Raw genomic sequence first — 55,615 nt, 5'->3', positions numbered from 1 at the left:
GCGCGGTCGGCGCCGTGGTCGGCTCAGTCGTCGGCGCGACCGTGGGCTGCGCGGTCGGCGCCGTTGTCGGCTCAGCCGTCGACCCCGGAGTCGGCACCGTCCCCGCCTCGAATACGGACTCCGCGGAGCCGAGCGATGCGAGCACCGTCTCGCCGTTCGCGTCGTCCACGCCGTCGTTGTCGGTCACCGCGAACACCTCGCCGGAGCCGGTGATCCCGAGGCCCTCGAGCTTCTCCTGGGTCCAGCCGTTCCCGGCCTGCAGCGCGGGCAGCACGTCGACCGCGAGGGTCTTCTCGAGCATCGGCAGCGTCTCGCCGACCGCCGCGCCGGCCTCCGTCGGCAGCGGCACCGTGTACACGGCCTTCAGCGTGGCGTCCGGCCCGTTGAGCTTGTCGCGCTCGATCACCGCGAGCGTGCCCGCGGGGGTCAGCGTGATCTCCGAGAGCCCGTTCCAGTCGCCGTCCGCCCCGGACACGGCCTCCAGCGGGTAGCCGAAGAAGCTCCAGCTGTCGGCGGCGACGTCGTAGCGCCCGATCCGGACCACTCCGTCGGCGTCGATCGAGGCCTCGCGCTGCAGCGCCGTCCAGACGATCTCACCGGCGGCGCCGTCCTCGACGGTCACGCCCTCGAAGCCCTGCTTGCCCAGCGCTGAGGCGAGCTCCGCGGGCAGGGCGATCCGCTCGGTCACCGCGGCGTCCGCGTCGAGTCGCAGGAGCGCGTTGCCGTCGCCTGTCCCGCCCTCCGTCACGGCCCAGAAGCCGCCGTCGATCCGGGCGGCGATCCCCTCCAGATCCAGAGCGGCGGGCTCGCCGCCCTCGGTCACCGTGAGCGTCGTGTCGAGCAGCGCCGGCGAGACGGAGGTGTCGATCGAGTGGAGGGTGCTCGGCGCGTAGGCGCTGTCGCTCACCGCGTACAGACGGTCGGGCGCCGCCGGGTCGGTCGAGAGGCCCGAGAGCGCGCCCCAGGGCAGCGGCGATCCGTCGACGTCGGCCGACAGCACGGTCGGGAACGCGGGGGCGGAGGCGCCGAGCGCGTAGAGCTGCACGCTCGCGCGGACGGCGGCCTCGGCGTCGTCGGTCTCGCTCGAGACGACCAGCAGGTCGCGCTCGGGCAGGGCGAGCAGCCCCTCCGGGCCGGGCGTCGACGGCAGCGCCTGCACGAAGCGCGGCGCGGTCGGCTCCGACACGTCGTAGACGGCCACGAAGTTCGCCCGCTCGGCGCCGACGAACACGTAGGGGACGCCGTCGAAGGTGGCCGAGAGCAGGCCCTCGGGCTCGGAGCCCTTCGCGTCGGAGCGCTTGTCCGGGTAGAGCCCGAGGCGCACCGCGAGGTGGTCGAACGAGTTCCCGGCGTCCCACTGCACGGCCCCGGTCGCGGCGTCGAGGATCGACCAGCCGCGCGTGCCGCCCTTCCAGTCGCCCTCGTTCGCGATCGCGACGTGGTCGTCGCCGACCCAGCCGATCGCGTCGGGCTCGCGCGGGACGTCGGTGATCGAGCCGGTCAGCGAGATCGAGTCGTCGTCGAGCGTGTCGATGCCGCCGACGGAGGCGGTGCCCGCGGTGTACGAGGCGGTGACGGAGCGGGTGGCCAGGTCGACGATCGCGACGGCGTTGTTCTCCTGCAGCGTCACGGCGACGGCCGTGTCGGCCGGGTTGATCGAGACGTACTCGGGCTCCGGGTCCGACGGGGTGTCGAGGCCGGCGAGACCGGTGAGGTCGACGTGCTCCGGCACCCAGGCGGAGGGGTCCCCTGCGAGGTCCATCACCACGAGCTCCCCGGCGGTCGCCTGCGGGAGGTCGCCCTCCTCGCCGCCCTCGGGGGCGAGGTCCTCGTCGCGCTGGTTCTCGATCGCGATGACCGCGGTCGAGCCGTCGGTGGTGACGTCGATGGAGTCGGGCTGGCCGCCGAGCTCGATGCTCGCGACGGGCGCGAGGTCGTCGGCGTGCAGCACGCTGACGTGGCCGGAGGGGTTCGCGAAGTCGCCGTCGCTCGTGTCGACCACCGCGAGGACGTACTCGCCGGTCGCGTAGACCGACGTCGGCTCGCCGCCCACGCCGACGCCGCCGCGCGGCTCGGGGGCGTCGGGGTCCGAGATGTCGAGGACGTCGATGCGCTGCCCGGCGGAGTCCGTCGAGTAGACCAGGCGGCCGTCGGGCGACGCGCTCGAGATCTCGGCGACGGCGGAGTCGGCGGACGGGTCGGCCGCGTTGAGGTAGGCCGGCACCGTGGCGATACGGGTGAAGAAGGAGTCGCCCGCGGCGGAGGCGGGCAGGGCCGCGGCTCCGAGGGTGCAGCCGGCGAGGGTGACGGTGAGGGCGAGGGCGGCGGTGCGGGTGCGGGTATGACGAGAGGACACGGGTCTCCTGAGCGGCTTCGAAGGAACCCGCCCACGCTGGCCGCCCCCGGTGAACGCGCCGCCGCCCGCAGGTGTCCGCCCGGCGAACGCGCGGTGGCGGAGCCGCGACCGGGCGGGGGTCTCGAGACGCCGCGTGCCGCAGTCCGCCGCACGGACGCCTCGAGATCCGCCAGGCGGCGTGGTCAGCGCGCGAGGCCCTCCGCGGCCGAGCCCCAGGAGCCGAGGGCCGCGCGGACTCGCTCGTCGCGCGCGAGCGTCAGCGCCTCCGCGTACCCCTCCTCCAGCACGTCGTCGAGCCGCACCCGCGCACCCGTCTCGGAGGAGCGGACCGCCGCCTCCACCATCGCGAGGCTCCGCACGTTCGAGTGCACCTCGCCCGAGGGCACCGCCCCCGAGCCCAGCACCCGCACGAACTCCGCGAGCGAGCCCGCTATCTCCTCGGGCACGGGCTCGAGCGTGGCGGTCCGCACCGCCTCCGACTCGCGCGACTGCCACTCCGGAGCGCCGTCGCCGTCCCAGTGCGCGGTGCCGCCGGCCCCGTTCACGCGCCAGTCGCCGTTCCACGAGGTCTCGAGGCCGTCGGCGCACCAGCTGCCGGTGTAGCTGAAGCGCACTCCGCCGGCGAACTCGAACACGGCGCTCGCCGCGGCTCCGTCGGCGTACCAGCTCCAGGCCGGGTTGTACTCCTCGCAGTAGACCGCGACCGGGTCGCTGTCGAGCAGGTACCGCGCCGCGTCGAAGGCGTGGATCGCCATGTCGACCAGGAGCACGTGGTCCATCTCGTCGCGGAAGCCGCCGAAGCGGGGCGCCTTCGCGAAGTGCACGGAGGCGGTGCCCAGCTGCCCGAGCCCGGCGATCTGCTCGCGGAAGGCGGTGATCGCCGCGTAGTAGCGGCGCGACTGGCTGGTCATCAGGAGCCGGCCCGAGGCCTCGGCCGTCGCCGCGAGCACCAGCGCCTCGGCGATGGTCGGCGCGATCGGCTTCTCGGAGAGCACGGGCAGCCCGGCGAACAGCGCCTCCGAGCTGACGGGCAGGTGCGCCCGCGGCACGGTCACGTTGACCACGGCGTCGGCGCCGGAGCGCGCGGCGACCTCGGCGACGGAGGTGCCGACCGCGACCGGGCCGACCCCCTCCTCCTCCGCGGCAGCCGTGGCGAGGTCGACGTCGAGGTCGACCAGGCCGACGAGCTCGGCGTCCGGGGAGTCGCGGATGGTGCGGATCCAGGCGCGGCCCATCGCGCCGGCGCCGACCTGGACGAGGCGGACCGTCATCGGACGAGCGCTCCCTCGTAGTCCTGGCCGTTGTGGAAGTCCTCGGTCTCGTAGCGCTGCAGCACCGGGAGGCGGCGCTCGGGGCGCGAGGAGCGCACCCACTCGACGCCGTTCGCGATCACGCGGCGCACCTCGGCCTGGTGGTAGACGGGGTAGTCCTGGTCGCCGGGGGAGAAGAAGAAGATGCGCCCGTGGCCGCGCTTCCAGGTCATGCCGGAGCGGAAGACCTCGCCGCCCGTGAAGGTCGAGAGGAACACGAGCTCGTCGGGCGCCGGCACGTCGAAGAACTCGCCGTACATCTCCTGCTGCGGGATCAGGAAGGGGTGCGGGATCCCCTGGGCGATGGGGTGCGTGGGGTCGACGGTCCAGACCAGCTCGCGGTCCTGCTCCGAGCGCCAGCGCAGCGTGCAGGTGGTGCCCATGAGCTTGCCGAAGATCTTCGACCAGTGGCCGGAGTGCAGGACGACGAGGCCCATGCCCGAGAGGACGTGACGCTGGACGCGCTCGACGATCTCGTCGGAGACGTCGCCGTGGGCCATGTGGCCCCACCAGACGAGCACGTCGGTGGCGTCGAGGACGTCCTCGGTGAGGCCGTGCTCGGGCTCGTCGAGCGTGGTGGTGGAGACGGTGGCGCGCTCGCCGAGGTTCTCGCGGATGCCGTCGGCGATCGTGCTGTGCATGCCGTCGGGGTAGATCGCGCGGACCTTCTCCTCGATCTGCTCATGGCGGTTCTCGCCCCAGACGAGGACGCGGACGGGGGAGGAGGGTGTGGTCACGGTGTTCCTTCTTCGACGGTGGAGACGGTGCGGCGGTGGGCGGCCCGACACGGGGTTAACCGCTTTACCGGCCGCGTCTCCTAGGATGCGGGAGACGTCCGCCCCGCGTCAACCACGGCCGGGCGGCGCGAGCGGAGGAGGCGCGGTGGCCACGATGAGGGATGTCGCGCGCCTCGCGGGGGTCTCGATCGCGACGGTGTCGTTCGTGGTCAACGACACCAAGCCCGTCTCGCCCGAGACCCGCGAGCGGGTGCGGGCGGCGATGCACGAGCTCGGCTTCCGGCCGCACGCCCTGGCCCGCGCCCTCGCGCGGCGCCGCTCGGGGATCGTCGCGGTCGTCTATCCGCTCGTGTCGAGCCGGCCGCTCAACACCGCCACCTCGTTCCTGCTCGGAGCCGCCGAGGCCGCGGCGGAGCAGGACCACTCGATCGTCCTGTGGCCGACGGTCGGCGGCTCCGACCGCCTCGCCGACCTGCGCGCCGACGGCCTGATCGACGGCGTCGTGCTGATGCAGGTCACCAGCGAGGACGAGCGCGTACCGGTCCTGCGGGACTCCGGCACGCCCTTCGCCCTCATCGGGCGCACCCGCGACCCGTCCGCCCTCGACTGGGTCGACATCGACTTCGAGGGCATGGTCGAGGAGGCGCTCGGTCGGCTCGCCGGCCTGGGGCACGCGCGGGTGGCGCTCGTGCTCGGCCCGGACCGCGACGCCGCGGCCGACTTCGGCCCCTACGCGCGCACCCAGGAGGCGTTCGCACTCGCCTGCGCGGCCCGCGGCGTCGAGGGCGTGCTGCTGCGCTGCGAGGAGTCGCCCGACGGCGGCCGCACCCTCGCCCGCTCGTTCGACCCCGCCTCCGCGACCGCCGTGGTGATCGTCAACGGGGGCGCCGCCGTCGGGTTCGCGCACGAGGTGCGGCACCGCGGGCTGCGCGTGCCCGAGGACCTCTCGATCGTCCTGCTCGCCTCCGACCCCGACGTCGCCGACCTGGCCGACCCGGCGCTCGACCTGCTCGTCGCGCCCGGCCGCGAGCTCGGCCGCCGCGGAGTGGAGGCGCTGCTCGCCCGCCTCGCCGACCCCGCGGCACCGCTCCTCCAGGAGCGCATCGGCGGCCCGTGGCGCCCCGGCGGCTCGGTCGCCCCTCCGCACTGACGGCCGGCGCCCCGGGAGCGCGCGCTACGGCACGATCGAGTCGATGTAGCCGCCGTCGACGCGCACGGCGGCGCCCGTGGTGGCCGAGGCGAGCGGGGAGGCGAGGTACGCCACCATGTGGGCGATCTCCTCCGGCTCGATGAGGCGCTTCAGCAGCGACTGCGGCCGGTGCAGGCGCATGAACTCGCGCTGCGCCTCCTCCCACGGGAGCTCGCGGTCGACCAGCTCGTAGACGAAGTCCTCGACGCCGCCCGTGTGGGTCGGCCCGGCGAGCACGCTGTTCACCGTCACCCCGGTGCCGGCGGCGGCCTTGGCGAAGCCTCGCGAGACGCCCAGCAGCGCGGTCTTCGACACTCCGTAGTGGATCATCTCGGCGGGCGTGACGACGGCGGAGTCGCTGCCGATGTAGAGGACGCGGCCCCACTCGCGCTCCATCATCCCGGGGAGGTAGGCGCGGGTGAGGCGCACGCCGGTGAGCACGTTGACCTCGAAGTAGCGGCGCCACTCGTCGTCGTCGATGGAGAGCGCATCGGCGGAGCCGAAGATCCCGAGGTTGTTGACGAGCACGTCCACCTCGGCGGCCGCGCGCAGGAGGGAGGCCGTGCCCTTCTCCGTCGACACGTCGGCCGCGACTCCGCGCACCCGCGCCTCCGGCACCGCCGCGCCGACCGCCTCGATCGCCCGGCGGATCGACCGCTCGGAGCGGGCGTTCACGATCACCTCGGCGCCCGCCTCCGCGAGCGTCGTCGCGATGGCCAGCCCGATGCCCTGCCCCGACCCCGTGACGAGGGCCGTGCGCCCGGTGAGATCCAACCCGATCATGCTGCTCCGCTCCGCGCCGCCGCCCGCCGGCCGCGCTCGGGGTCGAGCATGCCACCGAGCCCTGACATCCGGCCCACTCCCGGCTGAGGACGCCCGCGGGTCGCCGCGGCGTCGCTCGGAACGGCGGAGACCGTTGCCAACCGGACACTCGTGCGTTACGGTCTAATCAATCGGCAATACGTATTACCCGCGGGTAGTAGGCCGATGACCCAGACTGTCGACGAGGACGAGGCGGACGCGTGACCCCGATGCAAGCAGATGTCGCCGTGATCGGCGGCGGACTCGGAGGAGTGGCCGCGGCGATCGCCCTCGCCCGCAACGGCCTCTCGGTCGTGCTGACCGAGCAGTACCCGTGGCTGGGCGGTCAGCTCACCTCGCAGGGCGTCCCGCCGGACGAGCACACCTGGGTCGAGCAGTTCGGCGTCACCGCCGACTACCGGCGCCTCCGCGACGGCATCCGCGGCTACTACCGCCGCAACTACCCCCTCACCGCCGAGGCGATGCGCGACGACCGCCTGAACCCCGGCCGCGGACTCGTGAGCAGGCTCTGCGCCGAGCCCCGCGTCGCCGTCGCCGTGCTCGACGAGATGCTCGCCCCCTACCGCTCGAGCGGAGCGATCCGCGTCGTCACCGGCGTCGTCCCCTTCGCCGTCGACGGCGGCCCGGGCCGGATCGAGCGCGTCCTGCTGCGCGACCCGGTCTCGGGCGAGGAGCTCGCCGTCTCCGGACGGTACGTGGTCGACGCGACCGAGACGGGGGAGCTGCTCCCCCTCGCGGAGGTCGACTACGTCACGGGCTCCGAGTCGCGCGACGAGCACGGCGAGCCCAGCGCTCCCGCCGTCGCCGACCCGATGAACGTGCAGGCCGTCACCTGGTGCTTCGGCTTCGACAGCGCGGACGGCGACCACACCATCGAGCGCCCGGCCGACTACGACTACTGGCATGAGTACGAGGTGCCGTTCTGGGGCGGGAAGCTCCTCTCCTTCACCGCGCCGAACCCGAGGACGCTGCGCCCCGAGACCCGCACGATGCACGTGAACGCCGTGGGCGACACCCGCACCGCGGACCAGCGCGCGCAGGGCGGGGACACCGACCTCTGGATGTTCCGCCGGATCCTCGCGACCGAGACCCTCCGGCCGGGCGCGCTCGACAGCGACATCGTGCTCGCGAACTGGCCGATGCTCGACTACCTCGACAGCTCGATCCTCGACGTGCCGGAGCCGGAGAAGCACCTCGCCGGCGCCCGCGCGCTCTCGCTGTCGTACTTCTACTGGCTCCAGACCGAGGCGCCCCGGCCCGACGGCGGCCGCGGCTGGCCCGGGCTCCGGCTCCGCGGCGACGTGATGGGCACCGCCGACGGCCTCGCGCAGGCCCCCTACATCCGCGAGTCCCGCCGGATCCGCGCGCTCACCACGGTGCGCGAGCAGGACATCTCCGTTGCCGCCCGCGGGACGGGGAGCCCCGCGCGCTTCGACGACTCCGTCGGCGTGGGCATGTACCGGATCGACCTGCACCCGACCACCGGAGGCGACAACTACCTCGACGTGGAGTGCTCGCCGTTCGAGATCCCGCTCGGCGCCCTCGTGCCGCGCACCCCGACGAACCTGCTGCCCGGGGGCAAGAACATCGGGACGACGCACATCACCAACGGCGCGTACCGCCTCCACCCCGTGGAGTGGAACATCGGCGAGGCCGTCGGCGAGCTGGCGGCCCTCGCCCTCGCCGAGGACCTGTCGCCCCACGAGATCGCCGCCGACCCCGCCCTCGTCGCCCGCCTGCAGGCGAGGCTCGAGTCGCGCGGCGTAGAGACCCACTGGCCCGACGTCGTCGGGTACTGACCGGGAACACCGAGAAGACCATTGGAGAAAGAGAGACGATGAGACCAGCGAAGAAGCTGATGGCCTCGCTCGCCGCAGTCGGAGTGATCGCCGCCCTCTCGGGCTGCGGCGCCGCCGGCGGCGGGGACGACTCAGCACCCGTCGCTCTGAGGATGTCCGTCTGGACCTCCGACGAGAAGCAGCTCGCCCTGTTCGACTCGATGGCCGACGAGTACATCGCCGACCACCCCGAGATCGAGTCCGTGACCTTCGAGTCCCTCCCGTTCGCGGACTACAACTCGACCCTGACCACGCAGGCCGCGGGCGGCAACGCCCCCGACCTCGCCTGGGTGGGCGACATCGCGAAGGACCTGATCGACGCCGGAGCGCTCGCTCCGCTGACCGAGACCTTCGAGGGGACCGAGGGCTAGGAGTACGACGACATCCTGCCCAGCGTGGCGCAGTCGTTCAGCCAGGACGGCGAGCTCTACGCGTACCCGTTCTCCAACTCGCCGTTCGCGCTGTACGTGAACCAGGACCTCATCGCGCAGGCCGGGCAGACCGTCGACCCCGCGACGCTCAGCTGGGAGGACGTCGACCGCATCGGCGCGGCCGTCAACGAGTCGACCGGCAAGGCCGGCTACATCATCCGCGACTTCGACTTCTCGGGCTGGCTGAGCCTCGCGAACCTCTGGGCGGGCTGGGGAGCCCAGCCGTGGAGCGACGACGGGACCCAGTGCACGATGGACTCGCCCGAGATGGTGGAGGCGTTCCAGTTCTTCCACGACTCGGTCTACGTCAGCGGCGCGACCCCCGGACCCGGCGTGACGGCGGACTTCTTCGCCGGCGACGCCGCGTTCACGACCGCGCAGGTCTCGCGCGCGAGCCTGCTCGACGGCTCGTTCCCGTTCGAGATCTACCCGCTGCCCGTCGGCCCCGCCGGCGAGTACGGCAACATCGGCCAGGCCGGCATGGCGGCGCTCGCAGGCGGCGACCACGTGGAGGAGGCGACCGGCTTCCTCTCGTTCATGACCAACCCGGAGAACTCCGCCAAGCTCGCGCAGTTCTTCCCGCCGCCCCGCGAGTCGCTGCTGTCCGGTGAGGAGCTGGCGAAGGTCAACACCCGCCTCAGCGCCGAGCAGCTCGACCGCGTCGTGGTCGACGAGCTCGCCGACGTGTCCGCCACCCCTCCGGTGACGAGCCCCGCCGAGATCACCTCGGTCGGCAAGACGGCGCTGGACCGCATGTGGTCGGCCGACGCCGACGTCGCCGAGGTGCTCGGAGGCGTCTGCGACGCCATCGCGCCCGTCCTCCAGGGCAAGTGATCCCGTGACCGCGACCTCGACGGACAGCCGCCGATCCGCTCCCGCCGGCGCCTACTGGAACCTCCGGCGCCGCGACGCGCTCGCCGGCTGGCTCTTCATCGCGCCCCAGCTGCTCGGTGTGATCGTGTTCGTGCTGCTGCCCGTCGGGCTCGCGGTCTGGTTCAGCCTCAACGAGTGGAACGTCTTCACCGGCTCCATGACCTTCGTGGGCGGCGAGAACTACGAGCGGGCGATCAACGACCCGAGCATCGGCGCGGTGCTCGGCACGACCGCGGTCTTCTCCGGGGGAGTGGTCGTCCTGAACCTCGCCCTCGGGCTGGGCCTGGCCGTGCTGCTGAACCGGAGGATCCCGGGCGGCGCCCTGTTCCGCACGCTCTTCTTCTCGCCCGTCGTCATCTCGGTGGTCGCCTGGACCCTCGTCTGGGGCTTCCTCCTCCAGGACAACGGCGCGATCAACGGCCTGCTCTCGCTGGTCGGCCTCGACGGGCCGAACTGGCTCCAGGAGGGACCCACCGCGATGGCGAGCGTCATCGTCACGCAGGTCATCCGCAGCGTCGGCGTCAACATGGTGCTCTTCCTCGCCGCGCTGCAGGGGGTGCCGGGCGACCTCTACGAGGCGGCCCGGCTGGACGGCGCGAGCCCCCGCGCGATCTTCTTCCGGATCACGCTCCCGCTCATCTCGCCCACCCTGCTCCTCACCGGCATCCTCACGATCGTCGGCTCGCTGCAGGCGTTCGCGCAGGTCGCCGTCCTGACCGAGGGCGGGCCGGAACTGTCGACGACAGTGCTCGTCTACTACGTGTTCCAACAGGCCTTCGAGTTCAGCGACATCGGCTACGGCGCGACGCTCTCGCTGATGCTGCTCCTCTTCGTCCTGATCCTCACGGTCGTGCAGTGGCAGCTGCGCAGGAAATGGGTCTTCTATGAGAACTGACGCCGTCGTCGAGCAGGGGACCCCGCTCACGCCACGCCTCGAAGCCGTCCCGGAGCCGCCCGTCAAGCGCCGCCGCGGCCGCAGCCCGCTCATGACCGCCCTGCTCGTCGTGACGCTGATCCTGCTCGTGCTGCCGTTCGCGGTGCCGACGTTCTGGATGATCGCCTCGTCGTTCAAGCCGGTGAACGAGATCTTCTCGAACCCGCCGACCCTGCTGCCGGACTCGCCGAGCCTGGCGGGCTACGCCGAGGCGTTCCGGTTCCAGCCGTTCGCGCTCCAGTACTGGAACAGCCTCTACATCGCGGTCACGGTCACCGTGGTCACGCTGCTGGTGTCGAGCCTGGCCGGCTACGCCTTCGCCCGGATCCCGTTCCCAGGCCGCAACGCGGTGTTCCTCGTCGTCCTGACCGGCCTGCTGGTGCCGACGGAGGTGACGATCATCCCGCTGTTCCAGATCTTCCGGCAGCTCGGCTTCATCGACACCCACGTGCCGCTGCTGCTGGTGCCGATGGTCGGAGCGCCGGCGGTGCTGGGCACGTTCATCATGCGGCAGTACTTCATCGCGATGCCCGGCGAGCTCGAGGAGGCCGCGCGCCTGGACGGCCTCGGCCGCTTCGGGATCTGGCGGCGCATCTTCCTGCCGCTGTCCAAGCCCGCGCTGTCGGCCGTCGCGATCCTGACCTTCCTCGGGTCCTGGAACATGTACCTCGAGCCGACGGTCTACCTGACCTCGCCCGAGCTCTTCACCCTGCCCCAGGCGCTCACCCGCTTCACCGACGCCTACGGCGGGGAGATGTGGGACGTGCAGCTCGCCGCGGCGACGATGACGGTCGTGCCCGTGCTGGCCGTGTTCCTCCTCGCTCAGCGGCAGTTCGTGGAAGGGCTCGCGCACTCCGGTCTGAAAGGCTGACCCGGTGTTCACGGATCGCCCCCTCGCCGCCCTCCGCGAGTTCCGTGCAGAGGTCGCGGAGCCCGACGACTTCGACGCCTTCTGGCGGGCCACCCTCGCGCTCGGGTGGGAGGGCGGCTCCGCCGTGAGCGCCGCGCCGGTCGACGCGGGCCTCCCGCTGGTGCGGGTGCGGGACGTGCGGTTCCCCGGCTTCGCGGGCGAGCCGATCGCCGCCTGGCTGGTGACCCCCGCGGTCGACCCGGGCGCCCCGCTCCCCGTGGTGATCGAGTACCCCGGGTACGGCAGCGGACGGGGCCGGCCGATCGAGCACCTCTGGATCGCCTCCGCCGGGTACGCGCACCTGGTCGTCGACGCGCGAGGCCAGGGAGCCGGCCGCCTCGCCCGCTCCGGAGCCACCCCCGACCCCCACGGCAGCGGACCCGCGTACCCCGGGGTCACGACCCGCGGCATCGAGTCGCCCGAGACGTACTACTACCGGCGCCTGATCGCGGACGCGGCGCTCGCCGTCGACGCGGTGGAGGCGCTCCCCGGGCTGGACCCGGACCGCGTGTCGGTCTTCGGCGGCAGCCAGGGCGGAGCGCTCGCGACCGCCGCGGCGGCGCTGCGCCCCCGGGTGCGCGCGGCGATCGCCCTGGTGCCCTTCCTCTCCGACGTCCTGCGCGCGACGACCGTCACGAACGAGGCTCCCTACGTGGAGATCGCCCGCTACCTGGCGACCCGCCCCGAGGACCTCGACGCCGTCGAGCGGACCCTCTCCTACGTCGACGGCGTCCACTTCTCGCGGCGCCTGCGCTGCCGGGTGCACCGCTCGGTCGGCCTGATGGACCCGATCTGCCCGCCCTCGACGGTCTTCGCCTCCCACAACGTCTCGGGCGGCGAGACGTCGATCGACGTGTGGCCGTACAGCGGGCACGAGGGCGGCGGGGTCGGCGACCGCGAGCGGGCGCTGGAAGTGCTGCGAGAGGTCCTGTGACCGGACGGGCGTGACCCCGCGTCTCAGGACGTCGGCGCCTCCTCCATCCCCAGCCGCATCGCCAGGTGCATGGCGCGCAGGCGGGCCGGCGAGACGTCGTAGGGCAAGCTCCGGATGATCTCGCCGGCGCTCCGGGCGCGGGAGCCCTGTGCGGGATCGGGGGCCGGCGCGGGGTCCTCGGGCGGGTGCGCCTCGTCCCACGCGTCGAAGATCGCCTCGTCCTCCTCGAGCTGACCGGACTCCTCGACGACGCGCATCAGCCGGGCCTCGAAGGCGTGCCGCTCCCGCGCCACCTGCTCCACCCGGGGGTCGTCCTCGGCGACCGTGTCGTCGAGGGCCTCCTCGGCGGCGTCGACGCGGTCGGCCTCCGCCCGCAGCGCCGGATCGGCGGCCAGGACCACGAAGCGGCCGGCCTGGGAGACGGCGCCCAGCGGGCCGAACATCCGCTCGGTGACCAGCAGGGTGTCGAGGTCGGCCTGGCGCAGCGAGCCCTCGGGTGCGCCCTCGAGGCGGCGCGAGACGATGTCGTCGAGCAGCCCCAGCCGGCCGCCGAGGGTCCGCATGCGCCGGACCGAGGCCCGCTTCCGCTGCAGCTCCTCCTCCTGCGCGGCGAGCGCGGCGTCCAGCCGCGCGAGGACGCCCGCGACCTCGTCCTCGCGGTCGGCGCTGTCCTCGGCGCCGGCCGGGGCTGCGACGGCGAAGGCGTCCCGGATGTCCTCGAGTGCGACCCCGGCGTCGGCCAGGCGGCGGATCCAGAGCAGCCGGATGATGTCGTCGTAGCCGTAGCGCCTGCGGCCGTCTCCGCCCCGCTCGCGCTCGGTGAGCAGGCCGAGCCGGTGGTAGTGGCGGATCGCCCGCGGAGTGACGCCGGCGAACGCGGCGGCGTCGCCGATCTGCACCTGGCGGGGCGGGGCGGGGAACGACTGCATGGGGGGCCTCTCCGATCGGGACGGTGTGCATCGAGCAGACCACATGACGCAGGGGCAGGAGCAAGCCGGCTCGGCCTGCTCCCGCCCCCGCGTCCCCTCGCGCTCAGCGCGCCAGGCGCACCGTCGCGATCTCGAACGGACGCAGCTCGAGGCGCACGTCGGCCGACTCCGCCTCGACGGAGCTCTCGATGCGGACCTGCTCGGTCGGGCGCTCCATCAGGTCGGTGCGGGTGACCGCCCGGACGGCGAAGGCGGCGCGGAGGGTCGCTGCGGCGCGGCGGCCGAGTGACTCGTAGAGCCGCACGATCACGTCGCCGCTCCCGTCGTCCGCCGCCTTCACGGCCTCGACGATCACCGAGGGGTCGTCGATCGACACCAGGGGAGCGACGGGCGCGGCGCCGGTGAGCCTGCGGACCGGGGTGTTCAGCGCGTAGCCGGCCTCGACGGCGTCGGGCAGCTCGGCGCCGACCACGAGCGAGACCGCGAGGCGGTGGCGGCCCTGGTCGGCGTCCGGGTCGGGGAACAGCGGCGCGCGCAGGAGCGAGAGCCGGACCGTGGTCGTCGGTGTTCCGGCCGCGGCGCGGTCGCGGGTGATGTCGTGCCCGTAGGTGGAGTCGTTGACGACCGCGACGCCGAAGCCCGGCTCGCCGACGTGCACCCAGCGGTGCGCGACGGTCTCGAAGCGGGCGGCGTCCCACGTCGTGTTCACGTGGGTCGGGCGGTGCACGTGGCCGAACTGGATCTCGGACGTCGCCCGGTCCGAGAGCAGGTCGAGCGGGAAGGCGAGCTTGAGCAGCTTGCGGCGCTCGTGCCAGTCGATGTCGAGGCCGAGGTCGACGGCCGCCCGGCCGATCTGCAGCGAGACGGTCTGCACGACCGTGGAGCCGCCGAACGAGCGGGTGATCACGACCGCCGGCACCTCGCGGCCGAGCGGGTCGCTCACGGTGCCGGCGCGGACCGAGTCGACGCCGACGAGGTCCTCCACCGTGCGACGGTAGTTGTCGTCGAGGTCCCAGGCGTCCCACTTGTTCGGGGTGTCGCGGTGGAGCTGGAGGAGCCCCGCGGCGGCGCCGGCGGGCACGACCTCCCGGCCGCTCGCGAGGTCCACGACCGACTCGAGGAGCCCGGAGGCGCCGATCCGCACCCGGACGAGCCCGTTGTCGAGGACGTGGGCGTCGCCGTCGGAGCGGAGCGTCGGGGCCGAGTGCTCCGCGGCGGGGTCGGCCGCGGCCGCGCCGAGCGCCGGCACGCCCCCGACGGCGAAGGGGGAGGAGTTCACCAGCAGCTCCGCGGAGCCCTCGCCGGCGAGGGCCCGGACGGTCTCGGCGATCATCTCCTCGATCCGCTGCGCGATGCGGGCGTAGTTCTCCTCCGCCTCGCGGTGCACCCAGGCGATGGAGGTGCCGGGCAGGATGTCGTGGAACTGCTGCAGGAGGACCGTCCGCCACATCTCGCGCAGCTCGTCGGCCGGGTACGGGACCCCGGCGCGGACGAGGGCCGTGGTCGCCCACAGCTCGATCTCGCGGAGCAGGTGCTCGCTGCGGCGGTTGCCCTGCTTGGTGCGCGCCTGCGACGTGTAGGTGCCGCGGTGGAACTCGAGGTAGAGCTCGCCCGACCAGGTGGGCGCGTCCGGGTACTCGGCCTGCGCCTCCTCGAAGAAGCGGCGGGGCGTGGACAGCTCGACGGTCGGCGAGCCCTCGAGGCTGCGCGTGCGGCGGGCGGCCGCGATCATCTCGCGGTTGGGGCCTCCTCCGCCGTCGCCGTAGCCGAAGGGCACGAGCGACATGGTGCCGCTGCCCTTCTCGGCGTACTGGCGCTCGGCGCGGGCGAGGTCCTCGCCGGAGAGGTCGGAGTTGTAGAGGTCGACGGGCGGGAAGTGCGTGAACACGCGGGTGCCGTCGATGCCCTCCCACCAGAAGGTGTGGTGGGGCATCGTGTTGGTCTCGTTCCACGAGATCTTCTGCGTGAGGAACCAGCGCCCGCCCGCTCCTGCGATGATCTGCGGCAGCGCGGCGGAGTAGCCGAAGGAGTCCGGGAGCCAGACCTCCTCGGTGTCGATCCCGAACTCGTCGAGGAAGAAGCGCTTGCCCTCGAGCAGCTGGCGCACGAGCGCCTCGCCGCCGGGCATGTTCGTGTCCGACTCGACCCACATCCCGCCGACCGGCACGAAGCGGCCCGCGAGCACGTGGCCGCGGACGCGCTCGAACAGCTCCGAGTGGTCGCGCTTCAGCCACGCGTACTGCTGCGCGGAGGAGGCGGCGAAGACGAAGCCCTCCTCGCGCTCGATCAGGTCGCAGACGTTCGAGAAGGTGCGGGCCACCTTGCGGGCGGTCTCGCGGGCGGGCCAGAGCCAGGCGGAGTCGATGTGGGCGTGGCCGACGGCGTGCAGGTGGTGCGCGCTGGCCGAGGCGGGGCGCTCGAGGACCGTCCGCAGCGCCTCCCGGCCCGCGGCGGCGGTGCCGGACACGTCGTCCGGATCGAGGACGTCGACGGCGCGGTCGAGGGCGCGGACGATCTCGGCGCGCCGCTGGGAGGACCCGGGCAGCTGCCCGATCAGCCCGACGAGCACGGCCGTGTCCTGCTCCAGCTCCCAGACCTCCCGGTCGAGCAGCCCGAGCTCGAGACGGCGGAGGCGGTAGAGCGGGTCGGACGGCAGGGCGCCGTCGGCGGGGCGGCCGCCGAGCGCCGTGGGGGTGAAGGACCAGTCACCGGTGATGTTCGGGTTGGCGGCGGCCTCGATGTAGAGCTCGACCGTGCGGTCGCCCGCCTCGCGGCCGGGCAGCCGGTCGAGCGGGACCGACTGGTTGAACGGCTCGACGGCCTTCACGACCGTGCCGGTCGCGGTGAAGACGAGCCCCTCCGCCTCGAAGCCGGACTGGGCGCCGGTGTAGCCGAGGTCGACGACGAGCTCGGGCTCGCAGCCGTCGACGCCGATCCAGGAGGCGGGGATCTCGCCGCGCACGTGGAACCACACGGTGCCCCACGGGGCACCCCACGGCTCCCCGATGCGGGCGGGCGCGTAGGACGCGGCCCGCGCCTGCTCGAAGGGGACCGGCTCGCCCGGAGCGGTCCACGACTCGATCCCGAGCGGCTCGACCGCCCGGTGGATAGCCGGCCGGAGGCTCTCGGCGCGGAAGCGGGCGATGCGGGCTTCGATGCGGGTGCTGTCGTCATGCATGCGTTCTGGTGCTCGTTCCGTGTGCAGTGGGGGAGGGCGGCGGCGCGGAGGGCGCCGCCGCCCGGGGTCAGGAGGCGATGACGACGCGGTGCCCGTCGGGGAAGACGGCCACCTTCCGCCAGGTGTCGCCGGAGCGCTCCCAGCCCTCGTTGACCTGTCCGGCCGGAGGGGTCGGGATGGTCTCGGGGGCGCGGGCGACTGTGGTGTAGCCGGCCGCGCGCTCCACCCGGCCGCGGCCGAGCTCGAACGAGGTCAGGCGTCCGTCGTCGACGATCAGCGAGCCCTCGTCCACTCCCGCGGCGCCGCGCTCGATGAAGGGGTTCACGAGGCGCGTCTGCGAGGAGTCGCTGCCCAGCACAATCGCCTTCTGCTGCGGGAAGCGGCCGAGGCTGAGCCCGTAGAAGCCGCCGAGGACGGTGAGGTTGCGCACCTCGAAGTCCGCTCCGCCGTTCGTCAGGCCGACGCCGAGGCAGTTCGCGCCCGAGGTCGGGAAGAAGTTCGGGTTCACGATCATGTGGCTCGTGCCGGCCTCGATCAGCACCTCCCAGCCGTCGCGGGAGCCCTCCGAGCGGAAGTTGACCAGGGTCAGGCCGGAGTTGACCGAGCGCCGGTTCTCGTTGCGGATCGACCGGAGGCCGACCGTGCCGCCGATGGCCTGGCAGTCGAGCAGCGTCATGTTCGTCGGCGCGAGGAGGAAGCCGCCGAGGCCGGGGCTGATCGCCTCGACGTTGGTCATCGAGCCGCCGATGGAGGCCTTGCCCGAGTCCTCCACGCCCCAGCCCGCGGGGGCGACGATCTTGATCTTGTTCCAGGAGTTGGCGTACGAGTACTCGTCGTCGACGCCCGAGACGAAGGTGGCGCGCTCGCGGAAGATGCCCGACTTGCCGGTCTTCTGGATCCACAGGTTGCGGAACTCGCAGTTGACCAGCGAGCGCAGCGACATCCCGTGGCCGCCGGAGGGCGTGCCCGTCATCTCGAAGTCGGCGAGGACGACGCCGGTGGCCTTGTTGTTGTTGGCGGGGCCGGCCGCGTCGCCGGTCTGGCCGGAGACGGTGAAGATGTCGCGGGTCGAGCCCTCGATCTGGACGATCCTCGTCTGGCGCATGCCGGCGCCGACGATCTTCGGCCCGGCGTAGCCGTAGGGCGGCCCGTTCTCGGGCTGCACCGGGTAGCCGCGGTAGTCGACCGCGAGGCCCGTCACCCGGATCTCGCCGGCGGGCAGCGACACCTCGCCGCCCGGAGCGGTCATCGCCTTGTCGATGGCCGCCTGCACTGCGCGGGTGTTGTCGGCGCCGGCGCGGTCGTCCCAGCGGAACTCCTTGTCGAGCGGCGAGATCGGCCCCTCGGTGACGCTCAGGCGCTTCTTCTGCCCGGGAGCGTCGGCCGGGGGTGCGGCGGCGGCCGGAGTGGCGGCGCCGACGGCCCCTGCCGCGCCGGCGAGGGCGGCGGCGCCCCCAGCGAGGAAGAGGCGGCGCGAGTTGTCGGGCCTGCGCTGCGGATCGTGCTCGGGCTGGTGATCGGGCTTGTGCTGCCGATCGGGCCTCGGGGAGGCCGTGGTCTGGTTGTCTGGGTCTGCGGGATTCATCATCGTCGACGTTCCGCCCTCTCTCGCCCCGGATGGGCGTACGGCGATCCTTCGTCATCGGTAGCCTGAGGTCAAGAAGTAATACCTATTACCAGGATGAAGCGGGGGTGTCCGGGTGCCGCGGATCACGCAGAAGGACATCGCGCGTCTCGCGGGAGTCAGCCAGACGACGGTGTCGTTCGTGCTCAACGACAAGGGCGAGCAGCTCGCCCGGGTCCCGGAGGCGACGCGGGCGCGGATCCTCAAGGCGATCCAGGAGACGGGGTACGTCGCCGACCCCATCGCGCGCCGCCTCAAGCAGGTCGGCACCGGCATGATCGGCGTCTACACCTACGAGAGCCTGTTCCCGCTCGATCGCGAGGACTTCTTCCATCCGTTCCTCGCCGGCATCGAGGAGGAGGCGCAGAACCGCGACATCGACCTCCTCCTGCTGACCAGCGGCCGCGTCGGCGGCCGCCGCGGCGGCCTGAGCGGCGGCACCACCCGGCTGCGCCTGGCCGACTCCTGCATCCTCCTCGGGCAGCGCATGCCCCGTGAGGAGCTCGAGTTCCTCAACGCGAGCGGCTTCTCCTTCGTCAGCGTCGGCCGCCGCGACGACGCCGGCGGGCCCGTGCCCTACGTGGCCGCCGACTACGCGTCGATCGTCCGCGAGCTGATCTCCTGCGCGCGCGCCCTCGGCCACACCCGCTTCGCCTACGCCGGCCACGGCGAGGGCGTCGAGTCGTACACCGACCGCATGGCCGGCGCGCGGGCCGAGCTCGGCGACGGCTTCCTCCACCTCGTCCCGGGGCCGGAGGCGTCGCCGCGGAAGTGGATCCGCCGGATCGCCGCCGAGGGCGTCACGGTCGTCCTCGCCGAGCAGGAAGAGCAGTTCGTCCTCCTGCAGGAGGCCGCCGAGGCCGAGGGGGTGGCGGTGCCGGGCGACCTGTCGCTGGTGTCGCTCTCCGGATCCGCCGATCGCACCGGCTGGCAGGCCGGCTTCGAGCTGCCCCGGCGCGACATGGGGCGCCGCGCCGTGCAGATCCTCATCGAGGGCGACCCCGCGCGACGGGAGCAGCAGCTCCTCCGCTGCACGCTCGTCGACGGCGCCTCCCTGGCCGCGGCCCCGGCCTGACCGGCCGGCCCTGACCGCTCGGCCCTGAACGGCCGGGCTCAGCCCGAGTGGTGGCGCCCGATCGGCAGCACCAGCGGCGTCCGCGAGACCGGGTCCTCGATCACGCGCGACTCCATCCCGAACACCGCGCGCACCGTCTCCGGCGTCACCACCTCGGCGGGCGTGCCCGAGGCGTACAGGGCTCCGTCGCGCACGGCGACGAGGTGGTCGGCGTAGCGGGCGGCGAGGTTGAGGTCGTGCAGCACGATCACGATGGTCGTCCCGCGCGAGCGGTTGAGGTCGGTGAGCAGGTCGAGCACCTCGACCTGGTGCGACACGTCGAGGTAGGTCGTCGGCTCGTCCAGGAGGAGCACGTCGGTCCGCTGGGCGAGGGCCATCGCGATCCACACCCGCTGGCGCTGCCCGCCCGAGAGCTCGTCCACGGGGCGGTCGGCGAGCTCGAGCGTGCCGGTGTCGCGCAGCGCCTCCTCGACGATCGCGTCGTCGTCCGATCCGGAGCCGCGGCCGAACAGGCCCCGGTGCGGGTAGCGGCCGCGGGCGACCAGGTCCGAGACGGCGATCCCCTCCGGCGCGATCGGGGTCTGCGGCAGCAGCCCCACCTGCTGCGCGACCTGGCGCGTCGGGAGCCGGTGGATCGCGCGCCCGTCGAGCAGGACGCTCCCCGAGCGCGGGGTGATCAGCCGCGCCATCGCGCGCAGGAGCGTCGACTTGCCGCAGGCGTTCGCGCCGACGATCACCGTGATCCGGCCGGGCGGCACGGCGAGCGAGAGCCCGTCGACCACGACGCGCTCGTCGTAGGCGAGGGTGACCGCGTCGGCGGCGAGGGTGGGCGGGGCGTCGGTCACAGGGAGCCTCCGGAGCGGTTGCGGCGGGCGAGGAGCCAGAGCAGGAAGGGCGCGCCGAGGGCGCCGGTGACGACGCCGACCGGGAAGCGCGCGCCCGAGAACAGCGCGCCGACGACGTACTGGGCGAGCAGGTCGGCGGCGAGCACCACGACCGCGCCGACCAGGGCGGAGGGGATCAGCAGCGTGCGCGCGCTCGGCAGGATCCGCCGCGCGATCGGCCCCGAGACGAAGGCGACGAACGCGATCGGGCCGGTGGCGGCGGTCGCGACGGCCACGAGGCCGACTCCGACCGCGAGCAGGGCCAGCCGGCTGCGCCGCACGTCGAGCCCGAGCGCGGTCGCCGACTCGTCGCCGAGCTGCAGCACGCCGAGCCGGCCCGAGAGCAGCAGCGCCAGCGGCACCAGCACGAGCATCGTCAGCGCGAGCGGCGGGACGGAGGGCCAGGCGGCCGAGTTGAGGCTGCCGGTCAGCCAGCGCAGCGACTCCTGGACGTCCTCGAAGTCGGCGCGGGTCTGCACGTAGGCGATCACGCTCTGGAACATCGCCGCGACGCCGATGCCGATGAGGATCAGCCGCGCCCCGATCACTCCGCCGCCCTCGGCCAGCCCGGCGATGATCAGGGCCGTCGAGAGCCCGGCCGCGACCGCGATCACCGAGACCGCGCCGCCCGAGAGCCCGAAGAACGCGATCGCGACGACGGCCGCCGCGCTCGCCCCCGAGGTGATGCCGATGATGTCGGGGCTGGCGAGGGCGTTGCGCAGCATCGTCTGGAAGATCACGCCGCCCATCCCGAAGCCCACGCCCACCAGGACGGCGGTGATCGTGCGCGGCAGCCGCAGCGTGCCCACGGTGAAGGAGGCGCCCGGCACGGTCTCGCCGAGGATCACGCGGACGACCTGCGGCACCGAGTAGACCGTGCTGCCGACCGTGAGCGAGACGACGACGAGCGCCAGCGCGAGCACCGCGAGGACCGCGCAGCCGATGACCGTGCGTTGACGGCGCAGCGTGCGGCCGGCCGCGATGCCGACCGCGGCGGGCGCCTCCGCGGTCCTCACAGCGCCCGCACCTTCGAGCGGCGCACGATCGCGATGAGCACCGGGGCGCCGATCAGCGCGGTCACGATGCCCACCTCGACGTCGCTCGGCCGGGCGACCACGCGGCCGACCACGTCGGCGACGAGCAGCAGCAGGGCGCCGAGCAGAGCAGAGGAGGGCAGCAGCCAGGCGTGCGCGGGGCCGGTGACGCGGCGGGCGAGGTGCGGGACGACCAGGCCGATGAATCCGATCGGTCCGGCGATCGCGGTCGCGGCGCCGCAGAGCAGCACGGCCGCGAGCCCCGCGACCAGGCGGATGCGCCCCACGCGCCGGCCGAGGCCGGTCGCCAGGTCGTCGCCGAGCGCGAGGGCGTCGAGCCCCCGCGCGCTGGACAGGGCCAGCACCGCGCCGACCGCGAGGAACGGGAGGACCTGCAGGATGCTCGCGGTCTCGGCGCCGCCGACTCCGCCGACCTGCCAGAAGCGGAAGCGGTTCAGCGTGGTCTCCTGGGTGAGCAGGACCGCGCTGATGAGGGAGGTGAGCGCGGCGGCGGTGGCGGCTCCGGCGAGGGCGAGCTTCAGCGGAGTGGCGCCCTCGCGGCCGAGCGAGGCGACCGCGTAGACGAACGCCCCGGCGGCGGCGGCTCCGAGGAACGCGAGCCAGATGAACTGCGGCAGGCTCGTCGCGCCGACCCCGGCGATCCCGAGCACGACCGCGAGCGAGGCGCCGGAGTTGAGGCCGAGGATGCCCGGATCGGCGAGCGGGTTGCGGGTCAGGCCCTGCATCACGGCTCCGGCGAGCCCGAGCGCGGCGCCGACCAGGATCGCGAGGACCGTCCGCGGCACCCGCCCCTGCACCGCCGCGTCGACGATGGACGCCGGATCGGGCGAGGTCAGCGCCGGCCAGACCTCGCCGAGCGGGATCTCGCGGGAGCCGTACACGAGCGAGAGGACCGAGGCGACGGCCAGCGCGACGAGGGCGACCGCCAGCGCGGTCGCCCTCGTCTTCCGGGTGGGTGCGGTGCGGGTCACGACACCTTGTCGGCGGCCGCGGCGAGGCCGGCGGTGTACTCGTCGAGCACCCACGGGATGCTGAGCAGGTTCGGCGACGAGGTGGCCATGGCGGCGGAGGAGCCGTCCTCGAGCACGTAGACGGAGCCCCGCTCGACGGCCGGGATCTTGGAGAGCAGCGGGTCGGCCTGCAGCGCGGCGAGGGTCGTGTCGTCGCCGTAGACGACGAGCACGTCGGCGTCGAGCTGGTCGGCGTTCTCGGAGCTGATGGTGCCGCTGAACGCCTCCGAGTCGCCGGAGAGCTCGGCGACGCTCGGGGCGACGTCGAGACCGAGGTCCTCGACGAACTTCACGCGCGCGTCGTTCGGCGTGTAGTAGGTGAAGGTGCTCGCGTCGGTCGGGTCGTACCAGCCGTACATGAACGTGGTGCCCGCGAGCTGCGGGTAGGACGCGGTGGTCTGCGTGATGTCGCTCTCGATCTCGCCGACCTTCGCGACGGCCTCGTCCTCGAGGCCCAGCGCGGCGCCGTCGAGCTTCGCGGAGTCCTGCCAGGTCGTGCCCCAGGGCAGGCCCGGGTAGGCGACGGTGGGGGCGATCTGGCTGAGGGTGTCGTAGTCCTGCCGGGTGATGCCGGAGTAGGCCGAGAGGATCACGGTCGGGCTGAGGTCCGAGATCGCCTCGAAGGGCACGCCGTCGGTCTCGTCGAACAGGGTCGGGGTCTCGGCGCCGGAGGCGTCGAGCGCCTCCTTCGTCCACACCAGCAGGCCGTCGCCGTCCTCGTCGCCGTAGGAGGCGCGGGTGAAGCCGACAGGGGTCACACCCAGCGCGAGCGCCACGTCCTGGTTGGTCCAGCTCGTCGCGACGACGCGGTCGGCCGACTCGACGGTGGTGCTGCCGAAGGCGTGGTCGACGGTGACGGGGAAGCCCTCGCTGCTCTCGGCGGCGCTGCTCTCGGACGTGCCCTCGGAGCCGGCGTCGGCTCCTCCCGAGCAGGCGGTGAGCAGCAGCGCGGCGAGGCCGAGCGAGGCGACGGCGGTCAGGCGGAGGGGGGTGCGAGTGGCGGGCACGGCGATCCTTCGAAGGGGGTGGTGGGGGTTGCGAAGGTTAACCTAACCTAACCGTCTGGACGGGGCCAGTGGCCGAGCGGATCAGCGGACGGCTCGCACAGCCACCACCGCATCCATCCGTCGTCTGCGGCCCGTGCCCGCCGCGGGGACGGGCCGCTGCTGACGGATCGATCGCGGGTGCGGCCCAGCGGGAGCATCGTTAGCGTGGAGGTCCGCGCCGACCGCCGGCGCCGAGGGGAGCCCCATGGATCAGACCGTCGAGATCGACGCCCGGGCGGAGGCCCTGCGCGCCGACCCCGAGAGCTTCGCCGCGATGGACGCGCTCTGGCGCAGCGTCTACGCCCTGCCGATGTGGTGCTTCATCGCGCGGGGGCCGGACGACGCGCCCACCCCCTTCGTCGGCGGCCTGGAGTCGGGGCCGATGGTCTTCGCCTTCACCACGGGGGAGCGCGCCCGCGCCGGGGCGCTGCACGCCGGCCTCTCCGACGAGGACGCGTCGCGCGTGCTGAAGGTGCCGATGCCGGCCGCGCTCGAGTGGATCGCGGCGATGGGGTCCTCCGGAGTCGCGGGAGTGGTCTTCGACCTGCCCCGCTTCGGGTACTTCGCGCCCCTCCAGAACCTGCTGCCGATGCGCGACTTCATGGCGGCGAACCCGCCGGCCTGAGCCCCGCCCCGTCGAGACCAGCGGATCCGCCGCTACCAGCTGATCCGGTGGTTGTCGCCGCCCCGAACGGGTCACTGGACGACACCCGAGGATGGTGGGCCGGAGGCGCGCCCGTCTTCCGAGGACGAGGCCGGGAGACGCCGATGGGGAAGCTGCACTACGACGGATCGGTCGAGATCGACGTCGAGGACCGGGTGCTCGCCCACCTGCAGATCGTCCTCACCGCGAAGCTGCGCCGGGGGGAGTCGTGCCTGCTCACCTGGCGCGACGAGAACGGGATGAGCGACGGCCGCAGCGCGATCTGGCTGCACCCCTCGCACACGCTCCGCTACACCTACGCCGGCGGCCGCATGCCCCGCATCAACCCCGCCTGGATCTCGGCGCTCACCGATCTCGCGAACTCCGCTGGCGGCCTCCGCTTCGTCCCCGAGCCGCCGGAGCCCGTGCATCCCCCCGGCGGGAGCGCTCGCCGGTGACCGGCGGCCGGCCCCGTGCCCGGCCTCGGGCTCAGCAGCCGGAGTCGGCGGCGTCCGCGTCGAGCGCCGCCGCGGTGCCGAGCGCGATCAGCGACTGATCCGTCGCGACCGCGACCCTCGGGAAGCCGAGCGCTCGCAGCAGCCCGGCGCGCTCGCGGTCGCCCGCGTAGGCCCCGGCGCCCTTGCCCGCGCGCCGGGCCGCCGCGGCGATCCTCGGCAGCGGGTCGTCCGGTCCGTCCGCGGCGAGCAGGTCGGACAGGTCCCGCCCGAGGCCGATCGCGAGGTCGAACGGGCCGACGAAGACTCCGCTCACGCCCGGCACCGCGAGAATCCGATCGACGGCGTCGAGGCCGGCCTGCGTCTCGATCATGACCCAGAGCGCGGTGCGCGCCTCGGCGGCCGACGGGGGAGCGGCGCCCCAGAGATCGGACATCGGCCCCCAGCTGCGGCGGCCGAGCGGCGGGTAGTGCGCGGCGCGGACGGCCGCGAGCGCCTCCTCGACCGTCTCGATCATCGGGACGACGACGACGTCCGCTCCGGCGTCGAGCGCCCTGCCGATCAGCGCGTCGGAGAGTCCGGCGACCCGGACGCCGACGGGCGGCCTCCCGCTCACGGCGTCGAGCGCGCGAAGGGAGGCGAGGACCGCGGCGTCGTCGAACGCGCCGTGCTGCGCGTCCAGGCACAGCCACGCGGGCCCGCCGCGAGCGATCTGCGCGACCGTCAGCGGCTCCCCGAGCCGGCACCACACCCCGTCGGCCCGACCGTCTCCGAGAACCCGTTCCGCATCCACGGGTCCGATCCTCGCGCACGGAGCGCCGCCTAGGCGAGGACCGCCAGCGCCGTCGACAGGATCCCGAGGACGACGCCCGCCCCGAGCAGGATCAGCCCGGTCAGGCGCAGGGCCCGCACCGCGTCGCTCCACCGGTGCAGGCGGATGCGGTGCGGATCCTCCTCGCGGTAGTGCACCTCCCGCTGGTCCGACCGCGTCGGCGTCAGCGGGTCCCCGGCGGACAGCGGACGCGACCGGACCTCGCCGGCCCGGGTCACCCAGTGCAGCGCGAGGGGCGGCCCCTCCTCGAGGTAGGCGGTCGTCGTCAGCCAGCGTCCGTCGATCAGCGCCGCGACGAACGCGGCGAGCAGGAACAGCACGCCGAGGGGGAGGGTGACCAGCGAGAGGGCCTCGGAGATCGTCTCCAGCATGCAGCGTCCCTCCGACCGGATCCGGTGCTGAGCGTACCGAGTCGGCGGCCGGCGCGTCCGCAGTGGGACGCGCCCCGCCGCCGAGCCCGCGGGCCTCAGCCCCAGGCGACCTCGAGGTCGACGACGAACGTCACTCCGAAGCGATCGCGCAGCATCCCGTAGAGGGGCGACCAGGCCGCCGGGGCCAGGGGCACGACGACCGCCGCCCCCTCCGAGAGGCCGTCCCAGAGGCGGTGCAGCTCGTCGGCGTCGGAGCCGCGCAGCGACACGAACACCGGGATCGTGCCCGGGTCGTAAGCCGTGTGCGCGGGGACGTCGTACGCCATGACGCGGAAGCCGGCCTCGGAGACGACCTGGCCCCACATCAGCTGGTCGGCCTCGTCGGGCGCGGTGACAGCGTTCGCGTCCGCGTAGGACATCGCGTCGACCCGGCCTCCCGTGACCGAGGCGTAGAACTCCAGTGCCTCGCGGGCCTGTCCGCGGAAGTTGAGGTGGGTCGTCGTGGTGATGCTCATGGTGCGCTCCTCGCAGTCGTGCCGGGTCGATCACCCGGTGCCCCGACGCTCCTAGGAGAAGAGGACGGTGACGGTCCTCTTCTCGGAATACCCTCGGGACGTGCCCACGACGACCGAGCGGCTCCTCGTGCTCCTCTCCCTCCTGCAGACCCGCCGCGACTGGCCGGGCGGAGTGCTCGCCGAGCGCCTGGGGATCGCGCCGCGCACGGTGCGTCGCGACGTCGACCGGCTCCGCACGATGGGCTACCGGATCGACGCGGCGAAGGGCCCCGACGGCGGGTACCGGCTCGAGGCCGGCGCCGAGCTCCCGCCGCTGCTCTTCGACGACGAGCAGGTGCTCGCCCTCACCGCCGCCCTGCGCGCGCCGATCGCGGGGCTCGAGGAGGCGTCGGCCCGTGCGCTGGCGACGGTGCGGCAGGTCCTGCCCGCCCGGCTCCGGCCCCGAGCTGATGCGCTGCGCTTCACGGTCGCGGCGGCGCCGGCCCCCGCAGTCCCTCCGGAGCGGCTGGTCGCGGTCGCGGCGGCCGTCCGGGCCTCGGAGGTGCTCCGCTTCGCGTACGCGGAGGCGGTGCGCCGCGTCGAGCCCCACCACCTGGTCGCGCGTCAGGGCCGCTGGTACCTCATCGGTTTCGACCTCGACCGCGACGACTGGCGGGTGTTCCGCGTCGACCGGCTCGAGCCGCGCTCGCCCCGCGGGGCTCGCTTCCGCCGCCGGGTGCTGCCGGGCGGGAGTCCCGCCGAGTTCCTGGAGGCGCGGTTCCGCGGCGGAGCGCCCGGGGAGGGGTGGCCGTGCCGCGGCTCGGTGGTGCTCGAGGCGCCCGCCGCCGAGGTCCTGCCCTACGCGGGCGACGGGGAGGTGGAGGACCTCGGCGATGCGGGCTGCCGACTCGCCCTCGGCGCCTGGTCGTGGGAGGCGCTCGCCGCGTCGTTCGGCCGGTTCGACGCTCCGATGGCCGGGGCCGAACCGCCCGAGCTGGCCGCCGCGTTCCGCGTGCTCGCGGAGCGGTACGCCGCGGCGGGAGCCTGACAGGACCGCGGCGGCCGTCCGGCGCCGCTACTTCACCGAGTACCGGGCGCTCCCCGTGCTGCCGTCCGCCGTCGTGACCGTCAGCGTCCAGCAGGTGCCCCGCTTCGCGGGCACCGTCCACGCCTTCACGTAGCGGTTCGTCGCGGTGTCGTAGCGGAGGCGTCCGGTCAGGGTGGTCGTCGGCGCTCCGGTGAGGACGGCGCCGGCGGTGCAGGAGGTCTGCCTCTGCGTGACGCTGCGCACGTCGGCGAGGGCGGAGTGGCGGAACGTTCCCGCGGAGGACGTCGAGGTCACCTGGAACGTCATGCCGGTCGCGGCTCCGGCGGCCACGCTCTTCACCGAGGTGCTGAGCCCGCCGATCGTCCACGGGGTCACGGTGTAGGACGCGGTGAGGGTCGAGACGTTGCCCGCCCGGTCGGTCGCGGTCGCCCGGTACACGTGCGGACCGACGGAGCGGCCGCCGCCCGTGATCACGCAGGCGCCGGTGAGGCCCGAGAGCGCGTCGTCCGCGAGACAGCGCGCCTCCGGGAGCACCGTGCCGTAGGGGTAGGACCCCTCGGGCCTCGACGTGAACGAGAGCTGCGGCTTCGTGGTGTCGATGGCGATGCCGCTGCGGGTCGTCGTGGCGCGGTTGCCCGCGTTGTCGACGGCGGTGCCGGCGACGCTCTGGCCGGGGCCCTCGCGCAGGATCCGCGCGGGGGTGCAGCTGCGGATCCCGGAGCCGCTGCCGTCGGCGCAGGAGAAGCCGATGGAGACGGGGGAGCGGAACCAGCCCGCGGCGTTCGGAGCCGCCGGCGCGGTCGTCGCGATGATGGTGGGGACGCCGGTGTCGACGATCCGGTAGGTCGCGGCGGCGGTCGTGGTCAGTCCTCCGGGGTCGGTCCAGGTGCAGGTCGCCGTGCGGGTGCCGAGGCCGTTCACGAGCGTGCCGGTGACGACGGCCTCCTCGCTGAACGTTCCGCTCTCCGCATCCGTGATCGCGCAGGCGGCCCTCGGCTCCGAGCCCTTCTCGTAGGAGGCGCCGTCGGTGGCGGAGGCGACCGTCACGACGGGCGGGGTGTTCGCGGGGACCACGGTGACCGTGTGCGGCACGCCGGCCGTGGTGCCGTACGCGTTCCGCGCGCTCACCGTGAAGGTGGAGTCGCCTGCGGTGGTCGGCCTGCCCGAGACGACGCCCTCCGGCGAGAGGGCCACCCCCGCGGGAAGGGCGCCGGACGAGACCTCGAAGGTCGCGGCCGGGCCGGACGCCGTGAAGGTCGCGGAGTAGCGGGTCCCGGTCTTGACGAGCGTCTCGGCGGTGTCGGCGGTGAGGGTCGGCAGCGGGCCGATCGCGAAGGCGTGGTTGAAGCCGACCGCGATGCCGGTGGCGCCGGTGATCCCGGCCGGGACGTCCAGCTCCGTGTCGCCGTCGGGGTGCAGGGAGACGACGGTGCCGTCGGACGTCAGCAGGACGCTGAAGCCGATGCCGGCGGCGATCGCGGTGATGCCGCCGAGATCGGCGGGGACCCGCGGCAAGCCGGAGTCGACGGGGTCGCCCCAGGTGACGACGGTGCCGTCCCGCTTCAGGGCGAGGCTGTGGGAGTAGCTGACCGAGACGGCGACGACGTCGCGGAGGCCTGCCGGGGCGGTGTACGCGCCCCTGTCGTCGCCGCCCCACGCCACGACCGTCCCGTCGGCGCGCAGCGCGAGGCTGTTCCAGCCGCCCGCGGCGATCGCGACCACTCCGGAGAGACCCGCCGGCACGTCGGTCGCTCCGAACTGATCGGAGCCCCAGGCCGCCACGGTCCCGTCGCCCCGCAGAGCGAGGGTGTGGTAGCTGCCCGCGGCGACGGCGGTCACGCCGCCGAGTCCGGCCGGGACGTCGGTCTGGCCCTGACGGTCGTCGCCCCACGCGACGACCGTCCCCTCCATCGTGAGGGCGATGCTGTGGAGGTACCCGGTCGAGATCGCGGTCACCTCGCGGAGCCCGGCCGGCACGTCCCGCTCGCCCTCCAGATCCGCTCCCCAGGCCTCGACGGTGCCGTCGGTGTGGAGCGCGAGGGTGTGGCTGTAGCTGCTCGCGACGTCCGTGAGGTCGGACATGCCCGCCGGCACGTCCCACTCCCCGTTGAGGTAGCGCCCCCAGGCGGCGACGCCGTTGGCGAGGTGGTCGTTCCCGACCGGCACCGGGTCCGGCTCGGCGGAGGCGAGGGGAGCCGCGGTGCCGGCGAGCAGCGCGACGGTCGCGGTCAGAGCGAGCAGAGTGCGGCGCAGACCCGCGGCGGTGCGGGTGGGGCGCGGAGAAGCGGGGTCGGTCACGGGCTCACGCTAGGGGCCGGCTCTCCTCCGCGGCGGGGGCGGGGGCGCCCTGTAGCGGACATGTCCTCTAGAGGGCGGAGCGCCGCTCCTCCAGGGCGGAGCCCGGGCCCTCCAGGGCGGAGCCTGGCCCCTCGGGGCCCGCGGCGGAAGGGCTTGCCCGGATCCGCGGCGGGCGATTGGCTGGAGGGCAGGAGAGAGAGGTGTCACCATGACGCAGACCTTCCCCGCCTGGTTGCGGGATCAGCGGAAGAGGGACGACGAGGTCGGCCGCTTCGCGCAGGCCTTCGGCGGTCGCGACGACCTGCCCGAGCACGGCGGCCGCGCGATCTACGACGGCTACTTCGCCAGCGAGCCCGAGTCGGCGCAGGCCGATCTGGACCGCGCCTGGATGGAGTTCGAGGCGCACCCCGAGCCGTCCGCCACGTCCGACGAGCCGGAGGGACTCCGATGAGCGACCAGACCCCGAGCCCCGTCGAGGACCCGGACGACCAGTCCGACAAGCCGTCGCAGGCCGAGGGCGAGGACGAGCGCGACACCCCGCACGAGGTCCTGCCCGCCGAGGGCAAGCCCTCGAAGGCCGAGGGCTGAGCCGACGCACTGAGCCGACGCACTCCCCGGAGGGGCGCATCCTGCAGAGGGTGCGCCCCTCCGTCGCGTCAGCGCCCGGTGACCGCCAGCAGCTCGTGCGCCGCGGCGCTGTCCGGGTAGCGGGAGAGCACGCGCTCCAGATCGCGCCGAGCCGGAGCCGTGCGCCCGTCCGAGAGGAGCGTGCTCGCGCGCTCGAGCAGCGCCTCCGCCCGCAGCTCCACGGGCCGCGCACTGGTGACGGTCGGGCGCACCACCCGGTCGAACGCCTCGAGGGCGCCCTCGATCAGGCCGAGCTCGCGAAGAGCGACGCCGCGGCGGATGAGCACCGCGGCGGAGGCGGCGTCCACGTTCTCGACGGGCGCCGAGAACTCGGCCACGTCGCTCCAGCGTCGGCGGGCGGAGTAGAGGGAGGCGAGGGTCGACGCCGCGAGGTCGACGGCTCCAGGGTCTCGACCGCCACGACCGCTGCAGCCGGATCCATCGGTGCTGCGAGCTCGGCGTAGAGCAGGCGCAGCGCCGGGGCGTCGAGCGGCACCTCCACGTCGAGGCCGCCGCTCAGCGGCAGGCGGACGGTCAGCGCGATCCCGTAGCGGCGGAGGAAGGAGTCGGCCGACGGGTCGTAGCGGATGCGCACCAGCCAGCCGGTGAGCCGCAGAGCGCGGTCGTCGTCTGCGGAGTGCAGGGCGTCGCGGACGAGCTCGACGACGGCCGCGAGGCGCGAGCACTCGGGGGAGCCGGTGGTCGCCTCGTGCAGGTCCTCCGCCGGCGCCCCGGCGCGCACGAGCCGGAGCAGGGGCGCCTCCCACGCCGGAGCGAGGGCGGAGGGGCGCACGAGACCCGGCCCGCCGGGCATGCCGAGCCAGCCGGACAGCCGGGAGCGGTGGTCCTCGGGGGAGAGCGGGTCGCCGGCCGCCCGGAGCCGGGGGCGCGCGAGGGCGCGGAGCTCACCGCTCCGTCGGAAGCCGACTGCCACGGCCGATCCCCCTCCGCGTGCGACGACGGCTGAGGACCGTCGATCCGCCGAGTCTACGGCGTCGCGCCCCGCCGTCACCCCCGAACGGGGAGCGACGCGCTGGCGGCGATCCCCCGCCTCCCGTCGTCGCCCCCCGGCGCTGTCAGGCGCCGATCGAGCCCGCCGTGCGTAGCGGCATCACGTCGGGCTTCTCGGCGGTGCTCGCGATCGTCACGACCGCCTTCTCCTCGTTCGAGCGGAGCACGGCGTCCATGATCTCGAGCACGTGCAGGGCCACGCGGCCGGAGGCGCGGTGCGGGCGGTCCTCCGAGATCGCCTCCGCGAGGTCGGCCAGTCCCACTCCGCGACCGGTGTCGATCACGCCGGCGGAGTCGGGGACGACCCGCCAGTCCTCGTCGCGGACGGCGACCTCGACCGGGTCCGAGAACATGTTCGGATCCGGGACCGAGATGGTGCCCTCGGTGCCGTAGACCTCGAACTTCGGGGCCCGGCTGCGCCAGACCTCGAAGCTCACGGTGACGGTGGTGGCGACTCCGCTCGCGTGCTCGAGCAGCGCGGTGATGTGCGTGTCGATCGTCACCTCGATCGGCGTGCCCGCCTTCGGCCCGGTCTCGATCGTGCGCGGGCGGTCGGAGCGGGTGGCCAGGCCCGTGACGCGGACGACCGGCCCGAAGAAGTGCACGAGCGCCGTCAGGTAGTACGGGCCCATGTCCAGCAGCGGGCCGCCGCCGGGCTGGTAGTAGAACTCGGGCGCTGGGTGCCAGCGCTCGTGGCCGGGCGCGGCCCAGTGCACCTGCGCGGCGATCGGGGTGCCGATCGCTCCGGAGTCGAGGGTGAGGCGCGCGGTCTGCACGCCGGTCCCGAGCACCGTGTCCGGGGCGCTCGCGAAGCGCAGGCCCAGCTCGTCCGCGAGGTCGAGCATCGGCGCGGCCTCGGCCGGGTTCAGCCCGAGCGGCTTCTCGGCGAAGACGTGCTTGCCCGCCTTCAAGGCGCGGGTGCCGATCTCGACGTGCGCCGCCGGGATCGTGAGGTTCAGCACCGCGTCGATCTCCGGGTCGTCGATCAGCGCGTCGACGGTGAGGGCGCGGACGCCCTGCTCGTCGGCGACCTGCTGCGCCCGCTCTTGGTTCAGGTCGGCGACCGCGACGAGGCGGAGGCCGGGGAAGGTCGGGAGGTTCGCGAGGTACTGCTCGCTGATCTTCCCGACGCCGATGATGCCGACTCTCAGCGGGACGCCCACAGCATTCCCCTCTCGATGATCGTGCGGACGTTGTCGTCCTGGAGGATCTCGACGCGGTGGCCCGGCGTCGAGACGAAGATGCGGCCCTCGCCCCAGAGGCGGGTCCAGATCGCGGGGGAGGTGATGGGGCGCTTCCACGGGTCCCACGGGCGGACGGCCTGCGTGGTCGTGGCGAGCACGTCGTTGTAGTCGTCGTGCAGCACCCAGTACTGCTCCGTGACCAGCTCGAAGTCGGAGATGCCCTGCGTGATCGGGTGGTCGGCGGCGAGGGCCGTCATCTCGATCGTGTGCGGCATGTAGTTGTCCGACTGCTCGCCGGTGCGCTCGTCCGGGTGCTTGCCGGGGTGCGAGGCGAACTGGCCGCCGATCAGCTGCAGGTAGTCGGAGTTGTCGCGGTAGGAGTCGGCGATCCCGCCGTGCCAGCCGGCGAGGCCCGTGCCGCGCTCGACCGCCGCGCGGAGGCCCAGGAACTCCTCCCACTGGATGGAGGTCATCGTGTTCGACTGCACGATCAGGTCGACCGTCCGCATGTACGCCTCGTCGGCGTACACGGCGGTCGACTCCTCGACGCGCACGTCGTAGCCGTTGTCGCGGAGGAACGGCAGGAACAGCTCGGTCGCCTCGACCGGTTGGTGGCCGTCCCAGCCCCCTCGGACGACGAGGGCCGTCTTGCCGGGAGTGGTCGGAGAGTGGTCGGTCATCGTCGTCCTCACGTGCGGGCGGATCGCTCCGCGGTTCGTCATCGAACAGGACTTGCGCAACTTCTGTGCGGGAGCCCCGGCGTCCGACCATCATGCACCGCGGTTCCCGGCGGAGCAAGCCGTCCTGGCGCAGGGCTAGTTGCGAAAGTCGGTATCCGCTACGGTGAGCACATGCCCGACCACGACGACGTCTCCGGAGCGACCACCCGCCCGACCATGGCGCTGATCGCCGAGCGCGCCGGGACGAGCGTCCCCACCGTCTCGAAGGTGCTCAACGGCGGCACCGACGTCTCGGAGGCGACCCGTCTGCGCGTGATGGAGGCGGCGCACGCGCTCGGCTACCGCCGCCGACCGCGTCTGCGCCCGCCGGTCGAGGATCCGCACTCCGCCCAGATCGTCGACGTCGTCGTCGGCCACATCGGCGGTACCTGGATCGGACCGGTCCTCGAGGGGATCGAGGCCGAGGCCTCCGCCGCCGGGGTCGACCTGGTGCTCACCCGCGCCCGCGACGACGGCGCCTGGATCAGCCGCCTCCTCCGCCGCCCCTCGCTCGGCGCCATCGTGGTGCTGGTCAACGTCTCGGCCGCGCAGCTGCACCTGCTGACCACCGCCGAGCTGCCCGTCGTCGTCGTCGACCCCAGCACGCGGCCGCCGGCCGACGTCGCGAGCGTCGGCGCGACCAACTGGGACGGGGGCCGCATGGCCGCCGAGCACCTCCTCGACGCCGGCCACACCCGCTTCGGCGTCCTCGGCGGCACCCGCACCCAGCTCTACAGCAGCGCCCGGATCGACGGCTTCACCACCGCGCTCCGCGCCGCCGGGGTCGAGGATCCGCGCGTCGCCTACTGCGACTGGGACCGCGAGCTGGCCCGCGAGGCCGCCGGGCTGATGCTCGCCGAGCCGGACGCGCCGACCGCCTTCTTCGCCTGCTCCGACGTGATGGCGCTCGGCGTCTACGAGGCCGCCGACGACGCCGGCCTCCGCATCCCGCGAGACCTCAGCGTCATCGGCTTCGACGACGTCGAGGAGTCGGCCTGGGCGACCCCGCCGATGACCACGATCCAGCAGCCCATCGGCGAGATGGGCGCCATCGCCTTCCGGATGCTGCACCAGGCGCACCGGTCGGCGACCCCGCTCGCCTCGGGAGCCTCGGCCACCCGCATGGAGCTGGAGACGCGGCTGATCCGCCGCGCCTCCGTCGCGCCCGTGCGCGTCTAGCGCCGCCCGCTCCGCTCCCGCCTCGCCCCCCTCGGGATCGATGCGTCACGAACGGCCCCTCTCCCGCGCCCGTGACGACCGTTCGTGACGCATCGACCCCGGTGGGCGCCGCGGAGGGCAGCGACCCGGGTCGCACCGCCTATGCTGCCCGGATGCGCAGCGCGACCGGGGGGATGGTGGTCGCGTCGTTCGTCTCGCGGATCCTCGGGTTCGTCCGGCTGGCGCTCCTGATCGTGGCGGTCGGCGGCACGAGCGCGTCGGTCGGCGGGCAGGTGTTCGAGGTCGCGAACTCCGCGCCCACCTACCTGTACGGGCTCATCGCGGGCGGGGTGCTCGGCGCGGTGCTCGTGCCGCAGATGGTCCGGGCGCGGGCCGACGGACCGGAGGGCGTGCGGACCCTCGAGCGGCTGCTCACCGTGTGCCTCGGCGGAGCGGCGCTCCTCACGGCCGCCTGCACGCTCGCGGCGCCGCTGATCGTCGGGCTCTACGCCGGGGGCTGGTCGGCCGACTGGGCTCTGCTCGCCACCCAGATGGCCTACTGGTGCCTGCCGCAGATCTTCTTCTACATCGTCTTCGCCGTCTTCTCGCAGCTGCTCAACTCCGCCGAGAAGTACGGGCCGGGCGCGTGGGCGCCCGCCTGCGCGAACGTGATCTCGGTGCTCGGGATCGCGGTGTTCCTCCTGATCCACCCCGAGGCGGCGTCGACACCCGCCGACGAGTGGACGCCGGAGATGGTGGCGCTCCTGTGCGGCACTGCCACTGCGGCGATCGTGGTGCAGGGGGTGATCGCGGTCGCGTTCTCGCGGTCCGTCGGCGTCCGCCTGCGGCCGCGCTTCGGCGTCGCCGGGCTCGGCGGAGTGTCGCGGGACGCGGTCTGGGTGTTCCTCGGCGCCCTCGTCGCAGAGGTGTCGTACATCGTCGTCTCGAACGCGGCGACGGCGGCCGGCCAGGCCATGAACCGCGCCGGCGTCGACGGGCCGAGCCTCAACTCCTTCTCGAGCGCGCAGCTGCTGCTCCTGCTGCCGCACGGCATCCTGGTCGTCTCCGTCGCCACGGCGATGTTCACGCCGCTCAGCCGGGACCTGCACCGCGGCGATCGGGCGGCCGCGGCGGTGAACCTCCGACGGACCGAGGACGCGGTGCTCGCCGTCACTCTGCTCGCGACGCTCCTGTTCGTCGCGGCGGCGCCACTGCTCACGCAGCTCGTCTTCGGCACACCGGTGATCGGCGGAGTCCTGCAGCTGCTCGCCCTGAGCCTGGTCGGCTTCAGCCAGACCTACGTCCTCAACCGGGCGATGTTCGCGCTGGGTCGGGCCCGCGACTCGCTGGCGACCCAGGTCGTCTCGGCCGTCGGCGTCGCGGCGGGGGCGCTCGTCGGCGGGCTCCTCCTGCCTGCCGAACTCGTCGTGCCGGCGATCGCGGGCGGCACCGCCCTCGGGACCACGGCCGCGTGGGCCCTCGCCCACTGGCTGGTCCGGCGCCGGATCGGCGTCGTGCCGCAGCCGACCCGGGACCGCCGCGCCGCTCTCGTCGCGGCGCTGGTCGCAGCCTGCGCGTCGGTGCCGCTCGGCCTGCTGCTCGCCGTGCCCCCCGACCGCCTCGCGGCCGGCGCCGTGCTGCTGCCGGTCGGACTCGCGATCACCGCCCTGTTCGTGGTCGTGCACCGGGTCGTCGGCGGGCGCTGGCTCTGGTCGCTGGTGCTCGCGCCGCTCTGAGGGGCTGCGCGTGCGGTCCCGCAGCCCCGACCCTCAGTGCCCCGCGCCGAGATTCCCGGCGAGGCGGCCGTGCATCCGGGTGGAGGCGTCGTTCATGCCCGCGATCACGGCGCGGGTGCCGTGGCGCTCGTACTTGGTCGTGACGGCGTCCAGCGCGGCGACGGTCGAGGCGTCCCAGATGTGGGAGCCGGAGAGGTCGATCACGACGTGCGCAGGGTCCTCCGCGTAGGAGAACTGCGTGGTGAGGTCGTTGCTGGAGGCGAAGAACAGCTCGCCGGTGACCGTGTAGTGGGCCGTCGATCCGTCGGCCGAGAGGGTGCGCTCGACGGTGGCGAAGTGGGCGACCCGGCGGGCGAAGACGACCATGGCGGCCAGGACGCCGATGACGACTCCGATCGCCAGGTTGTGGGTGAGGACGACCACGACGACCGTGGCGATCATGACGACCGTCTCGCCCACGGGCATCCGCTTCAGGGTCGACGGGCGGATGCTGTGCCAGTCGAAGGTCGCCACCGAGACCATCACCATCACCGCGACCAGCGCGGCCATCGGGATGATCGCGACGAGGTCGCCGAGCGCGACGACGAGGATCAGGAGGAACACGCCGGCGAGGAAGGTCGAGATGCGGGTGCGGGCGCCGGACGCCTTCACGTTGATCATCGTCTGGCCGATCATCGCGCAGCCGCCCATGCCGCCGAACAGGCCGGAGAGCACGTTCGCGGCGCCCTGCCCGAGCGACTCGCGGGTCTTGCGGGAGGGGGTGTCGGTGATGTCGTCGACGAGCTTCGCGGTCATCAGCGACTCCAGGAGTCCGACGAGCGCCATCGCGACGGCGTACGGCGCGATGGTCGTGAAAGTCTCCCAGGTCAGCGGTACGTTCGGCAGGAACAGCTCGGGGAGGCTGCGGGGCAGCTCGCCCTGATCGCCCACGGTGGGGACGGCGACCGCCGTCACGACGACCGCCGCGGTGATGAGGACGATGGCGACGAGAGGCGCCGGAACGGCCTTCGTCAGGCGCGGCATCACGACCATGATCACGATGCCGACGGCGACCAGCGGGTAGACCAGCCAGGGCACGCCGATCAGGTTGGGGATCTGCGCCGAGAAGATCAGGATCGCCAGCGCGTTCACGAATCCGACCATCACGCTGCGGGGGATGAAGCGCATGAGCTTCGCCACTCCGAGCAGCCCGAGCACGATCTGGAGCACGCCCGCGAGGATCACCGTCGCGATGAAGTAGTCCATCCCGTAGTCGCGGGCGACGGGGGCGATCACGAGGGCGACGGCGCCGGTGGCGGCGGTGATCATCGCGGGGCGGCCGCCGAGGAAGGCGATCGACACGGCCATCACGAACGACGAGAAGAGGCCGACCCGCGGATCCACGCCCGCGATGATCGAGAACGAGATCGCCTCGGGGATGAGCGCGAGCGCGACCACGAGGCCGGCGAGGACCTCGCGGGTCAGGATGCGGGGGGTGCGCAGCGCCGTCATCACTGTGGGCTCGGCGTGCGGGCGGGCAGGGGTCTTCGAGGCGAGGGCCATCGCGGCGGCTCCAGGGAGTGGGAGGGGTGCTCGACGAGGAGCGCGGAGGGCTGCGGCATCAGGTCGGCGGAAGCGGGCGGGGATGCCAAGCTTGCAGAGGCGTGTCAGCAGCACGGGCAACCCTACCCTCACGTAAGGGTAGATCTGAAGGGGTGAGCAGGATCGGCACCATGCACATCGGCGAGCTCGCCGAGCGGACCGGCCTCTCGCTCCGGACCCTGCGCCACTACGACGAGATCGGCCTCGTGAAGGCGTCCGGCCGCACCGAGGGCGGCTTCCGCCTCTACACGTCCACCGACTACGACCGCCTGATCCTCATCCGCCGCATGAAGCCGCTCGGCTTCTCGCTGGAGGAGATGGCCGCGCTGCTCCGCGTGATCGACACCCTCGAGGCCGAGGGCGACGACGCCCCGGCCGAGGTCCGCGCGCAGCTCGACGGCTTCGTCGCGCAGGCCCGCGAGCGCCGCGAGGCGCTGAGCGCCCAGCTCGCGATGGCCGACGAGTTCGTCGAGCTGCTCACCAGCCGCTGAGCCCGGCCGCCGAGCCCCGCCGCCCGGCCGCCTGCGCGATCGATGCGTCGCGAACGGCTCCCCTTCGCCTCCGATGACGACCTTTCGCGACGCATCGGATCCCGGGAGCGCGGGAGAGCCGCTCAGGTCGCGCTCGCGTCGGGCAGCTGCTCCGGGCAGTCGCCGCCCGGCTCGGTGGCGAGCTCGAAGTGCCAGATCTCGTTCGCGTAGATCTGGCAGAGCCCGTAGTCGGTGCCGTGCTGCGCGAGCCGGCTGTCCGCGTCCGTGTAGCCGATGTCGACCGCGCCGCCGGTGAGGTGGGCGGAGGAGGTGACGGATGCGACGCGGCCGCCGCGGCCTGACGGCGGCTCTCAGCCGCGCGGACCGCGGGCCAGCAGGGCGTGCAGCAGCGGCAGCGCCGACGCGATCATCAACACGGTCCCGAAGCCGCTGTCGTCCGGGCGCACGACGGCGCCCGCGATCAGCAGGCCCGCGAACAGCACGGCCGAGATCACGCGGCGGACGGTGCCCTCGAGCCGGTTCAGCCGGCGCTCGATGGTGGGGACGGTGACCGCGAGCTCGCCGTCGTCGAGGGTCGTGACGAGCTCGTCGAGCCGGCGCGGCAGGCGCCAGATCAGGCCGAGCGTGTCGACGGCCTGCTTGCCGACGTCCTGCACGACGGAGCCGCGCTCCTCGCGGATCAGCTGCTGCGCGTAGGGCTCGACCGAGTCCCACAGGTTGAAGGCCGGGTCGAGCGCGCTGCAGACGCCCGAGGTCAGCGACATCGCGCGGATGACGAGCAGGAAGTTCTCGGGGAGCTGGAACGGCAGCGCGCGCACGACGTCGCCGAACTGCACGGCGAAGTCGCGGAACTCGCGCGGATCCACCTCCCGCAGCTCGGCGAAGCCCATGCCGCCGAAGCGGGCGAAGAGCTGCGTGAGCGCCCGCTCCAGCTCGCGGGAGTCGGCCGAGGGGAGGAGGACGCCGACCGCGCGGGCCGCGTCGACGAGCCCCTTGCCGTCGCGGGAGGCGGCGGCGATCAGCATCCGGCGCAGTCCCGCGCGGGTGCTCGGCGGCACCTCGCCCATCATCCCGAAGTCGATGAAGGTGAGGCGCCAGGGCAGCTCGCCCCCGGGGGTCGGCGTGACGAAGACGTTGCCGGGGTGCGGATCCGCGTGGAAGTAGCCGTTGGTGAAGAGCTGGTCGAACATCACGGCCGCGAAGACCGGAGCGACCTCCCGCGGATCGATCCCGGCGGCCAGCAGCGCGGCGTGGTCGGTGATCTTGATCGCGGTGACGTCCTCGAGCGTGAGGACCTTGCGGGTCGAGCGCTCCCAGACCACGTCCGGGACGGCCACCCGGGCGTCGCCCGCGAAGTCGGCGGCGAAGCGGACGGAGTTGGCCGCCTCCTGCAGGTAGTCGATCTCCTCGAGGCTGGTGACCGCGAACTCCTCGACGAGGGCCGGGGCGTCGACGCGGTCCGAGACGAGGCGCACGTGGCTGAGCCAGCCGCCGACGCGGCGCAGAGCCGCGAGGTCGACCTCGACGATCTGGTCGATCCCCGGCCGCTGCACCTTCATGATGGCGGCGGAGTAGCCGGTGTCCCCGGCGTCGACGGGGGAGAGCCGGGCGCGGTGAGCCTGCCCGAGGGAGGCGGCGGCGACGGGCGACTCGTCCACTCCGGCGTAGGCACGCTCGAGCGGCAGCCCGAGCTCGGACTCGGCCAGCGCCCGGATCCGCGGGAACGGGACGGGCGGGACCTCGTCCTGCAGCCCCTCCAGCTCGCGCGTGATCTCGGGCGGCAGCACGTCCAGGCGCGACGACATGAACTGGCCGACCTTGATCATCAGGCCGCCGAGGTCGACCGCGAGCACGTGGAAGCTGCGGGCGAAGCGGCGCATCCGGCCGGGCCGGGTGCGGAGCGCGACGCGCGTGAGCCCCACCCGCGGCAGGAGCAGGTCGAAGAACCAGGTGACCGCGAGATGCCACGCGGCGAAGCGGAGGATCCGGCGGTAGCGCCGCCGGTCCTCCCGCTCTCGGTGGCCCGGGGCGGCAGGACCCGGGCTGACCGAGGCCACCCGGGTCAGTCCTGCGCGAGGATCGCGTACAGGCGGCGGCGCACGTCCTCGAGTTCGGCGACGGCCTTGCGGATCTGCTCGGGGGTGCCCGAGCGTCCGACCTGGGCCGCGGCCTGGGCGAGCTCGAGGCCCGCCTTGGGCAGGGCGCCGAAGTCGACGTGGTCGGAGTCGTTCCACGGGGTCGAGGTGCCGTGCTCGGCGACCGTCGCGCGGCCGGCGTCGGTCAGCGTGTAGGTCTTGCGGCCGTTCTGCTCGTCGGCCGTGATGAGGCCCTCGTCCGCGAGGAGCTGGAGGGTCGGGTAGACCGAGCCGGGGCTCGGCTTCCAGTCGCCTCCGCTGCGCTCCTCGATCTCGCGGATGATCTGGTAGCCGTGCATGGGCTGCTCGGCGAGGAGCGCGAGCACCGCGGTGCGCACGTCCCCGCGGCCGACCCGGGAGCCGACGCGCTTCTCCATGCGGGAGCGGGCCTGCTCCATCGCGCGCCAGATGCTCTCGATGGGCGTGCCGGTGCCGAACGCGCCGGTCGATGACGATCCGTTCATGATGACCTCCTGTTTCTCCGAACGATACTCAGCGATATGGGTGGCGACTGTGAACGACTGCCGCGTCGGCTCAGAGCTTCGCGAGCTTCGCCCGGGCGACGAGGAACAGCCCGTACATGACCAGTCCCGCGCTGACGAGGGTCAGGGCGATCGTGCCGTACGGAGGGACGTCGAGGAAGTGGATGGCCCCGTCGAGCCCGGTCGCCTGGCGAGCGTCGCCGGTCAGCGCCGCGACCACGAAGATCCCGCCGGCCAGGCCCAGAGCGAGCCCCTTCGTGATGTAGCCGGTCGCGCCGAGGATCAGCACTGCCGTCCCCGTCGGGCCCTCGGGGATGCGGACGAGCTTGCGGAAGCCGCGCCGGATCCCGATCGCGACGAAGCCGATCCCGCTGCCCAGCACGATCCCGCCGACGATCACGAGGATCACGACGCCGACCGTGCTCGTCAGCAGCTCGGTGTTGATGCGGCGGATCGTGGCCGAGGAGCTCGTCGAGCCGCCGAGCGCGAAGACGAGCGTGGTGCCCGCGAGCGTGAGCGAGGCGAAGCCCTTGCCCGACTCGACGATCCGGCGGCCCAGGCGGGCGGGGAGCCCCGGCGCGGAGGAGCGCCCGCCGAGGGAGAGCTGCCAGAGCCCGAGCGCGACCAGCCCGACCAGCGCAGCCCAGACCACCACGAGCCCGACGGGGGAGTCGGCCATGCGCCCGATCGCTCCGGACGCGTCCGCCTCCCGCGAGGTCTCGTCGCTGACCGCGACGCGCAGGGCGAGGCCGCCGATCAGGAGGTGGATCAGTCCGTTGACGGCGAAGCCCGTGCGGGCGAGGCGCCGGAAGCGCCGGGTCCGGACTCCGGCGCGCGGCGACGGCACGCTCGCAGTGGACATCGCGCAACCCTCTCATCCCCGGCGCCTCCTGACCCGCCGACGCGCGCGTGGCAACCCTCTCCCCGGCCCGGGTGCCCACGTCGTGTGATGGAGGTGCGGTGCGGTTCGCGCCGCAGCAGGACGAGAGAAGGAACCCCATGCGTGCACGCCGACGTCGCGCGGGCGGTCGCCGAGGGCCGAGGCGGGACGGACGTCCCGGACCGGTCCCGGGCAGGGGAGGGCGGCGACGATGACCGGAGCGACGCTCCTGGTCCGCCGCCCGTCGAGCCCGGCCTCGCGGGTGCTGGTGCTCCACGCGACTGCGGTCGAGCTGGAGCTGCTGGTGGCCGCGCTGCTCGGGCTCGCCGAGGAGACGCCGTGCCTGGACGTGCGGGTGGCGGCGAGGTCGCGGGCGGCGCTCCTGCTGGCGACCGTCGATCCGGAGGCGGTGCTGCCGCTGGCCGAGGCGCGGCGAGTCCGCGCCGGGCTCCGCCGCGAGCGCGAGGAGCTGGAGCGCGGTGGGGTCGGGTGCCGGCACGTCGTCGAGGCGCGGGCCGGCCGTCGGTAGCTCCGGAGCGGGTCCGATCGGCCGCCGGCCTCGCGACGAAGTCCTGACGGAGGTCGTCCACCGCCGATGTGCGCCGCGCCGTCCCGCCCCCGTCAGCAGCAGCCGCAGGCCTCGGAGTCCTCGCTCGTCAGCGCGGAGATCGGCGTCGTGCAGGACTCGCCGCGCCAGGCCTCCAGGCCCTCGCGGACGGCGACCGCGGCGATCACGAGGCCGGCGACGGGGTCGGCCCACGTCCATCCCAGCGTGCTGTTCAGCAGCAGGCCCACCAGGACGGCGGCGGAGAGGTACGAGCAGAGGAGCGTCTGCTTCGAGTCCGCGACGGCCGAGGCCGAGCCGAGCTCGCGGCCGGTCCGGCGCTCGAGCAGGGAGAACGCGGGCATCACCAGCAGGCTGACGGCGGCCAGCACGATGCCGACGGGGGAGTGCTGGGCCTCCGAGAATCCGAGCAGCGCCCGGACCGAGTCGACGGCGACGAACGCGGCCAGGCCGAGGAACGAGACGGCGATCACCCGCAGCGCGGTGCGCTCGCGCGCCTCCGGATCGCGGCCCGAGAACTGCCAGGCGACGGCCGCGGCGGAGAGCACCTCCACCACGGAGTCGAGGCCGAAGGCGACGAGTGCGGTGGACGACGCGACCGTCCCGGCGGCGAGTGCCACGATCGCCTCCACCACGTTGTAGGCGATGGTCGCGCCGACGATCCAGCGGATGCGCCTCTGCAGCACGCGGCGGCGGGCGGGGAGGAGCGGAGCGCGCAGGGCGCTCATGCGCAGCGGCAGTCGTCGCCGGAGCAGCAGTCCGGATCGACGACCAGGGCCAGGCGGAGCAGGTGGTCGAGCGCCCCGGCGATCCGGGTCTCGGCCAGCCGGTACCAGGTGTACCGGCCGTCCTTCACGGCCTCCACCAGCCCGCATCCGCGGAGGCACGCGAGCTGATTCGACATCACCTGCCGCGAGACCCCGAGCGCGTCCGCGAGGTCGGAGGGGACGGCCGGAGCCTCTCGCAGCGCGAGCAGGATCCGGGACCGCGTCTCGTCCGCCAGGGCGGATCCGAGGCGCGCGAGAGCAGCGGAGTGGGTGAGGGTCGCGGTGGCGGGCACGGGAGCGACGGTACACGCGATGCTGTATCGAGCGCGAGGGCGGTGGTCTCTCCTCGAACGTGCGAGCCCCCCATCCTGCTCCCCCCGTCGGGTGGGCGGACGGGCCGCACTGCCGCGGATCCCCGGGGCCGGCCTCCACGGCGCGCCGCGTACGGCCCGTGCGCCGTGCCAGGATCCCCTTGATCGCGGCGCCCGTCCGCCGCTCCGCCGCTCGGTCTCCTGGAAGGGCCACGGACCCGCCTTGCTCGATGCCACGACCCTCCGCGTCGCCTTCAGGGTCACCGCCCTCACCCTCTTCCTGCTGTTCGCGCTGGTCACCTACCGGTCGACACGCTCGTCCTTCAGCTTCTGGTGGTGCACGGCGCTCGCGCTGTTCATGGGCGGCTCGCTCGCCTACCTCCGCGACGGCACGGCCGACCAGGTGTGGGCGAGTCCGCTCGGCAACGGGCTCATCGTGGCCGGCGCCGCCGCGGTCTGGGCGGCGAGCCGCTCCCTCCGCGGCAGGCCGACGCCGTGGTGGCTGGTGGTCGCTCCGACCGTGGTGGTGACGGGCGTGTCCAGCCTCGACTCGCCCGCCGTCAACGACTGGTCGGGAGGGCCGCTCTACCTCGCGTCGATGGCGCTCCTCATCGGCCTGTCGACCCGCGAGATCGCGCTGCTCGGCGCCGGGCGCTCGCGCACGCGCTGGCCGCTGCTGCTGAGCTCCGGCGCCCTCTCCCTCTACTACGCGCTCCGGTCCGCCGTGTTCCTGGCCGCGGGGCTGCGCAGCGAGCTGTTCGCGACCTGGTTCGGGACCCCGACCACCACGCTGATCACGCTGGTGCTGCTGGTCGTGGTGTCGTTCAGCATGGCGTCGCTCAGCGGCGAGCAGGTCGCGCAGATGCTCACCGCCGGCGCCGCCCGCTCGCGGCAGGAGCTCGCCGACGGCGAGAGGGTGCAGCGGCGGCTCGAGCCCCGCTCGGTCCCGGACCTCCCGGGCTACGACGTCGCCGGCGCCTGCGTGCCCAGCGGGACGGTGAGCGGCGACTTCTTCGACTGGCGCTGCACGCCCGACGGGCTCGCCGTCACCGTCGCCGACGTGATGGGCAAGGGGGTCGGCGCCGCGATGATCGCCGCCACGGTCCGCGCCGCCCTGCGCGTCACTCCTCCCGCCCTCGGCCCCGCGGCGACGATGGCGCTCATCGACCGGGTCGTCGAGCCGGATCTGTCGGCGAACGACGCGTTCGTCACGCTCCTCCACCTGCGGCTCAGCGCCTCGACCGACGACATCGCGCTCGTCGACGCCGGGCACGGACTCGGGATCGTCTGCCGCGCCGACGGCTCGCGCGAGCGCATCCCCTCCGCCCACCTGCCGCTCGGCCTCCTCGGCACGCAGGAGTGGGAGCCGACCGGCCTCCGACTCCACCCCGGCGACCTGCTGCTGATCTGCAGCGACGGCGTGCTGGACCTCTTCGACGGCTCCCTCGCCGCCCTCGACCGGGTGGCCGACGCGGCCGTCGCCGCCCCCGCGACCGCCGCCGCCGCGGTCGCCGGCGTCACCCGCCTGGCGGCCGAGGGGCTGCTGGCGGACGACGTGACCGTGGTCGCGATCCGGCGGACCTCGGGGAGCTGACCCGGCCTCAGCCCCGCCCCGCCTGCAGCCGGAGCCCGGCCAGCAGCAGGTCGAGGCCGGAGCGGAACACGTCGAGGTCGTCGTGCGTCGCCATGACGTCGGCCGCGTGGTGGCCGAAGGGGAACTCCTCCGGATCGAGGGCGCGCCAGCGGTCGGCCAGGTGCTCGAGGAACTCGCCCCTCTCCATCCCGCTCTCGAGGAACTCGCGGGGCGGCGGCTGCGCCAGGTCGGCCGCGACTCCGACGACGTAGCTGACGATGGACGACACGGCGTGGAACCGCTGCCGGGGCGTCAGGTCGAGAGCCATGAGCTGCTGCCCGAGGCGCTCGTACATCGCCATCGAGTTGGGCTGCACCCCGGTCGTGCGGAGCATGTAGAGGCCGAACCAGGGTCGGCGGACGCACTCGTCGAAGAGGGCCAGTGCGACGGCGCGGACGTTGTCGATCGGGTCCGGCCCGTGGGTGAGCGGCTCGCTGTCTGCGAGGACCCGGCCCATGACCTCGTCGGTCGCCCGCTCCAGCAGCTCGTCGCGGCTGCCGACGTACCAGTAGATGCTCGCCACGCCGCCGCCGAGTCGGGCCGCGAGCGCGCGGAACGTGAGGGCCGACTCCCCGGACTCGTCGAGGATCGCGATCGCCTCGGCCAGCACGGTGTCGAGCGAGTGCGACGCTCGGCGGCGGCCCCGGGCGGGGGAGGGCGCGGCAGCGGTCTCCGTCGGGCGATCTGCAGGCATGGCTTGCATCTTACCGAACGGCGTTCCATACTATCGAACGCCGTACGAGAGTCGAACGGCGTTCGATAGGAAGGCGCCTCGATGTCCGCTCCGACGACCACCTCCGCCGAGTCCCGCGCTCACACCTCCCTCCGCTCCGCGGCACTCCCGCTCGCCGCTCTCTGCCTCGCGTTCTTCGTCGAGATGGTCGACAACACGCTGCTCTCGATCGCCCTCCCGACGATCGGACGCTCACTCGACGGGTCGACCGCCGGACTGCAGTGGGTGACCGGTGCCTACTCCCTGACCTTCGGCGGGCTGCTGCTGACAGCCGGGTCCGCCGCCGACCGGTTCGGCCGCCGCCGCGTGCTCCTCACCGGCCTCGCCGCGTTCGGGCTGATCAGCCTCGCCGTCGTCCTCGTCACCGACATCGGCCAGCTGATCGCCCTCCGCGCGGCGCTCGGCTGCGCCGCGGCCGCCATGGCGCCCGTCACGATGTCGCTGGTGTTCCGGCTCTTCGACGACGAGAGGCTCCGCATGCGGTCGATCACGATCGTGATGATCGTCGGGATGTCCGGCATGGTCCTCGGCCCCCTCCTCGGCGGCTCGATCCTCAGCACCGTCAGCTGGCAGTGGCTGCTCGTCGTCAACGCCCCGATCGCGCTGCTGGTCTGGATCGGCGTGCGCCTCGGAGTCCCCGCGGACCAGCGCGCCGACCTCACCTCCGGTCGGCTCGACCTGCCGGGGACCGCCCTCACCGTCGCCGCGGTGGGGCTCGGCTGCTACACACTCACCAGCGGAGTCGAGAACGGCTGGCTGTCGCTCCTCACGATCGCCTGCGCCGCGGGCACCGTCGCCGCCGTCGCGGGATTCGTCGTCCGCGAGCGCCGCGCCGTCTCGCCCATGATCGACCTCGCGATCTTCCGCGCCGGCCCCGCGCGGGGAGCGGCGCTCACGCAGCTCGGCGCCTCGGTCGCCTTCGCGAGCGTCCTGTTCGGCCTGATCCTGCACTTCCAGTACGCCTACGGCTGGAGCCCGGTGCGCGCCGGCCTCGCGAACCTGCCCGTCATCGTCACGATGCTCGCCGCCACTCCGGTCACCGAGCGCCTCGCCGCGAAGCTGGGGCACCGCGCGGCCTGCCTGATCGGCACCGGGCTCCTGGTCGGCGCGCTGCTCGGGATGTCCTGGGCGGTGGACCGGGGCTACCTCGCGATCGCCGTGATGATGGTCGTGATGACGGTGGGCCTGCGGACGATCATGACCATCTGCGCCGTCGCCCTCGTCGAGGCGATGCCCGCGAACCGCACCTCGATCGGTGCGGCGCTCAACGACACGGCCCAGGAGATCGGCACCAGCATCGGCACGGCCGTCGTCGGCACGCTGATCGCCGCACTGGTGGCGACCACCCTCCCGGCGGGCGCGTGGAGCGCAGACCTCGTCCGGAGCTTCTTCGCGGGTGAGCGGGTCGCTTTCCTGGTCGTGGCGGTCCTCGTCGGCGTGATCGCGACGATCGGCTCGCTGTCACTCAGCGACTCCCGCTCCACCGAGGAGCCGGCGGCGGCCTAGTCCGTCGGGTCGCGCCGGGCGTCCTCGAGGTCGGCGATGTCCGTGTACTCGAGGAAGTCCAGCGGCGGGATGTCCGTCATCTCCTCGCTCCAGGAGGGGCGGGCCGGCTGCATGCGGCGCGTCTCGAGCTCGATGTGGGCGATGACCTCCGCGTCGTCCGGCTCCTCCACCTCGCTGCTGTCGATCGGCAGCGACCAGAGCTGGCTCGCCGGCCCGATCAGCAGGTGGGCGTAGGCGCGGCCGCCGCCCTCGGTCAGGACCGGCACCGAGACGACGTCCGACTTGCTGACGTCCGCGAGGGCCCGGGCGTACCGGAGGACCGCCTTGCAGGTCAGGTCGCCGACGAGCAGGTGGCCGCTGGAGTAGTGCAGTTTCCGCATGCATCCAGCCTCCGCGCGCCGCCCGCGGGCCCTCAAGAGGGTTGCCCTGTGAAGGCGGTGCCCCTAATGGGCCGGGAGGTCCCGCCCGATCGGGGTCATTGCTCCGGGTGTCCGGCGCTCTCGCGGAGCTCGCGGCCGTCGGCGACGTCCTCGGCGTGCTTCTCGGCTTTCTTGTCGCTCTGCCGGGTGTCGCGGGGCGGGAGCTGGATGTGCTCCTCGGCTTCGATGCCGGCCTGCAGCTGGCGGCCGCGCTCGAGCTCGGCGTCGAACTCGGCCCCGAAGAGCAGGGCGAGGTTCGTGATCCAGAGCCAGAGGAGGAAGACGATCACGCCGCCGAGGGCGCCGTAGGTCTTGTTGTAGTTGCTGAAGTTGGCGACGTAGAACGCGAAGCCGGCCGAGGCCAGCGCCCAGACGACGAGGGCGAGGATCGAGCCCATGCTGGTCCAGCGGAACTTCGGCTGCCGCACGTTGGGGGACCAGTGGTAGAGGACCGCGACGATGACGACCATGATCGCGATCAGCACCGGCCACTTGGCGATGCTCCACACGGTCAGGGCGACCTCGCCGAGGCCGATCGCGTCGCCGATGGTCTGCGCGATCGAACCGCTGAGCACGAGGATCAGTCCGGCGATGACGAGCAGGAGGACCGTCACGAGGGTGACGGCGAGCATCGTGGGGCGCAGCTTCCAGATCGGGCGGCCCTCGTCGATCTCGTAGACGCGGTTCATGCCGCGCCCGAAGGCGCCGACGTAGCCGGAGGCGGACCAGAGGGCGCCGAGGACACCGGTGACGAACGCCAGGCCGGCGGCGGGGCTGGAGGTGAGCTCCTGGATCGGGCCGCGGACCGTGTCGAGGACGTCGGCCGAGACGAACCCGCCGGCGATCTCGAGCACGGTGTCGGTCGTGGTCTCGGCCTGGCCGAAGAGGCCGAGGATCGAGACGATCGCGAGCAGCCCGGGGAACAGCGCGAGGACGGCGTAGTAGGTCAGCCCCGCCGCGATGTCCGTGCACTGGTCGGCGCCGAACTCGCGGAGCGTCTTCTTGAGGACGTAGCCCCACGAGCGCTTGGTGACGTCCGTCGGTCCGTCGGGCTTGCGGGAGTCGTCGGGGTCGGGCGCGGTGCGGTCGCGCTCGGTGCTGGTCTGGGCCACGGTCGTCCTCCATCTCGAGCGTCTGCGGATCGTCGGGGACGGAAGGACCGCCTGCGATCGCTCCGAGCCCCGACGACGCCTTGCTCGCCACCGACCGTAGGAGCGCCGGACGCTCAGGGCAGGACGGTTGACAGCCGCCCGTCGAGTCCGGTGGGGGAGGTGTCCCGCGGTGGAGCCCGCGCTCAGAGCTGCGCGAGCAGCCTCTCGCACGCCTGCTCGCAGCGGCGGCAGGCCTCGGCGCAGATCCGGCAGTGCTCGTGCATCCCGGCGTGCTGCTCGCAGTCGTCGGCGCAGGCGCGGCAGGCCAGGAGGCAGGCCTCGACGAGGGCGCGGACGGCCGCGGATCCGACGACGCCGCGGCGCGAGAGCACGGCGCCGGTCGCGGCGCACACGTCGGCGCAGGCGAGGTCGGTGCGGATGCAGTGGACCAGCTCGGCGACCGACTCCTCGCCGAGGCACGCGTCGGCGCAGGCGGTGCAGGTGAGCGCGCAGGCGCCGCACGCGTCGATGCACTCGGCCAGGACCTCCGGATCGACGCCGCGCAGCTCCTCGGGGTGGCTCCGGATCATGTCGCTCGTGCTGCTCATGGCGCGTCCTCTCGTCGTGACCCCGGCGGGTCGATCGGTCCGGGCGACGCTACGGGCCCGCCCGCCGCCGGGCGAGGGCCTGGCCAGGCACCGCGGCCGGTGGTAGCCGGGCGGTCAGCCCCTCACGACGAAGGCGTCGTGGATCAGGTTGCCACCGGTCGCTGCGGGGTTCCGCGTGCTGCCGCGGGTGATCGTGACGGTGTGGGTGCCGGCGGGCAGGGTCCCGCTGGTCCAGACGGTCTGGGCGGAGCGGGTGGTGGCGCTGTAGCGGTCGACCGAGGCCACGAGGACGCCGTCGAGGCGGACCTCGTCGATCCCGGACGTGCTGGACCGGCGGCTCACCCACGAGACTCCGGTGCCGGTGAAGCGGAGGGTGGCGGAGGCGCCCCCTGTCGACGAGAAGGAGACGCCTCCGCCGCTGTCCGCGGAGGAGGAGGTCGTGGACCAGGTGCCCGTGACGGCGACGGCCGGCGAGCCGTTCTGGTGGGTGCCGGCCCCGACGGCGGCGAGCGGAGTCGCGGTGGCGGTCGGCGTGGAGGTCGAGGTCGGCGCGGCGGTCGAGGTCGGCGTGGGCGTGGCCGTCGGCGCCGGAGTGGCGGCCCTCTTCGCGAGCACGATGGACGCCGTCGCTCCCTTCAGCCCGCTCGGCCGGAACGTGATCGTCGTCGCGGTGCTCGTCCTGCTCGTCACGCTCAGGGCGGCGCTCGAGGACACCGTGCCCGCGGTCGGCCGCGCGAGCGTCACGGTGAGCGCGCTCGTCGAGACCTGCGTCGGGTCGACGGTCGAGACGGTCACCGTGTCCGCGTCCTCCCGGATCGAGACCAGTCCGGCGCCGGTGATGCTCGCGACCCGGGTGCCTCCGACGAGGACGGGGCTCGTGGTCCCGGCCTTCCACGACACGGCGCTCACGGTGCCGGTCGAGCGGTCGCGGGCGGCGCTCAGCTGGGGTGTGTTGCTGAGCACGGTCACGTCCGGGTCCGCCGCGTACGCGGCGGTCGCCGCCTCGGAGGCGCCGGGGAGGACCGTGTACGCGTAGGAGGCGCCGGTCGGGTTCGTGCCGTGGCTCGTCGTGAGGGAGTAGTAGTGGCCGGTCACCGGCGCCGTCGGACCGGCGGCGCTCACGGCGCTCCAGGCTCCGGTGCGGGTCCGTCCCTGCGCGGTCAGGGCGATCGGCGACGGGAAGACGTAGCCCACCGACTCCGCGGAGCCGGTGATCGAGGCCCAGCGGGCGGTGCTCGTGGCGGTCGCCTCCGCACCGCGGAGGACGCCGTCGACGCGGAGCCTCGCATCGGGAGCGACGTCGCGGCGGTCGTCGATCACCGTCTCCGCGCGCCGGCGCGCCCCGTCCCAGCCGGTCCCGGACATGTCGGTCGCCGTGATCCCGGAGCCGAGCGCGAGGATCTCGTCGTCGAAGGTGAACCAGGCCTTCTTCGCGACCAGGCTCACCGACGCCGCGTCGAAGTCGAGCGCCGCGATCCCCGTCCGCCGCGACGGGCTCTCGAGGCTCCCGGTGAAGGTCGTCGTCGGGCGGGACGACGCGCCCTCGCCCGCGCTCCGGACGATCGTGTCCTCGGTGGTGCCGGGCATCCGGTACGGGTTCGCCGTGGCCCAGTAGCCGTCGTCGTACTGGCGCCCGCTGCCCAGGTGGAGCGAGGTCGCGCCGTCGCCGGTGTACCAGCCGCTGCGGTTCTCGCCGTTGAGCGACTCGTAGCGCGCGATCCGCGTGCTCGACAGGCCGACGGCGAAGCCCGAGGTCGCCGTGGTCCGCGTGAAGCGGTCCATCCCGGCGAAGGCCCGGACGCCCGAGCCGATCGGGGTCGCGGTCAGGCCCGTGTCGGCGAGGACGAGCCGCGCGCGCACGACGTCGCTGACGGATCCGGCCGTCTCGATGCTCACGGGGCTGCCGGAGTTGCAGGCCAGCCAGCTCTTCGCCAGCGCGTTCGTCCGTGTCCTGGCCGAGGGAGGGGCGCTGTCGGCGAGGCGCAGCACCGCCGCCTGCAGCTGGACGCCGACGTCGCCGTCCTCCGACTCCGCCCGCGCCGTCTCGCGGCCGCGGACCGTCGACATCACGGCGCCGCACCAGGTGACGGGGGCGAAGGAGGAGGCGAGCCGGTCGTACACGCCGAGCCCCTCCGGGCTCGTGATCTCCCAGCGGGAGCCGTCGAGCAGCGCGTAGAGGTCGTCGAGGGTGTCGAGCATCGAGAGCCCGTACCCGCCGCTGTAGGCGAAGACGCTGTGCTGCACGAAGGAGCCGTCGGCGTGGAAGCCGTCGCCGGACGCCACCGTCCGCAGCGCCGGGTCGATGCCGGCGGCCGCCTCCGCGATCTTCGCCGGCTGCTTCAGCAGCACCGCCCGCCCGGCGATGACCGCCGCCGTCCAGACGCGGTTGGCGCCGGTCCGGGTGACGGTGTCGGCGAAGCGCGTCGAGGCCGACAGGTAGGCCTGCACCTGCGCCGCCGAGAGGTCGGGGTAGAGGAGGGCGGTGATGCTGTTCAGCTCGAGCGGGATGCCGATCTGCTGCTCCCACCAGCGGGAGGTGCCGGTGGTGGAGCGGTTGTAGCGGTTCGCCGAGAGCCAGTCGGCGGTCGTGACGACGTCGCGGAGGAGCGCCGGGTCGCCGCTGAGGGCGGTGCCGGGGGTCTTCAGCGCGGTCGCGAGGACGGTGACCCGCTTGTAGGCGGCCCACACCTCCACCGCCGAGGTGCCCGTGACCAGGTCGGGCCAGGGCTCGCCGCCGTCGGTCTCGAGCGTCGACCAGTAGCCCTCGGCCTCGGCGACGAGGCGGCCCTTCGCCGCGGCGAGGCCGCCGACGCTCCCGCTTCCCGGGATCGTGCCCGTCAGATCGGCGACGAGGGCGAGGCGCATCGCGTCGTACTCGTCGCCCGCCGAGTCGACGGCGGACGCTGTCGGCGCGGCGGCGAGCGGGAGGATCAGGGCGGTCACCAGCAGGAGCGCCGCAGCGAGCGGGCTCCCGCGCCGGGGCGCGTCGGATCGAGAGGGTCGGTTCGTCTCCGCGCGCGATCGGCGGAGGGGACGCGGCTGGGTGGGCACGGGCGCTCCTGAGGCGACGCCCACGAGCCTGCGGGCTTCGGGTGCTCGCGGGTCGCCGGGGGAGCGTCGGGTGAAGAGTAGTGGTCCGCTCCGTCCGGCGGCAAGAGGCGGAGGCGAGGACGGCCGGGATCGGCCACCGCCGACGCTCCCGACCGCGCGATCTGCGACAGCCGTACCCCGTGAGGGGTACAGAGGCGCCGAAGGTCCCCCACCCGTCAAGCGGGGCGATACGGTCGGAGGTGCGTGTGCGCTCCGGGGGGTCCCGGCGCGGCGCGCAGGGGGAAGGGGGCACGGATGATCGAGGCCGAGCAGGATCCGCGGCTGGTGGCGCTCGAGGCGCTCGAGATGATGGGGTCGGCTCCGGAGGAGCGCTTCGACCGGATCACGCGGATGGCCGAGGAGCTCTTCCGCGTGCCCGTGGCCGAGATCCACTTCCTCGACGACACCACGCTGTTCACGAAGTCCCCGCAGCGTCCGGACGCCGTGCTCGCGTACCCGCGCGCCGGCACCTTCTGCGACGCGACGCTCGAGAAGCGCACCACCTTCGTCGTGCCGGACCTCGGTGCCGACGAGGCGTGGGCCGGGCACGAGCACGTCGCGGGGTACCCGCACGTCCGCTTCTACGCCGGGCGGCCGCTGTCGGTCGAGGGCGACCTGCAGCTGGGCACCCTCTGCCTCATCGACTTCGTGCCCCGGAGCCTCACCCCGGACGAGCGGCAGCTGCTCGAGGAGTTCGGCGAGTGGGTCGAGCGGGAGCTGCGCGACACGGCGGAGCGCGACCGCGCCGCCGACATGCAGACGCAGATGGCTCCCTCCTCCCTCCACCACCCCGCCGGCTACGAGCTCTCGGGGCTCTCGCTGCCGCGGTGGACGATCACCGGCGACTTCTACAGCTGGCGCGGCGACGACGAGACGGTCGACCTGACCCTCGTGGACGTGATGGGCAAGGGGACGGCGGCGGCGATCGTGGCCGCGTCGATCCGCTCCGCGTTCCGGGCGCGCCTGGGCGGCGACCCCGACGCGGTCGTCAGCGCGGTGAGCGCCCAGCTGCACGACGACTTCACGGCCACCGAGACCTTCGCGACCCTCTTCCACGGGCGCCTCGACACCGCGTCCGGCCGGATCGACTTCGTCGACGCGGGCCACGGGCTCACCGTCCTCCTCCGCGCCGACGGCTCGTTCCAGCGGCTCGCGGCACTGGGCCTCCCGCTGGGCATCGCGGAGGACGGCGGCTGGATCACCCAGACCGTGGAGCTCGCGGTCGGCGACTCGCTCCTGGCCTTCACCGACGGCGTCCTCGACCTCTACGACGGGACGCTGCAGTCCCTGGCGCGCGCGGTCGACCTCGCCCGCGACTCCGCCGACACCGCCGCGTTCCTGCAGGCGCTGAAGGCGCTCGCCGCCTCCGGCTCCGCGTCCGACGACATCACCGCCCTCGTGCTGACCCGCACGGGCGCCGACCGCTCCGCCGAGAAGGACCCCGCATGACGTTCACGACCGAGACGATCGCCCCCGACATCGCCGTGCTGCGGGGGGAGGGGCGGCTCAACGCGGCCTCGGCTCCGGAGCTGCGCTCGGCCGTCCGCCGGGCGATCGACGAGGGCAGCCCCCGCATCGTCGTCGAGCTCAGCGCGGTGACGTTCATGGACTCCTCCGGCCTCGGCGCCCTGGTCGGCGCTCTCAAGACCGCGCGGCAGGCGGGCGGCGACCTGCGGATCGCGGCGCCCAGCGAGCAGGTCGTGATGGTGCTGCAGCTGTCCAATCTGGACCGGGTGCTCACCCTCTTCGACACGGCCGGCGACGCGTACCGTGACTGAGCGCAGCGTCGGGTTCCGCACGCCCCCGGACGACACCGAGGTCGTCCACGAGATGCTCGCCGGGCTCTGGGGCGAGCGCCCGGACCTGCCGGCCCGCGACCGCATGGCCGTCGAGACGGCGCTGGTCGAGCTGGTCGACAACGTCATCCAGCACGCGACGTCGACGACGACGATCGTCTGCCGCCTCGTCGTGCGCGTCGAGGGCGACGCGATCCATGCGGAGCTGGTCGACACGGCCGATCCGCCGGACATCGGCACGGGGCCGCGGGAGATGCCGGACGTCTTCGCCGAGTCGGGCCGCGGGCTCGCCCTCATCCAGGCTCTGACGACCACGTTCGAGCACGAGCGCTCCGAGGGGCGCAACGTCTGGACCCTGACCCGGGCGCTGGACTCCTAGCGACTGGCGCGGATCAGCGGATCGTGTGCGCGGTGATGACCGCGGCGGCACGCGCCAGGTCGTCCGCCATGCCGTTCAGCCCGGGGGAGGCCTTCAGCACCTCCGCGCTGACCTCGTCGTAGCGCTCGTCCACCTGCGCGAGCAGCTGCTCCCCGGAGGCGGTGAGGCGCAGGAGGACGCTGCGGCGGTCCTGCGGGTTGGCGAGCCGGTCGACGTGGCCGGCGGTCGCCAGCCGGTCGAGGAGCGCGGTCACGGCGCCCGTCGAGAGGGAGAGCTCGAGACCCAGCCACTTCGGCGTGAGGTCGGGCGACTCGCCGAGGACCTCGAGCGCGGTGAGCTCCGAGATGCCCACGCCCACGCCCGCGGCGATGCTCGCGCGGAGGTGCCGCTGCGCGTTCTCGAGCAGGCGGAGCGACTGCCGCAGCTGCACGGCGGGCGCGTCCTGGTCGACGTCGCGCGGGGTCGGTCTCTCGGTGGTCATTCGTCCTTCTCGGGGTAGGGCTGGGGTCATCGTACGGGTCGCCCTCGGGGGTCCCGGCCTGTCACCCGGACAGGGGGCGAAAGAACGATTGCAATGTATCTTGGTCATCAAGTAACTTAGCGGTCAATCGAGTTCGGATGACCACCAGCCGGACCCTCCCCCTTCAGCATCAGCCCGCCCCACCCGATCAGGAGTCCTGCCATGTCGACCCACACCGCCAAGTCCAAGCGCGTCCGCTTCGCTCCCCTCGCCATCGCGACGAGCATCGCCGCCGCCGCTCTCCTCTCCGTCTCGATGTCCGGCACCCTGTCCGGCTTCGTCGCGAGCATCTCCAACACCGGCAACACCGCCGCCTCCGGCTCGCTCGTCATGGAGGAGAAGTCGACCGGCGCCAGCCCCATCACCTGCCTCAGCACCGACGGCGGCTCGATCAGCACCAACACCGCGACCTGCGCGACCATCAACAAGTTCGGCGGATCGACCACGATGGTCCCCGGCCAGACCGTCACCACCGCGATCACGCTGAAGAACACCGGCACCGTCAACGCCAACACCTTCACGCTGACCCCCGGCGCCACCTGCTCGCAGAGCAACAACGTCGCGGCCGGCGCCTCCGGCTCCGCCACCGACTTCTGCGGCAAGCTCAACGTCGTGATCACCTCCGGCGGGACCACCGTCTTCACGGGCACCGCCGCGACCCTCGCCGGCTCCGCCGTCAAGACCCTCAACACCGCCCCGGTCACCCCCGGCACCTCCACCCCCTTCTCCATCGCCGTGACCCTCGACTCGTCGGCCACCAACGCCTACCAGGGCCTGTCCGCCTCGCTCCCGCTCACCTGGACCTTCGCGAGCTGATCCCCTCCCCACCCGGCCCGGAGCGCCCCCGCGCGACGGGCCGGGGGAGGAGCGTCCCGCAGCGCTCCTCCCCCGGCCCGTCGCGCGGGGGCGCTCCGGGC

General features: G+C 73.5%; 52 protein-coding genes and 1 pseudogene (1 of these 53 cut by a window edge). 22 read left to right on the top strand and 31 right to left on the bottom strand.

What is annotated here, in order from left to right; genetic code table 11:
• From C5C29_RS14190 to C5C29_RS14180, 3 genes are all read right to left on the bottom strand, one after another.
• Positions 1–2,356 carry the 5' portion of an esterase-like activity of phytase family protein gene (locus C5C29_RS14190; RefSeq protein WP_104224319.1) on the bottom strand. Its footprint begins 185 nt before the window's first position, so the window shows 2,356 of its 2,541 coding nt (coding positions 1–2,356); its start codon is at positions 2,354–2,356; the stop codon falls past the left edge of the window.
• A gap of 182 nt (positions 2,357–2,538) precedes the next feature.
• Positions 2,539–3,627: a Gfo/Idh/MocA family protein gene (locus tag C5C29_RS14185; RefSeq protein WP_104224318.1), complete on the bottom strand. Its 1,089-nt coding sequence runs from the start codon at positions 3,625–3,627 to the stop codon at positions 2,539–2,541.
• Positions 3,624–4,403 carry a ThuA domain-containing protein gene (locus C5C29_RS14180; RefSeq protein WP_104224317.1) on the bottom strand — a complete coding sequence of 260 codons (780 nt, stop codon included), beginning with the start codon at positions 4,401–4,403 and terminating at the stop codon, positions 3,624–3,626. Before C5C29_RS14180 ends, C5C29_RS14185 begins: the two co-directional genes overlap by 4 nt.
• A gap of 154 nt (positions 4,404–4,557) precedes the next feature.
• Here C5C29_RS14180 and C5C29_RS14175 point away from each other — a divergent pair, with 154 nt between their 5' ends.
• Positions 4,558–5,553: a LacI family DNA-binding transcriptional regulator gene (locus tag C5C29_RS14175; RefSeq protein WP_258062335.1), complete on the top strand. Its 996-nt coding sequence runs from the start codon at positions 4,558–4,560 to the stop codon at positions 5,551–5,553.
• 24 nt (positions 5,554–5,577) lie between these two features.
• Here the strand turns inward: C5C29_RS14175 and C5C29_RS14170 are convergent, their stop codons facing one another.
• Positions 5,578–6,372, bottom strand: a complete 795-nt coding sequence (locus tag C5C29_RS14170) for an SDR family NAD(P)-dependent oxidoreductase (protein WP_104224325.1) — start codon at positions 6,370–6,372, stop codon at positions 5,578–5,580.
• A 251-nt stretch (positions 6,373–6,623) separates the two neighbouring features.
• Between C5C29_RS14170 and C5C29_RS14165 the strand changes: the two genes are divergently transcribed.
• From C5C29_RS14165 to C5C29_RS14145, 5 genes and pseudogenes are all read left to right on the top strand, one after another.
• Positions 6,624–8,213, top strand: a complete 1,590-nt coding sequence (locus tag C5C29_RS14165; RefSeq protein WP_104224324.1) for an FAD-dependent oxidoreductase — start codon at positions 6,624–6,626, stop codon at positions 8,211–8,213.
• A gap of 38 nt (positions 8,214–8,251) precedes the next feature.
• Positions 8,252–9,517, top strand: a pseudogene (locus C5C29_RS14160) (ABC transporter substrate-binding protein).
• A gap of 4 nt (positions 9,518–9,521) precedes the next feature.
• On the top strand, positions 9,522–10,451 hold the full coding sequence (locus tag C5C29_RS14155; RefSeq protein ID WP_104224314.1) for a carbohydrate ABC transporter permease: 930 nt from the start codon (positions 9,522–9,524) through the stop codon (positions 10,449–10,451).
• Complete coding sequence (locus C5C29_RS14150; RefSeq protein ID WP_244229554.1) at positions 10,441–11,361, top strand: carbohydrate ABC transporter permease; 921 nt, start codon at positions 10,441–10,443, stop codon at positions 11,359–11,361. The genes C5C29_RS14155 and C5C29_RS14150 overlap by 11 nt, the downstream gene beginning before the upstream one ends.
• A gap of 4 nt (positions 11,362–11,365) precedes the next feature.
• Entirely contained in the window at positions 11,366–12,334 is a 969-nt protein-coding gene (locus C5C29_RS14145) for an acetylxylan esterase (protein WP_104224313.1), read from the top strand.
• A 23-nt stretch (positions 12,335–12,357) separates the two neighbouring features.
• Here the strand turns inward: C5C29_RS14145 and C5C29_RS14140 are convergent, their stop codons facing one another.
• The 3 genes from C5C29_RS14140 to C5C29_RS14130 all read right to left on the bottom strand — a co-directional run bounded on the left by C5C29_RS14140 (position 12,358) and on the right by C5C29_RS14130 (position 18,029).
• Positions 12,358–13,263: a MerR family transcriptional regulator gene (locus tag C5C29_RS14140; protein ID WP_219812935.1), complete on the bottom strand. Its 906-nt coding sequence runs from the start codon at positions 13,261–13,263 to the stop codon at positions 12,358–12,360.
• Positions 13,264–13,366: 103 nt separating this feature from the next.
• Positions 13,367–16,441, bottom strand: a complete 3,075-nt coding sequence (locus C5C29_RS14135; protein ID WP_104224311.1) for a glycoside hydrolase family 38 C-terminal domain-containing protein — start codon at positions 16,439–16,441, stop codon at positions 13,367–13,369.
• A 67-nt stretch (positions 16,442–16,508) separates the two neighbouring features.
• Entirely contained in the window at positions 16,509–18,029 is a 1,521-nt protein-coding gene (locus tag C5C29_RS14130; RefSeq protein ID WP_104224310.1) for a hypothetical protein, read from the bottom strand.
• Between the two features lie 112 nt (positions 18,030–18,141).
• Here C5C29_RS14130 and C5C29_RS14125 point away from each other — a divergent pair, with 112 nt between their 5' ends.
• Positions 18,142–19,140, top strand: coding sequence for a LacI family DNA-binding transcriptional regulator (locus tag C5C29_RS14125; RefSeq protein WP_104224309.1), 999 nt, complete (start codon positions 18,142–18,144; stop codon positions 19,138–19,140).
• Between the two features lie 38 nt (positions 19,141–19,178).
• Here the strand turns inward: C5C29_RS14125 and C5C29_RS14120 are convergent, their stop codons facing one another.
• Genes C5C29_RS14120 through C5C29_RS14105 form a run of 4 tightly spaced genes read right to left on the bottom strand, consistent with a single transcriptional unit; the run spans position 19,179 to position 23,096 of the window.
• Positions 19,179–19,985: an ABC transporter ATP-binding protein gene (locus tag C5C29_RS14120; RefSeq protein WP_104224308.1), complete on the bottom strand. Its 807-nt coding sequence runs from the start codon at positions 19,983–19,985 to the stop codon at positions 19,179–19,181.
• Positions 19,982–21,040, bottom strand: coding sequence for an iron chelate uptake ABC transporter family permease subunit (locus tag C5C29_RS14115; RefSeq protein ID WP_104224307.1), 1,059 nt, complete (start codon positions 21,038–21,040; stop codon positions 19,982–19,984). Before C5C29_RS14115 ends, C5C29_RS14120 begins: the two co-directional genes overlap by 4 nt.
• The gene (locus C5C29_RS14110) at positions 21,037–22,050 is read right to left on the bottom strand and encodes an iron ABC transporter permease (RefSeq protein ID WP_104224306.1); all 1,014 of its coding nucleotides are present in this window, start codon (positions 22,048–22,050) and stop codon (positions 21,037–21,039) included. The genes C5C29_RS14115 and C5C29_RS14110 overlap by 4 nt, the downstream gene beginning before the upstream one ends.
• Positions 22,047–23,096 carry an iron-siderophore ABC transporter substrate-binding protein gene (locus C5C29_RS14105; RefSeq protein ID WP_181027213.1) on the bottom strand — a complete coding sequence of 350 codons (1,050 nt, stop codon included), beginning with the start codon at positions 23,094–23,096 and terminating at the stop codon, positions 22,047–22,049. Before C5C29_RS14105 ends, C5C29_RS14110 begins: the two co-directional genes overlap by 4 nt.
• Positions 23,097–23,340: 244 nt before the next feature.
• Here C5C29_RS14105 and C5C29_RS14100 point away from each other — a divergent pair, with 244 nt between their 5' ends.
• Both C5C29_RS14100 and C5C29_RS14095 read left to right on the top strand, forming a co-directional pair.
• On the top strand, positions 23,341–23,760 hold the full coding sequence (locus tag C5C29_RS14100) for a hypothetical protein (RefSeq protein ID WP_104224305.1): 420 nt from the start codon (positions 23,341–23,343) through the stop codon (positions 23,758–23,760).
• A 143-nt stretch (positions 23,761–23,903) separates the two neighbouring features.
• Positions 23,904–24,236: an ATP-dependent DNA ligase gene (locus tag C5C29_RS14095; RefSeq protein WP_104224304.1), complete on the top strand. Its 333-nt coding sequence runs from the start codon at positions 23,904–23,906 to the stop codon at positions 24,234–24,236.
• Between the two features lie 31 nt (positions 24,237–24,267).
• Here the strand turns inward: C5C29_RS14095 and C5C29_RS17230 are convergent, their stop codons facing one another.
• The 3 genes from C5C29_RS17230 to C5C29_RS14085 all read right to left on the bottom strand — a co-directional run bounded on the left by C5C29_RS17230 (position 24,268) and on the right by C5C29_RS14085 (position 25,951).
• Positions 24,268–25,026 (bottom strand): HpcH/HpaI aldolase/citrate lyase family protein, encoded by a 759-nt coding sequence (locus tag C5C29_RS17230; RefSeq protein ID WP_181065548.1) that lies wholly within the window; start codon positions 25,024–25,026, stop codon positions 24,268–24,270.
• Positions 25,027–25,055: 29 nt separating this feature from the next.
• Positions 25,056–25,436, bottom strand: a complete 381-nt coding sequence (locus C5C29_RS17225; RefSeq protein WP_104267914.1) for a hypothetical protein — start codon at positions 25,434–25,436, stop codon at positions 25,056–25,058.
• Positions 25,437–25,531: 95 nt separating this feature from the next.
• Positions 25,532–25,951 (bottom strand): VOC family protein, encoded by a 420-nt coding sequence (locus tag C5C29_RS14085; RefSeq protein ID WP_104224302.1) that lies wholly within the window; start codon positions 25,949–25,951, stop codon positions 25,532–25,534.
• A 100-nt stretch (positions 25,952–26,051) separates the two neighbouring features.
• On the opposite strand from C5C29_RS14085, the gene C5C29_RS14080 reads away from it, so the two are divergent.
• A complete protein-coding gene (locus C5C29_RS14080) occupies positions 26,052–26,978 on the top strand; it encodes a YafY family protein (RefSeq protein ID WP_104224321.1) in 927 nt (308 codons plus the stop codon).
• Positions 26,979–27,005: 27 nt separating this feature from the next.
• Here C5C29_RS14080 and C5C29_RS14075 read toward each other — a convergent pair whose 3' ends face one another.
• Positions 27,006–29,276, bottom strand: a complete 2,271-nt coding sequence (locus tag C5C29_RS14075; protein WP_104224301.1) for a PxKF domain-containing protein — start codon at positions 29,274–29,276, stop codon at positions 27,006–27,008.
• Between the two features lie 208 nt (positions 29,277–29,484).
• On the opposite strand from C5C29_RS14075, the gene C5C29_RS14070 reads away from it, so the two are divergent.
• The gene (locus C5C29_RS14070) at positions 29,485–29,727 is read left to right on the top strand and encodes a hypothetical protein (RefSeq protein WP_104224300.1); all 243 of its coding nucleotides are present in this window, start codon (positions 29,485–29,487) and stop codon (positions 29,725–29,727) included.
• Entirely contained in the window at positions 29,724–29,864 is a 141-nt protein-coding gene (locus C5C29_RS17220; RefSeq protein ID WP_159940045.1) for a hypothetical protein, read from the top strand. Before C5C29_RS14070 ends, C5C29_RS17220 begins: the two co-directional genes overlap by 4 nt.
• Before the next feature lie 68 nt (positions 29,865–29,932).
• Here the strand turns inward: C5C29_RS17220 and C5C29_RS16880 are convergent, their stop codons facing one another.
• The 4 genes from C5C29_RS16880 to C5C29_RS14055 form a co-directional block, all read right to left on the bottom strand.
• Entirely contained in the window at positions 29,933–30,211 is a 279-nt protein-coding gene (locus tag C5C29_RS16880) for a tol-pal system YbgF family protein (protein WP_181027209.1), read from the bottom strand.
• Positions 30,148–30,837, bottom strand: coding sequence for a hypothetical protein (locus C5C29_RS16875; protein WP_104324566.1), 690 nt, complete (start codon positions 30,835–30,837; stop codon positions 30,148–30,150). The genes C5C29_RS16880 and C5C29_RS16875 overlap by 64 nt, the downstream gene beginning before the upstream one ends.
• 142 nt (positions 30,838–30,979) lie before the next feature.
• Positions 30,980–32,077 carry a Gfo/Idh/MocA family protein gene (locus tag C5C29_RS14060; RefSeq protein WP_104224298.1) on the bottom strand — a complete coding sequence of 366 codons (1,098 nt, stop codon included), beginning with the start codon at positions 32,075–32,077 and terminating at the stop codon, positions 30,980–30,982.
• On the bottom strand, positions 32,062–32,778 hold the full coding sequence (locus C5C29_RS14055; protein ID WP_104224320.1) for a ThuA domain-containing protein: 717 nt from the start codon (positions 32,776–32,778) through the stop codon (positions 32,062–32,064). Before C5C29_RS14055 ends, C5C29_RS14060 begins: the two co-directional genes overlap by 16 nt.
• 171 nt (positions 32,779–32,949) lie before the next feature.
• On the opposite strand from C5C29_RS14055, the gene C5C29_RS14050 reads away from it, so the two are divergent.
• On the top strand, positions 32,950–33,996 hold the full coding sequence (locus C5C29_RS14050) for a LacI family DNA-binding transcriptional regulator (protein WP_104224297.1): 1,047 nt from the start codon (positions 32,950–32,952) through the stop codon (positions 33,994–33,996).
• Between the two features lie 152 nt (positions 33,997–34,148).
• Positions 34,149–35,711, top strand: a complete 1,563-nt coding sequence (gene murJ / locus C5C29_RS14045) for a murein biosynthesis integral membrane protein MurJ (protein ID WP_146082277.1) — start codon at positions 34,149–34,151, stop codon at positions 35,709–35,711.
• A 33-nt stretch (positions 35,712–35,744) separates the two neighbouring features.
• Here murJ and C5C29_RS14040 read toward each other — a convergent pair whose 3' ends face one another.
• Positions 35,745–37,253, bottom strand: a complete 1,509-nt coding sequence (locus tag C5C29_RS14040; RefSeq protein ID WP_104224295.1) for a SulP family inorganic anion transporter — start codon at positions 37,251–37,253, stop codon at positions 35,745–35,747.
• Between the two features lie 170 nt (positions 37,254–37,423).
• On the opposite strand from C5C29_RS14040, the gene C5C29_RS14035 reads away from it, so the two are divergent.
• The gene (locus C5C29_RS14035) at positions 37,424–37,783 is read left to right on the top strand and encodes a MerR family DNA-binding transcriptional regulator (protein ID WP_104224294.1); all 360 of its coding nucleotides are present in this window, start codon (positions 37,424–37,426) and stop codon (positions 37,781–37,783) included.
• Positions 37,784–38,133: 350 nt separating this feature from the next.
• Here C5C29_RS14035 and C5C29_RS14025 read toward each other — a convergent pair whose 3' ends face one another.
• The 3 genes from C5C29_RS14025 to C5C29_RS14015 all read right to left on the bottom strand — a co-directional run bounded on the left by C5C29_RS14025 (position 38,134) and on the right by C5C29_RS14015 (position 41,262).
• Positions 38,134–39,840, bottom strand: coding sequence for an AarF/ABC1/UbiB kinase family protein (locus C5C29_RS14025; RefSeq protein ID WP_104224293.1), 1,707 nt, complete (start codon positions 39,838–39,840; stop codon positions 38,134–38,136).
• Between the two features lie 5 nt (positions 39,841–39,845).
• Positions 39,846–40,382, bottom strand: a complete 537-nt coding sequence (locus C5C29_RS14020; RefSeq protein ID WP_104224292.1) for a PadR family transcriptional regulator — start codon at positions 40,380–40,382, stop codon at positions 39,846–39,848.
• A 70-nt stretch (positions 40,383–40,452) separates the two neighbouring features.
• Positions 40,453–41,262, bottom strand: a complete 810-nt coding sequence (locus tag C5C29_RS14015) for a DUF1206 domain-containing protein (RefSeq protein ID WP_104224291.1) — start codon at positions 41,260–41,262, stop codon at positions 40,453–40,455.
• 229 nt (positions 41,263–41,491) lie between these two features.
• Here C5C29_RS14015 and C5C29_RS14010 point away from each other — a divergent pair, with 229 nt between their 5' ends.
• Positions 41,492–41,809, top strand: coding sequence for a hypothetical protein (locus C5C29_RS14010; protein ID WP_104308500.1), 318 nt, complete (start codon positions 41,492–41,494; stop codon positions 41,807–41,809).
• A gap of 92 nt (positions 41,810–41,901) precedes the next feature.
• On the opposite strand, the gene C5C29_RS14005 is transcribed toward C5C29_RS14010, so the two are convergent.
• On the bottom strand, positions 41,902–42,573 hold the full coding sequence (locus C5C29_RS14005; protein ID WP_104308499.1) for a cation diffusion facilitator family transporter: 672 nt from the start codon (positions 42,571–42,573) through the stop codon (positions 41,902–41,904).
• Positions 42,570–42,905, bottom strand: coding sequence for a helix-turn-helix transcriptional regulator (locus tag C5C29_RS14000; RefSeq protein WP_104234042.1), 336 nt, complete (start codon positions 42,903–42,905; stop codon positions 42,570–42,572). Before C5C29_RS14000 ends, C5C29_RS14005 begins: the two co-directional genes overlap by 4 nt.
• Before the next feature lie 241 nt (positions 42,906–43,146).
• On the opposite strand from C5C29_RS14000, the gene C5C29_RS13995 reads away from it, so the two are divergent.
• On the top strand, positions 43,147–44,517 hold the full coding sequence (locus tag C5C29_RS13995) for a PP2C family protein-serine/threonine phosphatase (RefSeq protein ID WP_181128832.1): 1,371 nt from the start codon (positions 43,147–43,149) through the stop codon (positions 44,515–44,517).
• A 7-nt stretch (positions 44,518–44,524) separates the two neighbouring features.
• On the opposite strand, the gene C5C29_RS13990 is transcribed toward C5C29_RS13995, so the two are convergent.
• On the bottom strand, positions 44,525–45,250 hold the full coding sequence (locus C5C29_RS13990) for a TetR/AcrR family transcriptional regulator (protein WP_219812210.1): 726 nt from the start codon (positions 45,248–45,250) through the stop codon (positions 44,525–44,527).
• 81 nt (positions 45,251–45,331) lie between these two features.
• Between C5C29_RS13990 and C5C29_RS13985 the strand changes: the two genes are divergently transcribed.
• Positions 45,332–46,795: an MFS transporter gene (locus C5C29_RS13985; protein ID WP_104227133.1), complete on the top strand. Its 1,464-nt coding sequence runs from the start codon at positions 45,332–45,334 to the stop codon at positions 46,793–46,795.
• Here the strand turns inward: C5C29_RS13985 and C5C29_RS13980 are convergent.
• The 4 genes from C5C29_RS13980 to C5C29_RS13965 all read right to left on the bottom strand — a co-directional run bounded on the left by C5C29_RS13980 (position 46,792) and on the right by C5C29_RS13965 (position 51,856).
• The gene (locus C5C29_RS13980; RefSeq protein ID WP_104263281.1) at positions 46,792–47,175 is read right to left on the bottom strand and encodes a hypothetical protein; all 384 of its coding nucleotides are present in this window, start codon (positions 47,173–47,175) and stop codon (positions 46,792–46,794) included. The two genes, C5C29_RS13985 and C5C29_RS13980, sit on opposite strands and share 4 nt — an antisense overlap.
• Before the next feature lie 95 nt (positions 47,176–47,270).
• Complete coding sequence (locus C5C29_RS13975; RefSeq protein ID WP_104308497.1) at positions 47,271–48,326, bottom strand: YihY/virulence factor BrkB family protein; 1,056 nt, start codon at positions 48,324–48,326, stop codon at positions 47,271–47,273.
• A gap of 182 nt (positions 48,327–48,508) precedes the next feature.
• Positions 48,509–48,913, bottom strand: coding sequence for a four-helix bundle copper-binding protein (locus C5C29_RS13970; RefSeq protein ID WP_104255963.1), 405 nt, complete (start codon positions 48,911–48,913; stop codon positions 48,509–48,511).
• Between the two features lie 114 nt (positions 48,914–49,027).
• Positions 49,028–51,856 (bottom strand): polysaccharide lyase 8 family protein, encoded by a 2,829-nt coding sequence (locus tag C5C29_RS13965; RefSeq protein ID WP_146083497.1) that lies wholly within the window; start codon positions 51,854–51,856, stop codon positions 49,028–49,030.
• A 402-nt stretch (positions 51,857–52,258) separates the two neighbouring features.
• Between C5C29_RS13965 and C5C29_RS13960 the strand changes: the two genes are divergently transcribed.
• Genes C5C29_RS13960 through C5C29_RS13950 form a run of 3 tightly spaced genes read left to right on the top strand, consistent with a single transcriptional unit; the run spans position 52,259 to position 54,178 of the window.
• A complete protein-coding gene (locus C5C29_RS13960) occupies positions 52,259–53,452 on the top strand; it encodes a PP2C family protein-serine/threonine phosphatase (protein ID WP_104227128.1) in 1,194 nt (397 codons plus the stop codon).
• Positions 53,449–53,781, top strand: a complete 333-nt coding sequence (locus C5C29_RS13955) for an STAS domain-containing protein (protein ID WP_104224279.1) — start codon at positions 53,449–53,451, stop codon at positions 53,779–53,781. The genes C5C29_RS13960 and C5C29_RS13955 overlap by 4 nt, the downstream gene beginning before the upstream one ends.
• Entirely contained in the window at positions 53,774–54,178 is a 405-nt protein-coding gene (locus C5C29_RS13950) for an ATP-binding protein (RefSeq protein WP_104227126.1), read from the top strand. Before C5C29_RS13955 ends, C5C29_RS13950 begins: the two co-directional genes overlap by 8 nt.
• A 13-nt stretch (positions 54,179–54,191) precedes the next feature.
• Here C5C29_RS13950 and C5C29_RS13945 read toward each other — a convergent pair whose 3' ends face one another.
• Positions 54,192–54,659 (bottom strand): MarR family transcriptional regulator, encoded by a 468-nt coding sequence (locus tag C5C29_RS13945; RefSeq protein ID WP_104224277.1) that lies wholly within the window; start codon positions 54,657–54,659, stop codon positions 54,192–54,194.
• A gap of 201 nt (positions 54,660–54,860) precedes the next feature.
• Between C5C29_RS13945 and C5C29_RS13940 the strand changes: the two genes are divergently transcribed.
• Entirely contained in the window at positions 54,861–55,514 is a 654-nt protein-coding gene (locus tag C5C29_RS13940; protein WP_104224276.1) for a hypothetical protein, read from the top strand.
• Positions 55,515–55,615 lie beyond the last annotated feature (101 nt).

It is taken from the genome of Rathayibacter sp. AY1H2, from assembly GCF_002931985.1.
Classification (GTDB): Bacteria; Actinomycetota; Actinomycetes; order Actinomycetales; family Microbacteriaceae; genus Rathayibacter.
The sequence above is the reverse complement of the archived record's forward strand: the minus strand, read 5'-3'. Positions and strand labels throughout refer to the sequence as shown.

Coding starts and splice junctions, on each gene's coding strand:
- C5C29_RS13945 (WP_104224277.1), bottom strand. CDS start 54,659: ATGACCACCGAGAGACCGACCCCGCGCGACGTCGACCAGGACGCGCCC.
- C5C29_RS14140 (WP_219812935.1), bottom strand. CDS start 13,263: ATGCAGTCGTTCCCCGCCCCGCCCCGCCAGGTGCAGATCGGCGACGCC.
- C5C29_RS13990 (WP_219812210.1), bottom strand. CDS start 45,250: ATGCCTGCAGATCGCCCGACGGAGACCGCTGCCGCGCCCTCCCCCGCC.
- C5C29_RS14095 (WP_104224304.1), top strand. CDS start 23,904: ATGGGGAAGCTGCACTACGACGGATCGGTCGAGATCGACGTCGAGGAC.
- C5C29_RS14175 (WP_258062335.1), top strand. CDS start 4,558: ATGAGGGATGTCGCGCGCCTCGCGGGGGTCTCGATCGCGACGGTGTCG.
- C5C29_RS17225 (WP_104267914.1), bottom strand. CDS start 25,436: ATGCTGGAGACGATCTCCGAGGCCCTCTCGCTGGTCACCCTCCCCCTC.
- C5C29_RS14085 (WP_104224302.1), bottom strand. CDS start 25,951: ATGAGCATCACCACGACGACCCACCTCAACTTCCGCGGACAGGCCCGC.
- C5C29_RS14185 (WP_104224318.1), bottom strand. CDS start 3,627: ATGACGGTCCGCCTCGTCCAGGTCGGCGCCGGCGCGATGGGCCGCGCC.
- C5C29_RS13970 (WP_104255963.1), bottom strand. CDS start 48,913: ATGAGCAGCACGAGCGACATGATCCGGAGCCACCCCGAGGAGCTGCGC.
- C5C29_RS14020 (WP_104224292.1), bottom strand. CDS start 40,382: ATGAACGGATCGTCATCGACCGGCGCGTTCGGCACCGGCACGCCCATC.
- C5C29_RS13940 (WP_104224276.1), top strand. CDS start 54,861: ATGTCGACCCACACCGCCAAGTCCAAGCGCGTCCGCTTCGCTCCCCTC.
- murJ (WP_146082277.1), top strand. CDS start 34,149: ATGCGCAGCGCGACCGGGGGGATGGTGGTCGCGTCGTTCGTCTCGCGG.
- C5C29_RS13980 (WP_104263281.1), bottom strand. CDS start 47,175: ATGCGGAAACTGCACTACTCCAGCGGCCACCTGCTCGTCGGCGACCTG.
- C5C29_RS14165 (WP_104224324.1), top strand. CDS start 6,624: ATGCAAGCAGATGTCGCCGTGATCGGCGGCGGACTCGGAGGAGTGGCC.
- C5C29_RS14005 (WP_104308499.1), bottom strand. CDS start 42,573: ATGAGCGCCCTGCGCGCTCCGCTCCTCCCCGCCCGCCGCCGCGTGCTG.
- C5C29_RS13960 (WP_104227128.1), top strand. CDS start 52,259: ATGATCGAGGCCGAGCAGGATCCGCGGCTGGTGGCGCTCGAGGCGCTC.
- C5C29_RS14055 (WP_104224320.1), bottom strand. CDS start 32,778: ATGACCGACCACTCTCCGACCACTCCCGGCAAGACGGCCCTCGTCGTC.
- C5C29_RS14010 (WP_104308500.1), top strand. CDS start 41,492: ATGACCGGAGCGACGCTCCTGGTCCGCCGCCCGTCGAGCCCGGCCTCG.
- C5C29_RS14150 (WP_244229554.1), top strand. CDS start 10,441: ATGAGAACTGACGCCGTCGTCGAGCAGGGGACCCCGCTCACGCCACGC.
- C5C29_RS14100 (WP_104224305.1), top strand. CDS start 23,341: ATGGATCAGACCGTCGAGATCGACGCCCGGGCGGAGGCCCTGCGCGCC.
- C5C29_RS14035 (WP_104224294.1), top strand. CDS start 37,424: ATGCACATCGGCGAGCTCGCCGAGCGGACCGGCCTCTCGCTCCGGACC.
- C5C29_RS14070 (WP_104224300.1), top strand. CDS start 29,485: ATGACGCAGACCTTCCCCGCCTGGTTGCGGGATCAGCGGAAGAGGGAC.
- C5C29_RS17220 (WP_159940045.1), top strand. CDS start 29,724: ATGAGCGACCAGACCCCGAGCCCCGTCGAGGACCCGGACGACCAGTCC.
- C5C29_RS14040 (WP_104224295.1), bottom strand. CDS start 37,253: ATGGCCCTCGCCTCGAAGACCCCTGCCCGCCCGCACGCCGAGCCCACA.
- C5C29_RS13955 (WP_104224279.1), top strand. CDS start 53,449: ATGACGTTCACGACCGAGACGATCGCCCCCGACATCGCCGTGCTGCGG.
- C5C29_RS14135 (WP_104224311.1), bottom strand. CDS start 16,441: ATGCATGACGACAGCACCCGCATCGAAGCCCGCATCGCCCGCTTCCGC.
- C5C29_RS14015 (WP_104224291.1), bottom strand. CDS start 41,262: ATGTCCACTGCGAGCGTGCCGTCGCCGCGCGCCGGAGTCCGGACCCGG.
- C5C29_RS14130 (WP_104224310.1), bottom strand. CDS start 18,029: ATGATGAATCCCGCAGACCCAGACAACCAGACCACGGCCTCCCCGAGG.
- C5C29_RS13985 (WP_104227133.1), top strand. CDS start 45,332: ATGTCCGCTCCGACGACCACCTCCGCCGAGTCCCGCGCTCACACCTCC.
- C5C29_RS14050 (WP_104224297.1), top strand. CDS start 32,950: ATGCCCGACCACGACGACGTCTCCGGAGCGACCACCCGCCCGACCATG.